The sequence below is a fragment of the Pseudomonas sp. RSB 5.4 genome, from assembly GCF_037126175.1.
In the GTDB taxonomy this organism is placed as follows: domain Bacteria; phylum Pseudomonadota; class Gammaproteobacteria; order Pseudomonadales; family Pseudomonadaceae; genus Aquipseudomonas; species Aquipseudomonas fluorescens_H.
The window spans coordinates 1877724-1935394 of record NZ_CP146986.1 but is presented as its reverse complement, the minus strand read 5'-3'; the positions used below and the strand labels follow the sequence as shown (position 1 = coordinate 1935394).

At 61.8% G+C, this 57671-nt stretch carries 48 protein-coding genes and 1 pseudogene (2 of these 49 cut by a window edge); 33 read left to right on the top strand and 16 right to left on the bottom strand.

What is annotated here, in order from left to right; translation table 11 throughout:
• From V9L13_RS08525 to V9L13_RS08480, 10 genes are all read left to right on the top strand, one after another.
• Nucleotides 1-565, top strand: partial view of a Dyp-type peroxidase gene (locus V9L13_RS08525; RefSeq protein ID WP_338802184.1) — the 3' portion only. The gene continues 323 nt to the left of window position 1, outside the view; the window shows 565 of its 888 coding nt (coding positions 324-888); its start codon lies off the left edge, out of view; it ends in the stop codon at nt 563-565.
• A gap of 25 nt (nt 566-590) precedes the next feature.
• Nucleotides 591-1559 (top strand): Gfo/Idh/MocA family oxidoreductase, encoded by a 969-nt coding sequence (locus tag V9L13_RS08520; protein WP_338802183.1) that lies wholly within the window; start codon nt 591-593, stop codon nt 1557-1559.
• A gap of 223 nt (nt 1560-1782) precedes the next feature.
• Complete coding sequence (locus V9L13_RS08515; RefSeq protein ID WP_047597718.1) at nt 1783-2529, top strand: GntR family transcriptional regulator; 747 nt, start codon at nt 1783-1785, stop codon at nt 2527-2529.
• 1 nt (nt 2530) lies between these two features.
• Complete coding sequence (locus tag V9L13_RS08510) at nt 2531-4261, top strand: fumarate reductase/succinate dehydrogenase flavoprotein subunit (protein ID WP_003225617.1); 1731 nt, start codon at nt 2531-2533, stop codon at nt 4259-4261.
• Nucleotides 4262-4286: 25 nt separating this feature from the next.
• Complete coding sequence (locus V9L13_RS08505; RefSeq protein ID WP_007959413.1) at nt 4287-4532, top strand: ferredoxin family protein; 246 nt, start codon at nt 4287-4289, stop codon at nt 4530-4532.
• Nucleotides 4533-4808: 276 nt separating this feature from the next.
• Complete coding sequence (locus V9L13_RS08500) at nt 4809-6233, top strand: ABC transporter substrate-binding protein (RefSeq protein ID WP_201137429.1); 1425 nt, start codon at nt 4809-4811, stop codon at nt 6231-6233.
• Nucleotides 6234-6501: 268 nt separating this feature from the next.
• A complete protein-coding gene (locus V9L13_RS08495; protein ID WP_338802179.1) occupies nt 6502-7284 on the top strand; it encodes an ABC transporter permease in 783 nt (260 codons plus the stop codon).
• Complete coding sequence (locus V9L13_RS08490; protein WP_338802178.1) at nt 7284-8132, top strand: ABC transporter ATP-binding protein; 849 nt, start codon at nt 7284-7286, stop codon at nt 8130-8132. Before V9L13_RS08495 ends, V9L13_RS08490 begins: the two co-directional genes overlap by 1 nt.
• The gene (locus tag V9L13_RS08485) at nt 8129-9091 is read left to right on the top strand and encodes a HEAT repeat domain-containing protein (protein ID WP_338802177.1); all 963 of its coding nucleotides are present in this window, start codon (nt 8129-8131) and stop codon (nt 9089-9091) included. The genes V9L13_RS08490 and V9L13_RS08485 overlap by 4 nt, the downstream gene beginning before the upstream one ends.
• Complete coding sequence (locus V9L13_RS08480) at nt 9088-9366, top strand: DUF971 domain-containing protein (RefSeq protein ID WP_103521660.1); 279 nt, start codon at nt 9088-9090, stop codon at nt 9364-9366. The genes V9L13_RS08485 and V9L13_RS08480 overlap by 4 nt, the downstream gene beginning before the upstream one ends.
• Before the next feature lie 55 nt (nt 9367-9421).
• Here the strand turns inward: V9L13_RS08480 and V9L13_RS08475 are convergent, their stop codons facing one another.
• The gene (locus V9L13_RS08475) at nt 9422-10159 is read right to left on the bottom strand and encodes a TorF family putative porin (protein WP_338802176.1); all 738 of its coding nucleotides are present in this window, start codon (nt 10157-10159) and stop codon (nt 9422-9424) included.
• A 184-nt stretch (nt 10160-10343) separates the two neighbouring features.
• A complete protein-coding gene (locus V9L13_RS08470; protein WP_338802175.1) occupies nt 10344-12086 on the bottom strand; it encodes an amidohydrolase in 1743 nt (580 codons plus the stop codon).
• 103 nt (nt 12087-12189) lie between these two features.
• Between V9L13_RS08470 and V9L13_RS08465 the strand changes: the two genes are divergently transcribed.
• From V9L13_RS08465 to V9L13_RS08445, 5 genes are all read left to right on the top strand, one after another.
• On the top strand, nt 12190-13107 hold the full coding sequence (locus V9L13_RS08465) for a LysR family transcriptional regulator (RefSeq protein WP_338802174.1): 918 nt from the start codon (nt 12190-12192) through the stop codon (nt 13105-13107).
• A 206-nt stretch (nt 13108-13313) separates the two neighbouring features.
• On the top strand, nt 13314-13931 hold the full coding sequence (gene lexA, locus V9L13_RS08460; RefSeq protein ID WP_003225601.1) for a transcriptional repressor LexA: 618 nt from the start codon (nt 13314-13316) through the stop codon (nt 13929-13931).
• Nucleotides 13931-14548: a translesion DNA synthesis-associated protein ImuA gene (gene imuA / locus V9L13_RS08455; protein ID WP_139053725.1), complete on the top strand. Its 618-nt coding sequence runs from the start codon at nt 13931-13933 to the stop codon at nt 14546-14548. Before lexA ends, imuA begins: the two co-directional genes overlap by 1 nt.
• Before the next feature lie 7 nt (nt 14549-14555).
• Complete coding sequence (locus tag V9L13_RS08450; protein ID WP_338802173.1) at nt 14556-15971, top strand: DNA polymerase Y family protein; 1416 nt, start codon at nt 14556-14558, stop codon at nt 15969-15971.
• Nucleotides 15947-19045 (top strand): error-prone DNA polymerase, encoded by a 3099-nt coding sequence (locus tag V9L13_RS08445; protein ID WP_338802172.1) that lies wholly within the window; start codon nt 15947-15949, stop codon nt 19043-19045. The genes V9L13_RS08450 and V9L13_RS08445 overlap by 25 nt, the downstream gene beginning before the upstream one ends.
• Nucleotides 19046-19114: 69 nt before the next feature.
• Here V9L13_RS08445 and V9L13_RS08440 read toward each other — a convergent pair.
• A pseudogene (locus V9L13_RS08440) lies at nt 19115-19195 on the bottom strand (flavin reductase family protein); the annotation flags it as partial.
• A 126-nt stretch (nt 19196-19321) separates the two neighbouring features.
• Between V9L13_RS08440 and V9L13_RS08435 the strand changes: the two are divergent.
• The 3 genes from V9L13_RS08435 (at nt 19322) to V9L13_RS08425 (ending at nt 25084) form a co-directional block, all read left to right on the top strand.
• Nucleotides 19322-20011: a GntR family transcriptional regulator gene (locus V9L13_RS08435; protein WP_045122485.1), complete on the top strand. Its 690-nt coding sequence runs from the start codon at nt 19322-19324 to the stop codon at nt 20009-20011.
• Nucleotides 20012-20144: 133 nt separating this feature from the next.
• Complete coding sequence (locus V9L13_RS08430) at nt 20145-22256, top strand: ATP-binding protein (RefSeq protein WP_338802171.1); 2112 nt, start codon at nt 20145-20147, stop codon at nt 22254-22256.
• 194 nt (nt 22257-22450) lie between these two features.
• Complete coding sequence (locus tag V9L13_RS08425) at nt 22451-25084, top strand: excinuclease ABC subunit UvrA (RefSeq protein ID WP_338802170.1); 2634 nt, start codon at nt 22451-22453, stop codon at nt 25082-25084.
• A gap of 243 nt (nt 25085-25327) precedes the next feature.
• Here V9L13_RS08425 and V9L13_RS08420 read toward each other — a convergent pair whose 3' ends face one another.
• The 6 genes from V9L13_RS08420 to V9L13_RS08395 are packed head-to-tail and all read right to left on the bottom strand — an operon-like array spanning nt 25328 to nt 30755.
• On the bottom strand, nt 25328-27271 hold the full coding sequence (locus V9L13_RS08420; protein ID WP_338802169.1) for a response regulator: 1944 nt from the start codon (nt 27269-27271) through the stop codon (nt 25328-25330).
• Nucleotides 27261-28136 carry an ATP-binding protein gene (locus tag V9L13_RS08415; RefSeq protein ID WP_003225574.1) on the bottom strand — a complete coding sequence of 292 codons (876 nt, stop codon included), beginning with the start codon at nt 28134-28136 and terminating at the stop codon, nt 27261-27263. Before V9L13_RS08415 ends, V9L13_RS08420 begins: the two co-directional genes overlap by 11 nt.
• Entirely contained in the window at nt 28129-29139 is a 1011-nt protein-coding gene (locus tag V9L13_RS08410) for an ATP-binding protein (RefSeq protein WP_338802847.1), read from the bottom strand. The genes V9L13_RS08415 and V9L13_RS08410 overlap by 8 nt, the downstream gene beginning before the upstream one ends.
• The gene (locus V9L13_RS08405; protein ID WP_027613681.1) at nt 29136-29540 is read right to left on the bottom strand and encodes an anti-sigma regulatory factor; all 405 of its coding nucleotides are present in this window, start codon (nt 29538-29540) and stop codon (nt 29136-29138) included. The genes V9L13_RS08410 and V9L13_RS08405 overlap by 4 nt, the downstream gene beginning before the upstream one ends.
• Nucleotides 29537-29899, bottom strand: a complete 363-nt coding sequence (locus tag V9L13_RS08400) for an STAS domain-containing protein (protein ID WP_003225568.1) — start codon at nt 29897-29899, stop codon at nt 29537-29539. Before V9L13_RS08400 ends, V9L13_RS08405 begins: the two co-directional genes overlap by 4 nt.
• 4 nt (nt 29900-29903) lie before the next feature.
• Nucleotides 29904-30755 (bottom strand): STAS domain-containing protein, encoded by an 852-nt coding sequence (locus tag V9L13_RS08395; protein WP_338802168.1) that lies wholly within the window; start codon nt 30753-30755, stop codon nt 29904-29906.
• A 249-nt stretch (nt 30756-31004) separates the two neighbouring features.
• Here V9L13_RS08395 and V9L13_RS08390 point away from each other — a divergent pair, with 249 nt between their 5' ends.
• On the top strand, nt 31005-31274 hold the full coding sequence (locus V9L13_RS08390; protein ID WP_338802167.1) for a hypothetical protein: 270 nt from the start codon (nt 31005-31007) through the stop codon (nt 31272-31274).
• A gap of 65 nt (nt 31275-31339) precedes the next feature.
• On the opposite strand, the gene V9L13_RS08385 is transcribed toward V9L13_RS08390, so the two are convergent.
• Nucleotides 31340-31861, bottom strand: coding sequence for a DUF4142 domain-containing protein (locus tag V9L13_RS08385; RefSeq protein WP_338802166.1), 522 nt, complete (start codon nt 31859-31861; stop codon nt 31340-31342).
• A 204-nt stretch (nt 31862-32065) separates the two neighbouring features.
• Between V9L13_RS08385 and V9L13_RS08380 the strand changes: the two genes are divergently transcribed.
• A complete protein-coding gene (locus tag V9L13_RS08380; protein WP_027613686.1) occupies nt 32066-32308 on the top strand; it encodes a DUF465 domain-containing protein in 243 nt (80 codons plus the stop codon).
• A 108-nt stretch (nt 32309-32416) separates the two neighbouring features.
• Complete coding sequence (locus V9L13_RS08375; RefSeq protein ID WP_338802165.1) at nt 32417-32581, top strand: hypothetical protein; 165 nt, start codon at nt 32417-32419, stop codon at nt 32579-32581.
• A gap of 152 nt (nt 32582-32733) precedes the next feature.
• Here the strand turns inward: V9L13_RS08375 and V9L13_RS08370 are convergent, their stop codons facing one another.
• The 4 genes from V9L13_RS08370 to V9L13_RS08355 all read right to left on the bottom strand — a co-directional run bounded on the left by V9L13_RS08370 (nt 32734) and on the right by V9L13_RS08355 (nt 37880).
• On the bottom strand, nt 32734-33804 hold the full coding sequence (locus tag V9L13_RS08370) for an SMP-30/gluconolactonase/LRE family protein (protein WP_338802164.1): 1071 nt from the start codon (nt 33802-33804) through the stop codon (nt 32734-32736).
• On the bottom strand, nt 33801-34946 hold the full coding sequence (locus V9L13_RS08365; protein ID WP_226499178.1) for an SRPBCC family protein: 1146 nt from the start codon (nt 34944-34946) through the stop codon (nt 33801-33803). The genes V9L13_RS08370 and V9L13_RS08365 overlap by 4 nt, the downstream gene beginning before the upstream one ends.
• Before the next feature lie 112 nt (nt 34947-35058).
• Nucleotides 35059-35922: a LysR family transcriptional regulator gene (locus tag V9L13_RS08360; RefSeq protein ID WP_045122483.1), complete on the bottom strand. Its 864-nt coding sequence runs from the start codon at nt 35920-35922 to the stop codon at nt 35059-35061.
• 239 nt (nt 35923-36161) lie between these two features.
• Nucleotides 36162-37880 carry a hydrogenase maturation protein gene (locus V9L13_RS08355; protein WP_338802163.1) on the bottom strand — a complete coding sequence of 573 codons (1719 nt, stop codon included), beginning with the start codon at nt 37878-37880 and terminating at the stop codon, nt 36162-36164.
• Nucleotides 37881-38176: 296 nt separating this feature from the next.
• Between V9L13_RS08355 and V9L13_RS08350 the strand changes: the two genes are divergently transcribed.
• The 10 genes from V9L13_RS08350 to V9L13_RS08305 all read left to right on the top strand — a co-directional run bounded on the left by V9L13_RS08350 (nt 38177) and on the right by V9L13_RS08305 (nt 52375).
• Nucleotides 38177-38686 (top strand): sigma-70 family RNA polymerase sigma factor, encoded by a 510-nt coding sequence (locus V9L13_RS08350; RefSeq protein WP_003225554.1) that lies wholly within the window; start codon nt 38177-38179, stop codon nt 38684-38686.
• Nucleotides 38683-39630 (top strand): FecR family protein, encoded by a 948-nt coding sequence (locus V9L13_RS08345; protein WP_338802162.1) that lies wholly within the window; start codon nt 38683-38685, stop codon nt 39628-39630. The genes V9L13_RS08350 and V9L13_RS08345 overlap by 4 nt, the downstream gene beginning before the upstream one ends.
• 90 nt (nt 39631-39720) lie before the next feature.
• Nucleotides 39721-42642, top strand: a complete 2922-nt coding sequence (locus V9L13_RS08340; RefSeq protein ID WP_338802161.1) for a TonB-dependent receptor — start codon at nt 39721-39723, stop codon at nt 42640-42642.
• A 269-nt stretch (nt 42643-42911) separates the two neighbouring features.
• On the top strand, nt 42912-43388 hold the full coding sequence (locus V9L13_RS08335; protein ID WP_338802160.1) for an MbcA/ParS/Xre antitoxin family protein: 477 nt from the start codon (nt 42912-42914) through the stop codon (nt 43386-43388).
• Nucleotides 43385-43888 (top strand): RES domain-containing protein, encoded by a 504-nt coding sequence (locus V9L13_RS08330; protein WP_226499183.1) that lies wholly within the window; start codon nt 43385-43387, stop codon nt 43886-43888. The genes V9L13_RS08335 and V9L13_RS08330 overlap by 4 nt, the downstream gene beginning before the upstream one ends.
• Before the next feature lie 116 nt (nt 43889-44004).
• Nucleotides 44005-46647 (top strand): TonB-dependent receptor, encoded by a 2643-nt coding sequence (locus tag V9L13_RS08325; protein WP_338802159.1) that lies wholly within the window; start codon nt 44005-44007, stop codon nt 46645-46647.
• Between the two features lie 228 nt (nt 46648-46875).
• Entirely contained in the window at nt 46876-48726 is a 1851-nt protein-coding gene (locus V9L13_RS08320; RefSeq protein WP_338802158.1) for an extracellular solute-binding protein, read from the top strand.
• Nucleotides 48713-49777, top strand: coding sequence for a microcin C ABC transporter permease YejB (yejB, locus tag V9L13_RS08315; RefSeq protein ID WP_338802157.1), 1065 nt, complete (start codon nt 48713-48715; stop codon nt 49775-49777). Before V9L13_RS08320 ends, yejB begins: the two co-directional genes overlap by 14 nt.
• Entirely contained in the window at nt 49777-50799 is a 1023-nt protein-coding gene (locus V9L13_RS08310; protein ID WP_338802156.1) for an ABC transporter permease, read from the top strand. Before yejB ends, V9L13_RS08310 begins: the two co-directional genes overlap by 1 nt.
• Before the next feature lies 1 nt (nt 50800).
• Entirely contained in the window at nt 50801-52375 is a 1575-nt protein-coding gene (locus tag V9L13_RS08305; RefSeq protein WP_338802155.1) for an ABC transporter ATP-binding protein, read from the top strand.
• A gap of 233 nt (nt 52376-52608) precedes the next feature.
• Here the strand turns inward: V9L13_RS08305 and V9L13_RS08300 are convergent, their stop codons facing one another.
• Nucleotides 52609-52926, bottom strand: coding sequence for an SCP2 sterol-binding domain-containing protein (locus tag V9L13_RS08300; RefSeq protein ID WP_027613701.1), 318 nt, complete (start codon nt 52924-52926; stop codon nt 52609-52611).
• Nucleotides 52927-52990: 64 nt separating this feature from the next.
• A complete protein-coding gene (locus tag V9L13_RS08295; protein ID WP_338802154.1) occupies nt 52991-53701 on the bottom strand; it encodes a histidine phosphatase family protein in 711 nt (236 codons plus the stop codon).
• Between the two features lie 205 nt (nt 53702-53906).
• On the opposite strand from V9L13_RS08295, the gene sohB reads away from it, so the two are divergent.
• Complete coding sequence (gene sohB / locus V9L13_RS08290; RefSeq protein WP_338802153.1) at nt 53907-54938, top strand: protease SohB; 1032 nt, start codon at nt 53907-53909, stop codon at nt 54936-54938.
• Between the two features lie 185 nt (nt 54939-55123).
• Nucleotides 55124-57671 carry the 5' portion of a DUF6543 domain-containing protein gene (locus V9L13_RS08285; protein WP_338802152.1) on the top strand. 2186 nt of this gene lie beyond the right edge of the window, so only the first 2548 of its 4734 coding nucleotides appear in the window; it begins with the start codon at nt 55124-55126; the stop codon falls past the right edge of the window.

The window sequence follows — 57671 nt, the reverse complement described above, 5'->3', positions numbered from 1 at the left end:
GGCCCCAGCGCTGCGCCTGGTACAAGCGCAGGAAACTTTCCGCCACAAGGACGGCCACGACCTGACCGGCTACGAAGACGGCACCGAAAACCCGCACGATGACGCCGCGATTGCCGCCGCGTTGCTGGGCGAAGGTGCTGACGGGCTGGTCGGTGGCAGTTTCGCCGCGATCCAGCAGTGGCAGCACGACCTCAAGGGTTTCCACAAGCTGTCCGCCGAAGACAAGGACAACATCATGGGCCGTCGCTTGAGCGACAACGAAGAGATCGACGACGCGCCGGTCTCCGCCCACGTCAAACGCACCGCCCAGGAAAGCTTCGCCCCGGAAGCCTTCGTCGTGCGTCGTTCGATGCCGTGGATCGAAGGCGAACGTGCTGGCCTGATGTTCCTCGCGTTCGGTGTTTCGCTGGACGCCTTCGAAGCCCAACTGCGGCGTATGAGCGGTCTGGAAGACGGCATCCCTGACGGTCTGTATCGCATCAGCCGGCCGATCACCGGCGGCTATTACTGGTGCCCGCCGCTGAAGGACGGCCACCTCGATCTGCGCGCGTTGCGCATCGGCTGAGTGTTTCAAACAAAGGGAGTTGAGCATGGACGTGGTGCGTTGGGGCATGATCGGTTGCGGCAGTGTGACCGAACGCAAGAGCGGGCCGGCCTTTTACAAGGCGCCCGGCTCGGCTCTGGTGGCGGTGATGGGCCGCCGCCTTGAAGCGGTGACCGATTACGCCGCGCGCCATGGCATCGCTCGGGTTTATACCGATGTCGATGCGCTGATCAACGACCCCGAGGTGGACGCGGTGTACATCGCCACGCCACCCGACAGCCACCACGCCTACAGCCTGAAAGTCGCCGCCGCCGGCAAGCATTGCTGCGTCGAGAAACCGATGGCGCTCAACGCCAGGCAGAGTCGTGAGATGCAGCAGGCGTTTGCCGCCGCCGGTTTGCACCTGTTCGTTTCCTACTACCGCCGTTCGTTGCCGCGTTTTGCCCAAGTGCGCCAATGGCTGGCGCAGGGCCGCATCGGCGAGGTGCGGCACCTGAGCTGGACGCTGACCAAGGCCCCCTCGGCGGCGGATCTGGACGGCAGCGCCAACTGGCGAACCGACCCGAACGTGGCCGGTGGCGGTTACTTTGCCGACCTGGCCAGCCATGGTTTTGACCTGTTTCAGTACCTGCTCGGCGATATCGTCGAAGTCGCCGGTTTCACCGCGCGCCAGGCTGGTTTGTATGCGGCGGAAGACGCGGTCAGCGCCAGTTGGCGCTTCGCCTGCGGAGCACTGGGCATGGGCTGCTGGAGCTTTGCTGCGGATCGGCGCGAGGACCGGGTCGAGATTATCGGCAGTGGAGGGCGCATCAGTTTTTCCGTATTCGATGAGCATCCGGTTCAGCTATTTGCCGACGAACAGATCAGTCTGGAAATCCCCCATCACGAGCACATTCAGTGGCATCACGTGCTCGGCATGAATGCGCATATTCGTGGTGATTCGCAACATCCGGCGGTGGCCGAACAAGCCCTCAAAACCGATTGGGTCATGGACCAGATCCTCAAACGCCACTGATCCTCCAGACCACAACATCATTTCCTTGTGGGAGGGGGCTTGCTCCCGAAGAGGCCGGCATTGCTGGTATTTCCATCGCCTGACACACCGCCTTCGGGAGCAAGCCCCCTCCCACAAAGGTCTGTGTGTCGTCGTGTCTAAGGTTATGCCCATTCGGTATTTCTCAAGCTTGTCATAATGTCTCTAAGATCACGTCATAACTCGTTATAACAAGTGATCCCTGATGACCGATAACGTCCTGTCCCTCAGTAGCGTCCCGCTGCACACCCAACTGCGCGACGTCCTGCGCGCACGCATTCTCGATGGCGAATATCCGCAAGACAGCCAGATGCCGTCCGAAAGCGAACTCGGCACGCTGTTCAAAGTCAGCCGCATCACCGTGCGCCAGGCGCTGGGTGATCTGCAGAAAGAAGGGCTGATCTTCAAGATCCATGGCAAAGGCACCTTCGTCGCCAAGCCGAAAACCTTTCAAAACGTCAGCAGCCTGCAAGGCCTCGCCGAGTCCATGACCGGGCGCGGTTACGAGGTGATCAACCGTCTGCGCAGTTTCAAATTCATCCCCGCCGACAAACGTGTCGCCGAGCGCCTGCAAGTCGCCGAAGGCGAGACCGTGGCGCAGATCAAACGAGTACGCCTGATCAACCGCGAGCCGATTTCGCTGGAAATCACCTACCTGCCCAAAGCCATCGGCGAACGGCTGGAGAAGGCCGATCTAGTGACTCGCGACATCTTCCTGATTCTGGAAAACGACTGCGGCATCGCCCTCGGTCACGCCGATCTGGCGATCGACGCGGTGCTGGCTGACAGCGACCTGACCCAGGCGCTGAACGTCGAGGCTGGCTCGCCGATCATGCGCATCGAGCGTCTGACCCACGACGCCAACGGCCAGCCGCTGGACTTCGAACACCTTTACTACCGTGGCGATGCGTTCCAGTACCGCCTGCGGATCGACCGGCAAAAAGGGGCGTGACATGACCCGCAAGACCTTAGAGCAGGAATACGACATCGTCGTGATTGGCGGTGGCACCGCCGGCCCGATGGCGGCGATCAAGGCCAAAGAGAAGAACCGTGATTTGCGCGTGCTGCTGGTCGACAAGGCCAACGTCAAACGCAGCGGCGCGATCAGCATGGGCATGGACGGCCTGAACAACGCGATCATCCCCGGCCACTCGACGCCGGAGCAGTACACCAAGGAAATCACCATTGCCAACGACGGCATCGTTAATCAGGCGGCGGTGTACGCCTACGCCACTCACAGTTTCGAAACCATCGAGCAACTCGACCGCTGGGGCGTGAAGTTCGAGAAGGACGAAACCGGCGATTACGCCGTGAAAAAAGTCCACCACATGGGTGCCTACGTGCTGCCGATGCCGGAAGGGCACGACATCAAAAAGGTGCTTTATCGCCAGTTGAAACGTGCGCGGGTGAGCATCACCAATCGCCTGGTCTGCACCCGTTTGCTCACCGACGAGGAGGGCGCGGTCAACGGCGTGATGGGCTTCGATTGCCGCAGCGCTGACTTCCATGTGATCAAGGCCAAAGCGGTGATCCTCGCCTGCGGCGCGGCCGGTCGCCTCGGCCTGCCGTCCTCGGGCTATCTGATGGGCACCTACGAGAACCCGACCAATGCCGGCGACGGCTACGCGATGGCGTATCACGCCGGGGCCGAGCTGGCGAACCTCGAATGCTTCCAGATCAACCCGTTGATCAAGGACTACAACGGCCCGGCTTGCGCCTATGTCACCGGCCCGCTCGGCGGCTACACCGCCAACAACAAGGGCGAACGCTTCATCGAGTGCGACTACTGGAGCGGACAGATGATGTGGGAGTTCCACCAGGAACTGGAAAGCGGCAACGGCCCGGTGTTCCTCAAACTCGATCACCTGGCCGAGGAAACCATCCAGAACATCGAGGAAATCCTGCACAGCAACGAACGCCCGAGTCGCGGCCAGTTCCACGCCAATCGCGGCACCGATTACCGCACGCAGATGGTCGAGATGCACATCTCGGAGATCGGTTTTTGCAGCGGCCATTCGGCGTCCGGGGTGTGGGTCAACGAGCGTGCCGAGACCTCGGTGAAAGGTTTGTACTCGGCGGGTGACATGGCCGCTGTGCCGCACAACTACATGCTCGGCGCGTTCACCTACGGCTGGTTCGCCGGGCACAACGCGGCGGATTTTGTCGCCGGGCGCGAGTTTTCCGCGCTGGATGCCGCACAGATCGAAAAGGAGCAAGCGCGGGTCTACGCACCGCTCGATCGAGAGCACGGTCTGCCGCCGGCGCAGGTCGAGTACAAGCTGCGGCGCTTCGTCAACGACTACCTGCAACCGCCGAAAGTGACCAAGAAAATGCAGATCGGTCTGCAGCGCTTCAGCGACATCGAACGTGATCTTGAGCAGATGAAAGCCAACAACGCTCACGAGCTGATGCGCGCGATGGAAACCAGCGTGATCCGCGACTGCGCGGAAATGGCCGCACGCGCTTCGCTGTTCCGCGCCGAGAGCCGCTGGGGCCTGTACCACTACCGCGTCGATCACCCGCAGCGCAACGACAGCGAGTGGTTCTGCCATTGCCATCTGAAGAAGGGCGAAGACGGCCGCATGACCAGTTTCAAGAAACCCGTCGAGCCGTACATCATCCCGCTCGATGCCGAAGAAATGCAGGCTTACGACCGCTTGCGCGTGGGCGCGTTCGCCGCTTGATGCATCACCAGAGAGAGTTCGAACCATGGCCTATCAAGCCCAGGAAATCTTCTTCCGCTCCAACGCCCCGGTCACCGTGGACGAGGACAAATGCATCGCCGAAAAAGGCTGCACCGTGTGCGTCGACGTCTGCCCGATGGACCTGCTGGCGATCAACCCGGCCACACAAAAGGCCTACATGGCATTTGATGAATGTTGGTACTGCATGCCGTGTGAGAAGGATTGTCCGACCGGTGCCGTCAAAGTCGAAATCCCTTATCTCCTGCGCTGATCCTGCTCGAAATGTGGGAGCGAGCCTGCTCGTGAAAGCGGTGGGTCATTTAGCAATGATGTCGACAGATACGCCGCTTTCGCGAGCAAGCTCGCTCCCACAATGGATCGAGTTACTGCACAAATTGAGTACGCCAAAACCCTGTGGGAGCGAGCTTGCTCGCGAAGAGGCCCGCCCAGACAACCCAAAGCCATCCGGAAACCCCGGACGCTGGATTCACCGAAACCCCTCGTTTCCCACCGCGCCCTGATCGCGGCGGAGACGAACATCCTATAAATGATTCGAGGGGAAACACTCATGTTGCGTGCAGCAATCGCCGGTCTGGTACTGGCTTCATTCACCCTGTCGGCCTCGGCCGAAACCATCCGCATCGCCATCGGCACCCAGGACACCACCATCAACTGCGCCGCCGGCGGACTGTTGATTCGTGAGCTCGGTCTGCTCGACAAATACCTGCCGCACGACGGCGCCTATAAAGACGCGAAATACGACGTGCAGTGGAAGAACTTCACCAGCGGCGCGCCGCTGACCAACGAGATGGTCGCCGGCAAACTCGACTTCGGCGCCATGGCCGATTTCCCTGGCGCGTTCAACGGTGTGGCGTTCGAGACCGCCGGCAAGCACAGCCTGTTCATCAGCGTGTTGTCGGGCAGCATCAAGGGCAGCGGCAACGGCATCGTGGTGCCGAGTGCGTCCGGGGTGCAGGCGCTGAGCGAACTCAAGGGCAAGACCATCTCGGTGCCGTTCGCCTCGACCGCCCACGGCATGCTGCTGCGCGCGGTGGCGGAGCAGGGCTGGGATCCACTGAAAGACGTGAACATCATCGCTCAGCCACCGGAAGTCGCCGGCTCCGCGCTGCAGGCCGGCAAGATCGACGCCCACGCCGATTTCGTGCCGTTCGCCGAACTGTTCCCGAGCCGTGGTTTCGCCCGCAAGATCTACGACGGCGCCCAGGCCAATGCGCCGACTTTCCACGGCGCGCTGGTCGATCAGGCCTACGCGAAACAGTACCCGGAAATCGTCGTCGCCTACCTGCGCGCGAGCATCGAGGCCAACCAGTTGCTGGCCGCTGAACCTGAGAAGTACAGCGAGCTGATCGCCAAAGTCACCGGCGTCGATGCCGAGGTCAACTACCTGTTCCACGGCCCGCTCGGCGTACAGACCCGCGACCTGAGCTGGAAGCCGGAATACCGTCAGGCCGTTGGCACCGCGATCGATACCCTGAAGCTGTTGAAAAAGGCTGATCGCGGCCTCGACCTCAACACCTTCATCGACGATCAGTACATCCGCGCCGCCTTCAAGGCCTCGAATCTGGACTACACCGCGCAACTCGCCAATTACGCGCAAACACCGTTGAAAGCGCTGGATGCGGCCAGCGGCAAAGCGATCACTGACTTCAGTCACGTCGCCGAAATCTGGGTGCGCGGTGAAGACAAAGTACGCCAGTACGCCTCCGCCGAATCGGCCTTCACCGCGTTGGCCGCGTTGAAGCAGGAAGGCAAAAACATCCGCGCGGTGTATGCGCAGGCCAGTGACAGCGGGATCAAGTTGCTTGCCGATCAGGCGTGGTTTGCCAGCGATGCCAAGGGCCGCTTGAGCGCGTTTCTGCTCAAGGGCCAGGCCCAGCAATATGCGGCGGCGCAGGGCGGCAAGGTCTTCGACTTTACCGATGCCACGACCCAGGCCGTGGCTGCCCGCTAATTGAAGATCAAAAACTCACCCTCACCCTAGCCCTCTCCCGGAGGGAGAGGGGACTGAACGAGGTGTTTGCGGGAGCTAAGCCGACCTGAAATATCGAGCCGAACTCAGTTTTTGAAAATCATGAATATCTGCTCGCTATCGAGCCGAACCGAGATTTTGAAAGGCTTGAAGATCTGCTCCCTTTCCCCCTCGCCCCCCTGGGGGAGAGGGCTGGGGTGAGGGGGGCGATCTCAGCCATCACACCGCTCCAAACATGGAAACCCGATTCATGAAAATCCCAAAACCCCGCTGGATCACCAGAGCAACCTCCATAGCGCTCTGCCTGCTGTTCTGGCAACTCGCCGCCAGTCACCACTGGAACCTCGGCCTGGTCACCTTCGCCAACGTGCCAACCCCACTGGCCGTGATCGAAGCGGCGCTGGGTCTGGGCGATTCCGGCAAGTTGCTGCAACACTTGACTGCCAGCCTCAGCCGCGTGTTCGCCGGCTATCTCGCGGCATTGATCATCGGCATCGCCCTGGGTCTCGCCATCGGCCGCTCGAAATGGGCCGAAGACCTGCTGTTGCCACCACTCGAAGTGCTGCGTCCGATTCCGGCGGTGGCATGGATTCCGCTGGCGATCCTGATGTTCCCGTCGTCGGAGCTGTCGATGGTATTCATCACCTTCACCGGTGCGTTGTTCCCGATTTTGCTCAACACCGTGCACGGGGTGGAAGGGGTCGACCCACGGCTGATCGCCTCGGCAAAAAGCCTTGGGGCAGGGCGTCGGGCGATTCTGCTGGAAGTGATTTTGCCCGGCGCCGCACCGAGCATCATTACTGGCCTCGCCATCGGCATGGGCACCTCGTGGTTCTGTCTGGTCACGGCGGAAATGATCTCCGGCCAGTTCGGCATCGGTTACTACACCTGGGAGTCCTACACCATTCAGAACTACGCCGACATCGTCGTCGGCATGCTGCTGATCGGTGTGCTGGGCATGGGCAGCAGTCTGCTGATCAAGCGTCTGGGCGGGCTGTTCACGCCCTGGCACCGACCACGAGGAAAAGCCTGATGAGCGCAATGCAAACCCCCGAAGGGCGGATCGATATTCGCCAGTTGTCGATCGTTCTCGGCGAAGGCCAACACGCTTTCGAAGCCGTGCAGGGGCTGGATTGTCAGATCGAGCCGGGCCAGTTCGTGTGCATTCTCGGCCCGTCCGGTTGCGGCAAATCGACCTTGCTCGGTGCACTGGCCGGGCACCTGCAAGCCCATGCCGGCAGCCTCAAAGTCGATGGCGGCGAGGTCTGCGGGCCGTCGCCGCAACGTGGCATGGTGTTCCAGCATCACACGCTGTTTCCGTGGCGCACGGTGCGCGACAACGTCGCTTTCGGCCTGAAGATGCGCGGCATCGGCAAGGCTGAACGGCATCGCGCGGCGGACGAAATGCTCAAACTGGTCGGCCTCGACGGCTTCGCCGAACGCTGGCCCGATCAGCTTTCCGGCGGCATGCAACAACGGGTCGAGATCGCTCGGGTGCTGGTCAACCGTCCACGGCTGTTGTTGATGGACGAACCGTTTGGTGCGCTGGATGCCTTGACCCGCTTGAACATGCAGGAATTGCTGCTGGACATCTGGACGCGCATCCGCACCACCGTGGTGTTCGTTACTCACGATATCGACGAGGCGCTGTTTCTCGCCGATCGCTTGCTGGTGATGAGCGCGCGACCGGGGCGAATCATCGAGGACCTGCGCCTGGACTTCCCGCGTCCGCGTACCAGCGAACTGGTGACCAGCCCCGAATTCTCCCGCCTCAAACGCCATTGCCTCGACCTGCTGCGCCACGACAACCCCCGACCGCTGCCGCGCCTCAACCCGCTCGGCCTGCCTCCCGAAATCCCTTTGCCGCGATTTGCCCTATGACCTCATTTTTTGCTGTGACCGATAACGACGACATCCTTGCCCTGCAACCGCGTCTGACCGCTGATGATGCCGGTGTGCGGCGCATTGCCCTGATTGAACTGGCTGACCTGGAAGAGCCGGACGGCCTGCTGTGGCTGGTTGAAAAACTGAGCGAAGATCCCGCCGAAGAAGTCCGCGCCGAAGCCGCGCGGCTGCTGGAAGCCTGGGAGGACGAACCGGTGGTGACTGCGCTGTGTCAGGCGCTGACCGATCCGTCTCCGGCCGTGCAGGCAGCCGCCGCGCAAAGCCTGAGTCTGCTCAAAACCGAAGCGGCAGGCCGGGTAATTCTGCCGTGGACCGATCACGCCGAAGTCAGTGTGCGAATCGCCGCGTTCCGTGCCTTGCGCGAACTGCGTTTCGCCGAGGCCGCACCGGCTGCAATTGCGGCACTCAACGACAGCGACGCCAACGTACGCCGCGAAGCCGTGGGCGTTCTGGGCTGGCTCAAACAGCTCGAAGCACTGCCAGCCTTGGCGCGACTCGCCAGCGCCGACCCGGACACCGAAGTGCGCCGCGCCGCCACCGGTGCCCTCGGTCTGGCGTCCGGTGGCGAAGTGCTGCCGGCCCTGCGTCAGGCGCTGCAGGACGCTGCCTGGCAAGTGCGCGAAGAAGCGGCCACGACGCTGGGCAAAGTCGGCCACAGCGACGCCGGTCCGGCGTTGATCGCCGCCCTCGGCGATGACTATTGGCAAGTGCGCTTGCGCGCCACTCGCAGCCTCGGTCGTTTGCGTTTTGCACCGGCGCTGGACGCTCTGATCGAGACCCTCGGCCATCGCATCAGCAACCTGCGCAAGGAAGCCGCGCTGGCCCTCGGTGAGTTGAATGATCGCGGCGCGGTGGCGGCGTTGCAGGCGGCGCAGGATGACGGTGATCCGGAAGTGCGCAAAGCGGTGCGGATTGCCTTGAGTCAGCTGCAATGAACCCGCTGTCGCTGGGCAATTCGCAGAGCGAGCAGACCCTGCGCCTGAGCTGGCCGGACGGCCGCGAGTCGCTGTTCAATCACGCCGAACTGCGCCGCCAGTGCCCGTGCTCGCAGTGCCGTGCGTTTCGCCTGAAAGGCGTTACTCCGCTGGTGGATGACCGTGTTCGTCTGATCGAGATCAACCCGCAGGGGTATGGCGTGCAACTGGTGTTCAGCGACGGCCATCAACGCGGGATCTACCCGTGGGACTACCTGGCACAACTTGGTTCTTAGCTTCACCACAATCAACTGTGGGAGCAAGTCTGCTCCCACAGGGGAATCGTGATTTTCAGAAGGATTTACTCAGGCTGGCGACGACAGTGGCGGTGCACACATCCTTGAATCCCCAGTTGCTCAAGCACTGGCTCTGCGACAGATCGGTGTCGATGTAGCTCAGGCCCAACACCACCCCGGCCAGATTGTGGGTCAGTTTGACCTCCCATTCGCGATAGCTGTTCTCGCCATGCCCGGACGCCGAGTACAGGTGCGGGTCCTTGAAGTCCATGTTGCCGTAACGCAGTTTCAGCCCGGAATCGAACGGCAGCTCGGTTTCATAACCGACATAGGTGTAGAGCGAGCTCTGCTTGCTGTCGACCCCCGGCGCATCGCTGGAGTAATACGCCGCCAGCTTCACCCCGTAGACGCCGAGAATCCCGTAGACCTCGCTCTGGTTGAACTGGCTTTCCTTGGGGTAGGCGTACTTGAGGTAACCCAGATCGAGGCTGACGTCCTCGGTGGCCTGCCACAGCAAGCCAGCGTAGTAATCGACTTCCTGACGGGTTTTCAGACCATCGCCGAAATCGACGTTGGAACTCCAGGCCCCCACGTACAAACCGCTGCTGTGCGTCAGGGTCAGGCCGGCTTGCAGGGCCGGGTCGTTTTGCGTTTGCGAGATGCCGCGGGTCCGGTAGTCGCTGGCCAGGGTCAGGTCGACCAGCACGGCGAAGTCGTCGTTCAAGGGGATCGCCTGGCTGCTCAAGGGCAACAGACTCAAGGAACTCAGGGCGAGCAAGGGCAAGGCTTTCATGTGAAGTCCCGATGTTGTGATTGTTATGGGGGCTGGAAAATGCAGTGGAAATGCTTGGGTAGGGTGAAAGTCCCTGTGGGAGCGGGCTTGCTCGCGAAAACGGTGGGTCAGGTATCGAAATGTTTGCTGACCGGACGCCTTCGGGAGCAAGCCCCCTCCCACAAAAGAGGGAGGGATCCTGTTGTTATTGGGCGGCGGTGTAGACCTGACGCCCACCAAACCAGGTTTGCAGAACCTGGGTGGCATGCAGGGCTTTTTCGTCGACGCTGAACACGTCGCGGTCGACCACGATGAAATCGGCCTGTTTGCCCGGCGTCAGCGAGCCGATCTGCTGGTCGAGGCCGATGGTCCGCGCCGCGTTGGCGGTGTAGGCGTAGAACATGGTTTCGCGGTCCAGACGCTCATCGGCATTCAGCACCCCCAACGGGCCGACGCGGGTGATGGCCTGGGCCATGGCGTTGAACGGATTGGGCGACGACACCGGCCAGTCGCTGGCACCGGCAATCGTCGCACCCTGTTTCAGCAGCGAGTGCGCCGGGTATTGATAGCGGAAGGCGAGGGCGCTGACGTAGGGCTTGATCATGTCGGTGGTGTAGTCGTCGGCGCTGGCCCAAAGCAGTTGCATCGAGGCGATCACGTTCAGCGGTTTGAAGCGGGCGAACTCTTTTGGATTGACCATTTGCAGGTGGGTGATCGAGTGAGTAATGCCGCTCTGCCGATCCTTGCGCGCGCGTTCGATGCCATTGAGTGATTCCCGCACCGCACGGTCGCCGATGGCGTGGATGTGCACCAGCCAGCCGCGCTGGTCGATGGCGCTGACCAGTTCGCCGAAATGCTGCGGGTCGATCAGCAGCTCGCCCTGTTTGTGCGAGTTGCGGTACGGATCGATCATCGCCGCGCTCTGCGCCGGGTACTCGATCACGCCATCGGCGAAGATCTTGACTCCGGGCAGGGTCAGGTTGGGGATGCCCTGAAATTGCTGGCGCACCTTATCCAGCGTATCGAGATCGGCCGGCAGGCTTTTCGGGTTGGCGACCAGCAACGCGGCGACGTGCACGCTCATGTCGCCGCTTTCCGACAGCGCTTTGTAGGCCGGCAGGACGCCGACGGTTTTCTCGGTGGGTTTGAGCGCGAACACGGCCTCGCCCGGTGCGGCGTTGGCGGCGGGGTCCATCCACGCGGTGATGCCGAGGCTGTTGTTGAAACGCACAGCGGATTTGGCCGCGGTGAGCATATCGGCCGGGCTCGGCACCGGCATTTTCGCGGCGACCCGATCCCAACCGGCGTCGACCAGAAAACCGTTGGGCTCGCCGCTGGCCAGTTTGCCGATCGTGTCTTGTTCCGCAGCGGGCAGGGTCTTGAGCAACGCCGCGTCGATGCCGGCGCGCTTGAGCATCACGTTGTTGGCCCACGCGGTGTGGTGATCGCTGCCGGTGAACACCACCGGCACGTCGGCCCATTCGCCCTGGTTGAAGGTCTTGCCCAGCGCCTCGGCCTGCGCCCAGTACGCCGAACTCATGCCGGCGATGCTCAGCACATCGCCGTGCTTCGCTTTACCGTCATCACGCCAGGCGCGCAGGCGCTTTTGCAATTCATCGAGGGCGACGACTTCGTCTTCCATGTTGGCCGAGACCATTTCCAGGCCACCGAAAATCGCGTGGGAATGACTGTCGATCAAGCCAGGCATCAGCGTCTTGCCGCTGAGGTCGATCACCTGCGTGCCGGGTTCGATCAGCGCCTTGATCTGCGCATCGCTGCCGACTTTCAGCACCTTGCCGTTTTCCACGGCCAGCGCCTGCACCTTTGGTTGCGAACGGTCGGCGGTGAAAATCTTGCCGTTGACCAGCACCAGATCGGTGGCGGCCATGGCTTCCATCGAGGCAAAACTTATCGCGCTCACCAGCAGACTCGGGATGAATCTTTTCATTGAAGATTTCCTTGTTATTGCGTCTGATGGCCAGATTAGTGGCTGACACTGGCCGACAGAACGCCTCCCTCACGAAAAACGTTTTTGCCTGAATGGAAAAAGCATGGACAAGCTGGGTGCACTGAAAATGTTCGTGGTCACCGCGCAACTCGGTAGTTTCAGCCGCGCGGCCGAGCAATTGGGCAAGACCCCGTCGGCCCTGACCAAAGCGGTCAATCACCTGGAAACGGAACTCGGCGCGCGACTGTTCGAGCGCAGCACACGGCGGATTCTGCTCACCGAAATCGGCCGGGTGTACCTGGAAACCGCGCGGCTGGTGTTGCAGCGGCTGGAGGAGGCCGGAGAAGAGATCGAGCAGTTGCAGCACGGTCTGCGCGGCAGCCTGAAAATCACTGCACCGTTGGCGTACGGGCGGGCGTTTCTCGATCAGGTGTGTGACGGCTTTTTGCAGCAATACCCGCAGATCAGCCTGCAAGTGGATCTGTGCGACGCGTTCGTCAATCTGCTGGAAAGCGGCTATGACCTGGCCTTGCGCGAAGGCCATGACGACCTGCCGGGGCTGATTGCCCGGGTGGTCGGCAGCAATCGCCTGGCGTTGTGCGGCAGCCCGGACTATCTGGCGCGCAAGGGTTGGCCGGTCACCCCGCAAACCCTCGAGCAGCATGAATGGCTGCTGTATCAGCACCCGTTGCTCAGCCGCGAGTTCTGGTGGGCCGAACGCGACGGCCAGCGCCTGAGCCTGGCGCAACCGACGGCGCCGCGCTTGCGCAGCGACAATTACGACCTGTTGCTGGCCAGCGCGCTGGCCGGACGCGGCTTGCTGCACACGCCGCTGTGGAGCGCCGCGCCGTACATTGCCGATGGGCGTCTGGTGCGGGTCATGGCTGACTATGAAATCGACCCCGACACCTTCGGCCCGCACATTCTCGCGGTGTACCCGAGCCATCGACGGGCCACGGCCAAGGTCGTGGCGTTCATCGATTACATCGCCTCCTTCCTCGCCGAACGTGGCCTCAACTGACACCCCGTTCCCCTGTAGGAGCTGCCGCAGGCTGCGATCTTTAAAAAGATCAAAAGATCGCAGCCTTCGGCAGCTCCTACACAGTCCCGAGTCGCCTCCTTTGTAGGAGCTGCCGAGTGAAACGAGGCTGCGATCTTTTGATCTTTGTGGAAGGTCGGCTTGGGCCGACTGGCGGTGCTTGTCAGTAAAATCCCACAGGAGTACAAATGTACTCCATGACAAATCTGACTCCCCGCCGTACCGCCATCCTGACCTTTATCCGCGAACGCATCGCCGAACACGGTCAGCCCCCAAGCCTCGCTGAAATCAGCGAGGCTTTTGGTTTTGCCTCGCGCAGCGTGGCGCGCAAGCATGTGCTGGCGCTTACCGAAGCCGGGTTTATCGAGGTCAATCCGCATCAGGCCCGGGGCATTCGCCTGCTCGGGCAGCCGGCGCGACCGGAGCTCCTGGATATTCCGGTGCTCGGCCGGGTGGCCGCCGGTGCGCCGATCGGTGCCGATGCCGATATCCATAGCCGCTTGATGCTCGACCCGGCGCTGTTCTCCCGTACCCCCGACTACATGCTGCGGGTGCAGGGCGACTCGATGATCGAGGACGGCATTCTCGACGGCGATCTGGTCGGCGTGCGGCGCAATCCCGAAGCACTCAACGGCCAGATCGTCGTGGCGCGGCTCGATGGCGAAGTGACGATCAAACGCTTCGAGCGCGTCGGCGATGAGGTCCGGCTGCTGCCGCGCAACCCGGCGTACCAGCCGATTGTCGTGCGCGATGATCAGGACCTGGCCATCGAAGGCGTGTTCTGCGGTCTGGTGAGGCAAGGCTGATGGGCGCCGTCGTTGCACTCGATACGCTGTTCAATGGCGGCCAGGTCTGGAAGGGCCGGCCTGCGCCGCCGACGGCCAGCCCGCAACCCACCGGCCATGCCGCGCTGGATGCGGCACTGCCCAGCGGTGGCTGGCCGGAAGCGGCACTGAGCGAAATCCTGCTGGCCGGCCCCGGGGTTGGCGAGCTGCAACTGGTGTGGCCGACGCTGGCGCGGCTGTCGGCGGCGGGCGAGCGCATCGTGCTAGTGGCACCACCGTTCGTGCCGTACCCGCAGGCGTGGGCGAACGCCGGGGTCGATCTGCGGCAGTTGTCGGTGATTCAGGCCAGCGAGCGCGATGCCTTGTGGGCGGCGGAACAATGCCTGCGCTCGGGCAGTTGCGGCGCGGTGCTGTGCTGGCCGCACAAGGCCGATGACCGCGCGTTGCGGCGCTTGCAGGTGGCAGCGGAAACCGGCCAGACCCTGGCGTTTGCCTGGCGCCCGTTGAGCGAGGCGATCAATCCGTCGCCGGCCGCGTTGCGCATCGCCATCGACGCCAGACCGGCCCAGTTGCGCGTGCTCAAGTGCCGTGGCGGACTGGCGCGCACGGCGCCGATTGCGTTTGCCGTGGGGCACTGAGGTCGTCATGCGCTGGGTGTGTATCCTGTTCCCGCAATTGGCCCTCGACGCCGTGCTGCGTCAGCGTGCCGATCCCGCTGAGCCGTTGGTGCTGCTCAGCGGCCCGGCCCAGCGCCGCGTGCTGCAAGCGGTCAATCCGGCGGCGCGTCAACTCGGCCTGCGCGCCGGTCAGTCGATGACCGCCGCGCAAGCTTTGGCCAAAGGCTTTGCCACCGCCGATTACGACCTGGCCGAGGTCGAGCGCTGGCAGCAGTTTCTCGCCGCGTGGGCTTACCGGTTCAGTGCGCAGGTCAGCGTGCATTACCCGCGCACCGTGGTGTTCGAGATCGAGTCGAGCCTGGGTCTGTTCGGCTCCTGGACGCAGTTCGAAGCGCGGCTGCGCAAGGAACTGACTGAGCTGGGTTTCCGCCATCGCATCGTTGCCGCGCCCAATCCGGTGGCGGCGCGGGTGCTGGCCAACGCCTACGACGGCCTCGTAGTACCGGACGGCGAAGCCCTGCAGCATCACCTTGGGCAGTTGCCCGTCGACCGTGTCGGGCTGGAGCCGCAGGTCGCCACGGCGCTGACGCGCATGGGCCTGCGCAATCTGAACCAGCTGCAGAGCCTGCCGCGTCAGGCCCTGGCCCGGCGCTTCGAAGCGTCGATGCTCAAACATCTCGACACGTTGTTCGGGGCACGGCCGCTGGCCTTGGCGTTCTATCTGCCGCCGGATCGTTTCGATGTGCGCATCGAACTCAATTTCGACGTGCAATCCCATCAGGCGCTGCTGTTCCCGTTACGGCGTCTGACCGCGGACCTGTCGGCGTTCCTCTGCGGGCGTGACAGCGGCGTGCAGCGTTTCGACCTGCATCTGGAACACGCCGGGCTGCCGGACACGCTGATCAAGGTCGGCCTGCTCAGCGCCGAGCGCGATCCGGCGATGCTTTTCGAACTGGCCCGTGGACGACTGGAGCAAGTGCAGGTCGAGGCCCCGGTGCGTGGCTTCCGCCTGCGCGCCGAAGATCTGCCGAGTTTTGTGCCGCAGTGTCAGGAACTGTTCGATGACCGTCCGCAACAGACCTTGCCCTGGGAGCAATTGCGCGAACGCCTGCGCGCGCGGCTCGGCGATGAGGCGGTGCAGGGCCTGCGCTTTCAGGCCGACCACCGACCGGAATGCGCCTGGCAGAACGCTGTCGACAAGCAACGTTGCACAGGTTTACCGAGCGTGCAGCGCCCGGGCTGGCTGCTCGGCGAGCCGCAAAGCGTGCCGGAAGGTTCGGCGCGGATCCTCATGGGCCCGGAGCGCATCGAGTCCGGCTGGTGGGACGGTGACGATGTGCGTCGCGATTACTACCTGATCCAGAACCGTGCCGGTCAGCAGGGCTGGGCCTATCGGGCCGTGGGCGAGGGCGGTCCGTTGTGGCTGCAGGGCTGGTTTGCATGAGCCACGACTATGCCGAGCTGCACTGCCTGTCGAACTTCAGTTTCCAGCGCGGTGCCTCCAGTGCCCTTGAGCTGTTCCAGCGGGCGAAAAAGCACGGCTATCAGGCGCTGGCGATCACCGATGAGTGCACGCTGGCCGGGATCGTCCGCGCTTGGCAAGCGGCGAAATCGGTTGAACTGCCGCTGATCATCGGCAGCGAAATCCGCATCGACAACGGCCCGAAACTGGTACTGCTGGTGGAGAACCTTGCGGGCTATCAGGCCTTGTGCGGCTTGATCACTCAGGCCCGACGGCGTACGCAGAAGGGCCAGTACCAAGTGCTGCGCGAGGACTTCAGCGAGCCGTTGCCGGGTTTGCTCACGCTGTGGGTGCCGGACAGCGTCGATGACGTGGAGGAGGGGCGCTGGCTGAAGCAGACCTTCGGCCAGCGCCTGTATCTGGCGGTGCAGCTGCATCGCGGGCAGGACGACCAGCGTCGGTTGGCGGCACTGCTTAACCTGGCGGATCAGCTGCAGATTCTCGCCGTGGCCAGCGGCGATGTGCACATGCACGCCCGTGGCCGGCGCGCCCTGCAGGACACCATGACCGCGATCCGCCATCACGTCCCGGTGGCCGAGGCCGGATTGCGCCTGCACCCCAATGGCGAGCGGCATCTGCGCAGCCTCGAAGTGTTGCGCGAGCTGTATCTGCCGGCGCTGCTCGACGCCTCGGTGCAACTGGCCCGGCGCTGTACTTTCGAGCTGAGCGAGTTGCGCTATCAATATCCGAAAGAGCTGGTGCCGGAGGGGCACACCGGCAGTTCCTGGCTGCGCCAGTTGACTAAAGAGGGCATCGCCTGGCGCTGGAAAAAAGGCGCGCCCTTCAAGGTGCTGAGGCAGATCAACAAGGAACTGAAGCTGATCGCCGAACTCGGCTACGAAAGCTACTTCCTCACCGTCCATGACGTGGTGCGCTTTGCCCGCGATCAGCAGATTCTCTGTCAGGGCCGCGGTTCGGCGGCCAACTCGGCGGTGTGTTTTGCCCTGGGTATCACCGAGATCGACCCGGATCGCACCACGCTGCTGTTCGAGCGTTTCATGTCGAAAGAGCGCAACGAGCCGCCGGACATCGACGTCGACTTCGAGCACGAACGCCGTGAAGAAGTCCTGCAATACGTGTTCCGCCGTTATGGCCGGCGGCGTGCGGCGCTGACGGCGGTGGTCAGCACCTATCACGCCGCCGGTGCCGTGCGTGACGTGGCCAAGGCCCTCGGTCTGCCGCCGGATCAGATCAATGCGCTAGCCGATTGTTGTGGTCACTGGAGCGATGAAACACCGCCGCTGGCGCGTTTGCTGGAAGGCGGTTTCGACCCCGACAGCCCGGTGCTGCGCCGCGTGCTGAGTCTGACTGGGCAACTGATCGGTTTTCCCCGGCACCTGTCGCAGCACCCCGGCGGTTTTGTGATTTCCGAGCAGCCGTTGGATACGCTGGTGCCGGTGGAAAACGCCGCCATGGCCGAGCGCACGATCATTCAGTGGGACAAGGACGACCTCGATGCGGTCGGGCTGCTCAAGGTCGACATCCTCGCCCTCGGCATGCTCAGTGCCATCCGCCGTTGCTTCGATCTGCTGCGTCGTCACCGGCATCTGGATCTGAGCCTGGCGACGATTCCAGACAAAGACAAACCGACCTACGAGATGATCAGCCGCGCCGACACCATCGGCGTATTCCAGATCGAGTCCCGGGCGCAGATGTCGATGCTGCCTCGCCTGAAACCGGCGAAGTTCTACGACCTGGTGATCGAGGTTGCCATCGTCCGTCCCGGGCCGATTCAGGGCGGGATGGTCCATCCGTACCTGCGCCGGCGTAACAAGGAAGAACCGGAAACCTATCCCTCGCCGGAACTTGAAGTGGTGCTCAAACGCACCCTCGGCGTGCCGCTGTTTCAGGAACAGGTGATGCAGATCGCTATCGTTGCGGCCGACTACAGCCCCGGCGAGGCCGATCAGTTGCGCCGCTCCATGGCCGCGTGGAAACGCCACGGCGGCCTGGAGCCGCACAAGGAACGCCTCGCCGCCGGCATGAAGAAAAACGGCTACACCGAGGAATTCGCCGCGCAGATCTTCGAGCAGATCAAGGGGTTCGGCAGTTACGGCTTTCCCGAATCCCATGCCGCCAGTTTCGCCTTGCTGACCTACGCCAGTTGCTGGCTCAAGTGCCACGAACCGGCGGCGTTTGCCTGCGCGTTGATCAACAGTTGGCCGATGGGTTTTTACAGCCCGGATCAGATCCTTCAGGACGCCCGTCGGCATCAGTTGCAGATCCGTCCGGTGGACGTGCGCGCCAGCGACTGGGATTGCAGCCTGGAGCCGATCAGCGGCGCGCAACCGGCGATTCGCATGGGCCTGCGGATGATCAAGGGTTTTCGCGAGGATGACGCCCGGCGCATCGAAGCGGCGCGGGCACGCGGGGCGTTTGCCTATGTCGCCGATCTGGGCGAGCGGGCCGCGCTCGACAGTCGCGCCCAGGCGCTGTTGGCCGACTCCGGCGCGTTGCGCGGGATGGCCGGGCATCGGCATCGCGCGCGCTGGGAAGTGGCCGGGGTGCAGAAACAACTGGGCCTGTTTGCCGGGTTGCCGAGTCAGGAAGAAGCCGATGTGCTGCTGCCCAAACCGAGTGTCGGCGAGGATCTGCAGGCCGATTACGCGACCATCGGCACCACGCTGGGACCACATCCGTTGGCGCTGTTGCGCGGGGAACTGAGGGCGCGGCGTTGCCGCAGTTCGCAGGAGTTGCTGGACGTCGAACACGGGCGGCCGGTGAGCATCGCCGGGCTGGTCACCGGGCGTCAGCGACCGGGCACTGCCAGCGGCGTGACCTTCGTCACCCTTGAAGACGAGTTCGGCAACGTCAACGTGGTGGTCTGGCGCGATCTGGCCGAGCGTCAGCGTCAGGTGCTGGTTGGCTCGCAACTGCTCAGGGTCGATGGCCGCTGGGAGCGCGAGGGCGAAGTGCGGCATTTGATCGCCGGACGGCTGAGCGACCTGAGTCCGCTGCTGGATGGCATTCGCGTACAAAGCCGCGATTTTCACTAAATCCAGAACACCACAAATCCCCCCTGTGGGAGCTCCCACAAGGGGAAGGCGTTTCGCAGCCGATTTATTTGACGTCGGCCAAAACCGCTCGCCAACGCCCGGTGCTTCCGTCCACGCTTGCAATGAGCGGGTCGGCAAATCGAAATCATCCCACCGACCAATCGTATCCAGACCCTGCATCTCGACCCCGAAGGCGATATCCTGCGCCACACTTATCTGTGCAACGGCGCATAACGCTGGAACACCGTGTTCGCCCGAGGCTAAAGGAGTGTTCGAATGACCGAGAAGAAACTGGAAACCACGGTCGACCGCGTCTACCAAGGGATTTACCAGGCGATCAGCAAGCGTTCGCTGCGTCCGGGGATGAAGCTGGGCGAAGCGTCGCTGGCCGAGCTGTTCAATGTCAGCCGCACGTCGGTACGCGCCGCGCTCAAGCAACTGGAAGCCGAGGGGCTGGTCACCACCGAGCCCAATAAAGGTGCATCGGTGTCGCTGCCGAGCAACGAAGAGATCCGCTCGCTGTTCGAAACCCGTCGGCTGATCGAGATCGGTATGGTCACCGAACTCTGTCGGCGCAAGGACACCGCCGCCATGCAGGTCTTGCGCGAGCACCTGCTACTGGAAGACGCAGCCCACGCGGCGGGCGATCACGAGCAACTGATTTACCTGCTCGGCGAGTTCCACCTCAAACTGGCGCGCAGCCTCAATAACCCGGTGCTGCTCGACTGGTTCCAGAAGCTGATTTCCCGCGCCTCGCTGTACGTCGCGGCGCTGGATGACGACAGCCATGAAGCTTGCCGCGACAACGAACATTTGCGCCTGATCGAATACATTGAAGCGGGTGACCAGAGCGCCGCCATCGAACTGACCTGCACGCATTTGAACGGCATCGAGAAGGCGATTCTCGACGTCGCGGCGAAGATGAAAACTGGCTACCATCCGCTCAAGCACCTGATCGGGGTTTAAAGCCGAACCGGGTGTGAAATCGGCTATAACCTAATGAAACCATTACGGCCGGTGACGCTCGAAACAGACGGGCGTCACGGCGTTCTGCCGTCGCGATGTATCGGGCAAACACCACAGGACACCGAGTCAATCGATGCAGTTTTTATCCGATAGCCACGGTTGTGAGGGCTGGAAAGGCGAGATGGCCGGGCGCATTTGTGCGTTCGACTGGAGTCAGACCGAACTCGGCCCGCTGGACGCCTGGCCCGCCAGTCTGTGCAGCGCCGTGCAGTTGATGCTGGCGTCCCCCTTGCCGATGGTGATGCTCTGGGGCCGCGCCGGCTACATGATCTACAACGACGCCTACTCGCAGTTTGCCGGTGGCCGCCACCCGTATCTGCTGGGGGTGCCGGTGGAACTGGGCTGGCCGGAAGTCGCCGAATTCAATCGGCATGTGGTCGATACCTGTCTGGCGGGTGGCACCTTGTCGTTTCGCAACAAGGAACTGGTGCTGTTGCGTGATGGCGTGCCCGAAGACGTCTGGATGGACCTGTATTACAGCCCGGTGGCCAACGATGACGGTGTGCCGGCCGGGGTAATGGCGATGGTGGTCGAGACCACCGACTTAGTGCGCTCCGAGCGCCTGCGTCAGGCGGCTGAAGATGCCTATCGCGCCGACAACGAGCGGGTGCGTCTGGCACTCAATGCCGGGGCCTTGCTTGGCTCGTTTGTCTGGGACGTGAAGAACAATGTGTTGTCGGCGGACGAGCGTTTCGCCCGCACGTTTTCGTATCCACCGGGTCAGGACCTGAGCAATCTGCCGCAGTCCTACTGCGAAGCGCGGATCCACGCGGATGATCTGGCGTGGGTGAACGATCGGGTCAGCCATTCGCTGCAGACCGGTGAGCCCTACAACGCCGAGTACCGGGTACAGCGCCCGGACGGCAGTTATCTGTGGGTGCTGGCCAGCGGCGCCTGCGAGTTCGACGAACACGGTTCGCCGTTTCGATTCCCCGGGGTGTTGATCGACATTCACGAGCGCAAGAACGCCGAAGAGTCCCTGCTCAAATTCACCCGCAATCTGGAACAGCGTGTGGCCGATGAAGTCGGGGCGCGGCTGGCGGCCGAGGAGCAATTGCGTCAGTCGCAGAAGCTCGAAGCCATCGGCGGACTGACCGGCGGCGTGGCCCACGACTTCAACAACCTGCTGCAGGTGATCGCCGGCAATCTGCACCTGCTGGCGCGGCATGAGCCGGACAATGCCAACGTGCAACGGCGGGTCAGCGCGTCGCTGGCGGCGGTCGAGCGTGGGGCCAAGCTGTCGTCGCAATTGCTCGCCTTCGCCCGGCGTCAGCCGTTGTCACCGGCGGTCTGCGATCCACGGCAGATCTTCGATGGTGTCGGCGAACTGCTGCAACGCGCCCTCGGTGAGACCATTCAAATCGACGTGCAATTGCCGCATGAGCCGTGGCACATCAACGTCGATCGCAATCAACTGGAAAACGCCATTCTCAACCTGGCAATCAACGCCCGGGACGCGATGAAGGGCGAGGGCACCATTGTCCTCAGCGCCGTCAATACTCGGCTGGACAGCAGCTTTTGCACCGGCAAAGGCATCGTTGCCGGCGATTTCGTGCGGGTGATGGTCAGCGATACCGGCGTCGGCATTGCACCGAAAATGCTCGAGCAAGTGTTCGAGCCGTTCTTCACCACCAAGGCCGATGGTCAGGGCACCGGGCTCGGTTTGAGCATGGTGTTCGGCTTCGTCAAACAGAGTGGCGGCCACGTCGAGATCGAAAGCACCGTGGGCGAAGGCACTCGAGTGCAATTGTACTTTCCGCGCAGCCTGCGCCCGATCCTCGAAGAGTCACCGAGCCTCGGCAAGCAGCAGGGCGGTGGCCATGAAACCATTCTGGTGGTCGAGGACAACGACGCGGTGCGCGCCTCGGCCGTGGAGTTGCTGCGCGAAGAGGGTTACCGCGTGCTGACCGCCGGCAATGGCGACGTGGCGATGCAGATGCTGCTGGACGGCGCGAAGGTGGATCTGATTTTCACCGACGTGGTGATGCCGGGGCTGATCAAAAGTTCTGATCTGGCCGCGTGGGCCAAGGTGCAGAGGCCAGCAGTGGCGGTGCTGTTCACCTCCGGCCACACCCGCGACATCATCTCGCGCAACCACCAGTTGAGCCCGGACACGCACTTGCTGGGCAAACCGTATGGCCCGCAGGCGTTGTTGCAGATGATTCGCTCGGTGCTCAGTGCCTGACTGGCTAATTCCCAATTCCCTGTGGAAAGGGAGCTTGCTCCCGCTCGGCTGCGCAGCAGTCGTAAACCCAGGAACCGCGGTTTACCTGCCGGGTTGATTCGTCTGGATTTGGGGCCGCTTCGCAACCCAGCGGGAGCAAGCTCCCTCGCCACAGGTTTTGGGTTCGACTTACATTTTCCGATCAAGGCCCGCCAATGACTTCCAAGCGTAATTCCAAGGCACCCACCGGCATGGTTCGGGTGCGTGGCGCCCGGGAACACAATCTGAAAAACGTCGACGTCGATGTCCCCCGCGATGCGCTGGTGGTGTTCACCGGTGTATCCGGTTCGGGCAAGTCGTCATTGGCCTTTTCGACGTTGTACGCTGAAGCGCAGCGGCGCTATTTCGAGTCGGTGGCGCCGTATGCGCGGCGGCTGATCGACCAGGTTGGCGTGCCGGATGTCGATTCCATCGAAGGCCTGCCGCCGGCCGTGGCCCTGCAACAGCAGCGTGGCACGCCGAGCACGCGTTCGTCGGTAGGCAGCGTGACCACGCTGTCGAGCCTGATCCGCATGCTCTATTCCCGCGCCGGCAGTTACCTGCCGGGTCAGCCGATGCTCTACGCCGAGGATTTTTCGCCGAACACGCCACAGGGTGCGTGCCCCGAGTGCCATGGCCTTGGTCGAGTCTATGAGGTGACCGAGGCGCTGATGGTGCCCGATCCGAACCTGACCATCCGCCAACGCGCCGTGGCCTCCTGGCCGCTGGCCTGGCAAGGGCAGAACCTGCGCGACATCCTCGTGACCATGGGCATCGACGTCGACATCCCCTGGAAGAAACTGCCGAAAAAGCAGCGTGACTGGATTCTGTTTACCGAAGAAACCCCGACCGTGCCGGTGTACGCCGGGCTGACCCCGGAAGAAACCCGAGTTGCCCTCAAGCGCAAGATGGAGCCGAGTTATCAGGGCACCTTCACCGGCGCCCGCCGCTACATCCTGCACACCTTTACCCACTCGCAAAGTGCGCTGATGAAGAAGCGTGTTTCGCAGTTCATGCTCGGCAGCCCGTGCCCGTTGTGCGACGGCAAGCGCCTCAAGCGTGAAGCGTTGTCGGTGACCTTTGCCGGTTACGACATCGGTGAACTGTCGCAAATGCCGTTGCTGCAAGTGGCCGAAGTATTGAAACCCGTGGCTGCGGCGACGTATCTGCAGCAGTCCGAGGAAAGCGGCGAAACCCTCAGTCATGCGCAAACCCGCGAGGCCCGCCAGCAGCGTGTGGCCCATGGCGCCAGCGGCCACACCAGTGCGCCGGACGTGCGCCACACACCGAACCTGTCGCTGGAAAAACGTCTGGCGGCGCAACGGATTGCCGAGGACTTGCTGGAACGGGTCAGCACCCTGACCGATCTGGGCCTCGGTTATCTGGCACTGGAGCGCAGCACGCCGACGCTGTCGTCCGGCGAGCTGCAGCGTCTGCGTCTGGCGACGCAATTGGGTTCGCAATTGTTCGGCGTGATCTACGTGCTCGACGAGCCGTCCGCCGGTCTGCATCCGGCCGATGGCGAGGCGCTGTTCGAAGCCTTGCAGCGCTTGAAGGCCGACGGCAATACGCTGTTTGTGGTCGAGCATGACCTGGAAACCATGCGCCGCGCCGACTGGCTGATCGACGTCGGCCCGGCAGCGGGCGAGAAGGGTGGGCAGGTGTTGTACAGCGGCCCGCCGGCCGGGCTGGCCGAGGTTGCAGCGTCGCAGACCCGCGCCTATCTGTTCGCGGAAAGCCAGCGGCAGACCCGCACCGCGCGCAAGCCGACAGGGTGGCTGAAACTTGACGGGATCAGCCGCAATAACCTGCACAACCTCAGCGCTGAATTTCCGCTGGGCTGTTTCACCTCGGTGACCGGTGTTTCCGGTTCGGGCAAGTCGAGTCTGGTCAGTCAGGCGTTGCTGGAACTGGTCGGCGCGCAGTTGGGGCGGCCGGTGGTTGAGGAGGCGCCGGAAGAACTCAGTCTTGAAGATGATGCGCCGCAGGCCAGCAGTGGTCAGGTGACGGCGGGGCTGGAGTCGATCAAACGCCTGGTGCAGGTTGATCAGAAACCCATTGGCCGCACGCCGCGTTCGAACCTGGCGACCTACACCGGGCTGTTCGACAACGTGCGCAAACTGTTCGCCGCCACACCCGAGGCGCGTGCGGCGGGGTATGACGCCGGGCAGTTCTCCTTCAACGTCGCCAAGGGCCGCTGCCCGACTTGCGAGGGGGAGGGTTTTGTCAGTGTCGAGTTGCTGTTCATGCCGAGCGTGTATGCGCCGTGCCCGACCTGTCATGGCGCGCGTTACAACCCGCAGACCTTGGCGATTGAGTGGCAAGGCTTGAGCATCGCGCAGGTGCTGCAACTGACCGTGGAGGAGGCGGTTGAAGTGTTCGGCGAGCAACCGGGTATTCGCCGTTCACTGGAGGTGCTGCGTGATATCGGCCTCGGATATCTGCGTCTGGGCCAACCGGCCACCGAGTTGTCGGGGGGTGAAGCGCAGCGGATCAAACTGGCCACCGAGTTGCAGCGCAATCAGCGTGGCGCGACCTTGTATGTGCTGGATGAACCGACCACCGGGCTGCATCCGCGGGACGTCGATCGATTGTTGGAGCAACTGGATACGCTGGTCACGGCAGGACACACGGTGATCGTGGTCGAGCATGAAATGCGCGTGGTGGCGCAGAGTGACTGGGTGATCGACATCGGCCCGGGGGCCGGGGATCAGGGCGGCAGGATTGTTGTGGCGGGCACGCCGCAGAAAGTCGCAGCGAGCAAGAAGAGCCGCACGGCGCCGTTTCTGGCGCGGGCCTTGAGCCGATAGCACCCGCCCCATCGCCAGCAGGCTGGCTCCCACAGGTTTTGAGTGTGCACACGGTTGGTGATCAACACAGATCCAGTGTGGGAGCTGGCTTGCCAGCGAAAGCGGTGTGTCAGGCAATGATGATGCTGGATGTACCGACGCCTTCGCGAGCAAGCTCGCTCCCACAGGATTTTGTGGTGTGCTCACGGTAGTTGATCACCACAGATCCAATGTGGGAGCGAGCTTGCTCGCGAAGGCGGTGTGTCAGGCACCGTCAAGCGTGCGGCGGACCTTGTCCAGCAGTTCGCTGATCTGGAACGGCTTGACCAGCATTTCCATGCCACTGCCCAGAAACACCTGACGATTGATCGCGGTCTCGGCATAACCGGTCATGAACAGGATCGGCAAAGCGGCACGCCAGCCCCGCGCCACGTCCGCCAGTTCCCGGCCGCTCATGCGTGGCAGGCCGACGTCGCTCAGCAGCAGGTCGATCGTCGGATCATTCTGCAAACGCTCCAGCGCGGTTTCGATATCCGCCGCCTGGGTGCAGCGATAACCGGCATCCTCCAGCACTTCGGTGACGAACATGCGCACTGCTGGCATGTCCTCGACAATCAGCACATGCTCGCCCGAGCCCTGCGGATCGACAACCACTGGCGCGATATCAGCTCCGGTCGGGTCACTGGTGGCCGGCAGCATGATCGTCACTTCCGTACCACGCCTTGCCACGCTGCGGATATGTGCATCGCCACCGGACTGGCGAGCGAAACCGTAGATGGTCGACAGCCCCAACCCGGTGCCCTGACCCAGCGGCTTGGTGGTGAAGAACGGGTCGAACACCTTGTCGATCACACTGTGCTCGATGCCGGTGCCGTCGTCGCGTACCGACAACGCAACATACGCGCCATCGGCCATGTTCGGATCGCCATGGGAGTACGCGGCATAGGTGTTGACCCAGATATTGCCGCCCTTGGGCAGCGCATCGCGGGCGTTGATTACCAGGTTCAGCACCGCGCTTTCCAGCTGCACCGGATCGACCAGGGCAATCGCCGGTTTGCTGGTCAGTTCAAGCTTGAGGGTGATGCGTTCGCCAATGGTGCGCACCAGCAATTCTTCCAGTGAGCGCACCTGCTCGTTGATGTCTACCGGTCGCGTGTCCAGCGGCTGTTGGCGGGCGAAAGCCAGCAGGCGATGGGTCAGGGAGGCCGCGCTCATCGCCGAATTGAGTGCCGCTTCGGCGTAGAACTGCACCTTGTCCGGACGCGCATCGGCCATGCGTTTCTGGATCAGTTCGAGGCTGGTGATGATCCCGGTGAGCAGGTTGTTGAAGTCGTGGGCGATGCCGCCGGTGAGTTTACCCAGTGCGTCCATCTTCTGCACTTGCAGCAGTTGCGATTCGGCACGCACCCGCTCGGCAACTTCCTTGGCCAGTTGTGTGGTGGTGTCGTCCAGCCGCGCCAGGTGCGAGCGCTCGCGATGGCGGTGTTCAGTGATGTCCTCGACAAACACCAGGCTCAGCTGCGGCGTGCGGTACGGCGAAATCTGCCACTCGGTTTCGCGGACCTCGCCGCGCACGCGCATGCTCAGCGTGCCTTTCCAGCGCTCGCCATCGACCAGCCGCAGGCGCAACTCGTTGAGGATCGCGCCCTGGTCTTCATCAAAGCACTCGCTGAGCGTTTCCGGGTTGCGGTTGTCCTGAATCATCTGCGCGAAGGCGTGGTTGCACTCATGCACTTTCAGGTTGGCATCGAGCACGGCAATCGGCGCTGAAACATTGACGAAAATCTCGCGAAAGCGTGCCTCGCTTTCACGCAGCGCGTTTTCCGTGTCGCGTACCCGCAGCAGGGTGCGCAGGGTCGCCAGCAGCACGTCCGGGTCCACCGGGTGAATCAGGTAGGCATCGGCGCCGGCGTCGAGGCCGGTGATGATGTCGCCCGTCTGAATCGAGGCGGCGGACACGTGGATCACCGGCAGCAACGCGGTGCGTGCATCAGCACGCAAGATGCGTACGATGTCGAAGCCGCTCATGTCCGGCAGGTTGACGTCGAGGATCAGCGCATCGAGCGGCTCGCTCGCGATCAGCGCCAGGCCCTCGCTGCCGGTGCCGGCCTCCAGCACTTCGTAGCCATGGCGCTCCAGGCGCCGGCGCAAGGCGTAGCGGGTGGCGACGTTGTCGTCGACGATCAACAGACGGATGTCACGTTTCATCGACGTTCTCCAAGGCGAGCGCCAGTGGAATGATCACGAAAAAGGTCGAGCCGACCCCCGGTGTACTGTCCATCCCGACCTCGCCGCCGAGCAGCGCCGCGAAGCGCTTGCACAGCGACAAGCCGAGGCCGGTGCCGCGCAGGCGTTTCTGCAGTGGCGAGTCGACCTGCGAGAAGTCCTCGAACAATGCACCATGCAGCTCCGGCGCGATACCGATACCGGTGTCGCTGACGGCAAAACGTACTTTGTCCGAGCCTTCAAGTCGCGCCGAAACCCGCACTTCGCCACGGGTGGTGAACTTCAGCGAGTTGGAAATGAAATTGCGCAGGATCTGCGCGAGTTTCTTGTCGTCGGTGTACAGGCGCGGCAGGCCGACCGGTTCTTCGAAGATCAGATCCACCGCCGAGGCATCGACGATCGGCCGGAACATCCCGCGCAGGGCGGAGAACAGGTCGAACATGTCGAACCACGCCGGGGAAATGGTGATTCGCCCGGCTTCGATCTTCGCCAGATCGAGCAAGTCATCGACCATGTCGCTGAGTTCACGGGCGGCGCTGCTGACGAACGCCACCTGCTTGTGCTGCTCGGGGCTGAGCGGGCCGTCGAGCTCGTCGGCCAGCAAACTGTTGATGCTCAGGATCGAGCCCAGCGGGGTGCGGAACTCATGGCTCATGTACGACAGGAAACGGCTTTTCAGGTCCGAGGCCTGCTTCAGCTCTTCCGCCTGGGTATCGAGTTCGGCGTAGAGCGCCAGCACGCCCTGATTGGTTTCGTCGAGTTCTTCGCGCAGGGCGGCGGTCTCGCTCTGCAACTGGGCGATCAGCGCAGCCTGCTCGGCGGGGTTCAGGGTTGGCGACTCAGCCATGGGCGGCCTCCAGGGCAACGACCAGCACCGTTACATCGTCGCGCCCGCGACAGAAGTCGCGGTGCAGGACGCTGGCTATCACGGCGGGATGGCGGTGCACCAGGCCGGGGTAGTCTTGAAGATTCCAACGGGACTGCAAGCCGTCGCTGTACATGATCAATAGATGTCCGTTCACGTGAGCATAGTCAAAAGGCTGGGCTTTCCGGTATTGGCCGCCGACGATGCCCGGATGCGAGGCCAGGCCCCGCGACTTGTCGGCGGTGATCAGGCTGGCGCCGATGTTGCCCACGCCAGTAAAGGTCAGGCCGTCGCGGGCGGCATTGAACTGGGCGAACGCTGCGGCGCCGCCACGGCTGCCGATCATGTCGCGGTGCATGTCCTCCATCAGCAGCACCGGGCTGGCGAACGGCGTCTGGGCGAACACCCGCTCGCCGGCCTTGGCCGCGCGCTCGGCATCCTCACCGTGACCGAGGCCGTCGATGATCAGCGCACTGACGTTGGCGCCGTTGTACGCCAGGTGCCAGGTGTCGCCGCACGCCGGATCGTTGTGCAACGAGTGCTGGCTGACGCCGTAGCGCAAGTCCGGTTGACGGTCGCCGCGCGGGTATAAACGCGCCAGCAGCACCGCGCCACGGGCGTCGGCGTGGACGTCGAAGACTTCGGTCTGCCGCGCCACGGCACCCAGTCCAATGCCCTGAGTGCCGCCGGTGGAAAAACCGTCGGTCAGGCAGGCGTCGAGGTCAAAGCCCTGAGCACGATCGACCGCGAGCATCTCGATACCGTACCCGTTGGGGCGCGGCAGCAGGCGCAGGTGAACTTCGCCACGGCTGGCGTGCTTGAGCACGTTGCTCGCCAGTTCGGTGGCAACCAGCGCCACGCGCCCGGCATCGGTCGCATCGAAGCCGTGTTGCTCGGCCAGCCGTTGCGCGGTGCGCCGGGCATGGCCGATCTGGCTGCTGTCTTCGATCAGCAGCACCTGGGTCAGCGACCCTGCGATATTCATGTCCATCGGGTGATCGTTATTCGCGTGCCCTTGCCGGGCGCAGTGTCCAGTTCGAACTCCTCGACCAGGCGTTTTGCCCCGGTCAGGCCCAGGCCCATGCCGCTGCCGGAGGTCCAGCCGTCGGTCATCGCCAGTTTGATATCGGCAATACCGGGGCCTTCGTCACGGAACGTCAAGCGCAGACCGACCTTGTGATCTTCATCGAGAATCTGCCAGTCCATGTCGCCGCCGCCACCGTAAACCATGGTGTTGCGGGCCAGTTCGCTGACCGCCGTGACCATTTTGGTCAGGTCGATCAGGCGCATCCCGCATTCGGTGGCCAGTTTGCGGGCGGTCTGGCGTGCGAGCACGACATCCTGCTCGATATGGATGGGTTGAGTACCGCTGCTGCGTACGGTCATTGCCGGTTTACTCGTTCCTGCAGCAGTTTCATCCCGCGCTCGACGTTCAGTGCGGTGCTGACACCCGGCAGGGTCAGGCCGAGTTCGACCAGGGTGATCGCCACCGCCGGCTGCATGCCGACCAGCATGGTTTCGGCGTCCATGATTTTCGACAGGGCGGAAATCGTGCTGATCATCCGGCCAATGAACGAGTCGACCATGTCCAGCGCCGAGATGTCGATCAGCACACCACGCGCCGAGGTGTTGCTGATGCGCTCGGACAAGTCGTCCTGCAACGTGAGGGCGAGCTGGTCATGCATGTCGACCTGAATGGTGACCAGCAGGAACTTGCCCATTTGGAGAATCGGGATACGTTCCATCGGCTCAGACCGCTTGGCCGAGGCTGATGCCCAGGCGGGTGAGGGCGAGTTTCAGTGCGTCGGCCAGGTTCGCCTTGGTCACCACGCCTTGCAGGTCGAGGCCGAGGTGGACGATGGTCTGGGCGATTTGCGGACGTACGCCGCTGATGATGCAGTCGGCACCCATCAGACGAATCGCGGTCACGGTTTTCAGCAGGTGCTGGGCGACCAGCGTGTCGACGGTCGGCACGCCGGTGATGTCGATGATGGCGATTTCCGAACCGGTGTCGACAATGCGTTGCAGGAGCGATTCCATCACCACCTGGGTACGTTGCGAATCGAGGGTGCCGATCATTGGCAGCGCCAGCACGCCGTCCCACAGCTTGACCACCGGAGTGGACAGCTCCAGCAGTTCTTCCTGCTGACGCTTGATCACCGCCTCGCGGGATTTCTGGAAGGTGCGGATGGTGTGCAAGCCGAAGGCGTCGAACAACTCGGAAATTTCCCAGAGTTGTTCGGCCAGCAGCGCGGGTTGTTCGCGGTAGTGACTTTGCAGCAGGGAGAACAGCGGGCCTTTGAGGGCGAAGATGAAACTGGCGGTCTGTTGCGAATCCTGACCGAGCAGGGCACGGCTATGGGAGAGCTTTTCGAGGAACTGGCGGGTGGACTCCCAGCCCGGCGCATTGATGTTGGTGCCGTTGTCGTCCTGCAGGCCGTTGATCACCAGTTGCAGGAATTCGCTGGTCTGCTGTTGCAGATCGTGGTCCTTGAGGTTGCGGTTGGCGCCGCTGGCTTCCAGTCCGTTGATCCATTCGCCCAGCAGTTGTGGTTGTTTGTTCTTCATCGCATCGAGTGTGCTGTTCTGCAGTGCTGCCATGTGCCTGTTGCTCCGTAGCGTATTGGGGCCGGTTCTGTAAAAAATGACCGGTGCGAAGTCAGTGACCTTTGCCGTTCGAAATAGTTGTTCGAGCCCGAAAGGATATTTTTGATCTGAGGCATGGAACGCAACGATATTCTAGTTGGCGAGTTGGCAACCAGCGATGTTTTGAACGTTGGCGCTACCCAGGCTTCGAATCTTCAAGGCCGGCCGGTTTCAGTCGCGCCGGTAGTGAAAAACGAGGTAGCCATGAACGAGCAAACCAAGCAACAACAGAACCAGGGTTCAGAACCGATCAATCGCAACGACCCGGCCATCGACCCGCAAGTGCCGGGACAGAGCCCGCCAACGCAACCCACGGGTGGTACCGAGCAGGCGCAGAGTGCCGATCCGGCGGTGGATCAGAAGAACAGACACACCGATAACGATAACGAGTTCAGCCCGGGGTTTGAACCTGAGCCTGATCGTCCGAAGCCCGGTGAAGAAACCGATGCCGACATCGACACCGACGGCGGTTAAATCGCTCTGAAACGACAAAAGGCCGCATTCAATGAATGCGGCCTTTTTAGTGTGCAGCGCCCGGTCTATTTGCTCGGGTGTTTGGCCTGCAACTCTTTGGCGGCGGTCAGGTGTTTTTCCAATGCCGGGAGCATTTTCTGCGCAAAGGCCTTCAGCTCGGGGGCGCCTTTGACTTTGTCGTCGGTCACGGTGTTGGCCTCTTTCTTGAACAGCTCGATGGTTTCTTCGTGGGCCTTGACCTGATTGTTGGCGTAGGCCGCATCGAACGATTCATCGCGCATGTCGAGGATCTTTTCCTTGGCCTGCTTGACCAGGGTGGTGGTGTCCGGAACCTTGATGTCATGGGCCTGGGCAATGCTGGCCAGCTCATCGTTGGCCTTGCTGTGGTCAGTGATCATCATGTTGGCGAAGGCCTTGATGTCGGCCGACTGGCTTTTTTCCAGGGCGAGACGGCTAGTTTCGATCTCGGAAATGCCGCCGGCTGCGGCGTTGTCGACAAAGCTGTTCGAGGTAGCGGCGAAGGCACTGCCCATGCCGGCGCTCAGGGCGACAGCCAAAACGAGATGACGCAGGTTGAATCCGTCCATTGATGTTTCTCCACACAGGTTTTTGTTGACGTTATGCAATGGAGGGAGTGGAGCGGGAAAAGGTTTGATCGCGTTTCCGACAGGGCGACGAACGGCCACCGCTGGTCTGACAGGAGGTCGACAGAACGGCCCGACCAAGGCCATTCTGATAACTGCCAGCGCAATCGGTCGCGTTGGCTGCCGATCAACTGACGGAGGTGTTCCATGCCGGTGACTCATGACCTGTATCAGGATTTGAAGCTAACGAAGGAAGAGGTCCAGCAAAAACGCACTGAGGATCCGTTTCTGGATGCGCTGATCAACAAGTACTCCCAGGCGGACGCCGAAGTAGTCAAGGCCGAGACGGCGACCTCGGATGCACCCAGCGATGACACACTGAAAAAGCTCAAAGAGAAACGCTTGCAGGTCAAAGACAAGATCGTCGCGCAGTTACAGGCTCGATCCTGACCGTCAGTCGCTTTACCGATCCGCGATGGTGAAATGACTGAACGCAGCCCCCGACAGGCACCTCGAATGTACAGAGTCTTCACTTACCGACTCATTGCGAGGTGCCTCATGAACACACCCAGATTCCCCAGTGAAGAGCAGGGCGGTTTCGACCCGGTTCCCACGCATCCCGAACCCAACAGCCCGGCGCACTCCACGACCCACCCCGAAGAGCCGGATGAGGATCTGCCTGAAGACGAAGATCCGGACAAATTCGACAGGTCCGGTAACTGATAGACCGCTATCGCGAGCAGGCTCACTCCTACAACTGGAATGCAATCCCTCTGTGGGAGCGGGCTTGCTCGCGAAGAGGCCTGCACAGGCGAAATCATTGTTGCCTGACACACCGCTTTCGCGAGCAAGCCCGCTCCCACATTGGCCCGGACTCACTTCAATGCATCCGCCAGTGGCAATCGCGCCATGTGCGTAGCCTTCAGCGACCCCAGATACAGCCAGTCCCCATACTCGCGTGCCGTGGTGATCGGCGAGTAATTACCGCTGCTGGCGTCCTGCAGATTGGCGATCACCTTGCCCTCAAGATCCAGCCCCAGGACAAACCCGCGTTTCTCCACCGGTTTGGGCAACACCGTCAGCGCGCGCACGATCATCTTGCGTACGAACGGGTGCCCGGCGGTGCCATCGAGCAAGGCACTGCGCGGCGCGTAGAGCGCGACCCAGAAGCGGTTGCTACCGTTGAAGGCGAGGTTGTCCGGCAGGCCGGGCAGGTTGTCGATGAACAGGTCGTGGGTCCCGGTTTTGGGCCCCGTCAGCCAGTAGCGGCTGATGCGGTAGGCGCCGGTTTCGTTGACCAGCACATAGGCGTCATCCGGGCCGAGGGTCACGCCGTTGGCAAACTCCAGTTTGTCGAGGAGTACGCTGGTCTTGCCGGTCTGAAAGTCATAACGCAGCAAACGGCCGTCGCCAGCGTGTTCGATGATCGCTTCGCTGTCATGGCCATAGCCCCATCGGCTGCTGGCGTCGCTGAAATAGGCGTAGTGCCCGGACTTGTCGATCGCCACATCGTCGGTAAAACCGAAGGGCAAGCCATTGGCCTCGGTAGTCAGAGGAATCAATCGACCCTGGGCGTCGAGCGACAGCAGACCTTTGACCGCATCGGCGATCACCAGCAAACCATTGGGATGTCGCGCCAGACCCAGCGGCCGGCCGCCGGTGTCGGTCAGCACCTTGCGCTCCTTGCCATCGAGGCTGGTGCGGATCAGTCGCCCGTCATGCAGACCGGTGATCAGGAAGTCGCCTTCCAGCAGCAGTGCTTCGGGGCCGTCGATATCACTCGGACCAACCTGTTCAGCGGCCTTGAGCCGCTGGTTCTCCGCGTACGGTCCTTCGCTCAGAGACGGCGCCGCTGGCGGCTTCCACGCCACCGGTTGCACCTTGGTCGGCATCAACAGCAGAAACGCGATGACGAGGATCACCAGCACCGACAGCAGGCGCTTCATGAACGGTGCCCCGTCAGCGCCAAGTGTCTGAGCGCCATACCGCGCAGGGCCTGCATCGAGGTCGCCGATTCACGTTCGATGCGGCGCTTGAGCAACAAGCGATTGGCAAGGCGCATGCCCAGGCCATCGAATTGGTAATCCAGGGTGCGCACGAACCGCGTGCCATCGGCTTCTGCCGCGCATTCGTAGGTCAGCAGCAGCGATAAACCGTGATCGCCGCGCGCTTTTGCGCACCAGCGTCGACCGGGCAGGTACTCGGTGACCTCCCAGCGCAAATGGCCGGCGCGCCCACCGGCATGAATGTCTTCCTCGAAACGCGCACCGGCATGCAACGGGCCTTGCGGGCCGTCGATTTTCAGCGACGACGGGTGCCATTCGGGCCAGTGGCTGACGCTGGCGGCGTAGCGGAGCACGGCAATCGGCTCGCCGGCGATGTCGATCTGGTGCTGCATGCGGGTCATGGGCGATCTCGAATAGCGCAACGGGGCGGGGTGCGGCTCCCAGTACAGGGTGCCGAACAGGTAATCCATCAGCGGGAAAACGATATTGAAATTGCGTTCCTGCATGCGCTCGCGACGGTGATGCAACTCATGCAGATGACGCATCTGACGGATCCACGGCAGGCGGGTCAGCAGGTTGTGCGCTGGCAAATGCTCGCAGGCGTGAAACACCTCGTAGGCCAGATAGCCCAGCACCATGCAGCCGCCGAACAGCCCGGCGACATTGGTATTGAGCTGCGCAAGCAGCCACCACAACGGCAGGGTAATGACTAGCGTATGCACCACGATCAGCCAGGCCGGAAACAGAATCACCCGCCAGTCGCGAGCGCCGTCATAGGTCATGTGGCCGGGGGTGAAAAAGCTGTGATGATCGCCGGCGTGCCGGGCGTAGAACAGCTTGGCGAAAGTCTTTTTGTGATGGCCGAGATGGCGATGAACCATGTACACGCCGAAGTTGAAGAACAGCAGGGTCAGCGGCACGCTCAGCCATTCCAGCGGCTGTACCTGATGCGCGCTGCTCCAGAATGCGCCGATCGCCAGCACGCCGAACAGCAGCACGAAGGCGCCATGCAGCCACGGGTTGTACAACGGATGAATGGCCGCGCGGTAGCGGCTGCGGAATGCCTCGGTGGTCTGCCTCAATGCGTTCACCTGTGGGTATTGTTGTTATACCCGGCAGATTAGCCGATCCGGCCGTTTGTGCAGGCCGCACCTTGAGGTCACTTGCGCCATGCTCCGGTGTAAAGCGGCCGACTCAGCTCAACGGGTTCCAGCGTTGCGACCAGTCGTCATCGGTGGCGATCACCTGGCGCAGCAGATCGAAGGCCTGCTGCAGCGTCGCCGAGTCACGTTCGCGGGCGTACACCAGATAGGTCGGGTAACCGAATTCCGGGGCCTTGGTCACCGCTTCCAGCGCCCCGGTTTCCAGATAGCTGCGCACCACGCGCGTGCGGAAATAGCCGCTGCCGCCGTGTTCGAGGATGTATTGCAGGGCCAGCGGGCCGAGGTTGAAACTCAGCGCGGCTTTGGCCTTGTCCGGCAGGGCGGCGTCGTGTTGCCGACGGAAATCCGGCCCCCAGTCGATGTAGACGTAGGGATCCGGGCGGTTCGGCGCACGCACCAGAATCAGCTTCTCTTCCAACACCTGCTCGACCTGCAGGCCCGGCCAGTATTCGGGCTGATAGACCAGTGCGGCATCGAGCACGCCAAGTTCGAGTTGACGCAGGAGGTTTTCGCCGTCGCGAATTTCCATGCGCAGGGCATGCCCGGGGATCTTCTCGCGCAGTTCGGCGGCCCAACTGAGCATCAACGGATTGCACAGGCTGACTTCGCCGCCGATGTGCAGCACGTTGTGATAACCGTCCAGCAGCGGCAGGTCGCGCCGCGCGGCTTCCCAGGTCTGCACCAGTTGATTGGCGTAGACCACGAAGGCTTCGCCATTGGCGGTGAGTTTCGCCCCGGCACGGTTGCGCACGAACAGCGTGCTGCCCAACTGACTTTCAAGTTTCTGCACCCGGGCGGTGATCGCCGTCTGCGTGACGAACAGCTTCTGCGCCGCCGCAGCGAGACTGCCGTGGCGAACGATTTCCAGAAAGGTGCGGGCGAGATCGATGTCCATGGGCGGGCCGGTGTCTGAGGTGCGCGCATTGTAAAGGCAAAAGCCCCTCACCCTAACCCTCTCCCGGAGGGAGAGGGGACTGATTGGGGAATATTGAAGAAATACACCGACTTGAACGATCAGCGTTGAATCCATAATCGACCGAGATATTTCAGGTCGATGCGGGGCGCCAGACACTTTGGTCAGTTCCCTCTCCCTTGGGAGAGGGCCAGGGTGAGGGGAAGGCAGTCACCGCAAAATCAACTGGCCAACTCGGTCGAACGCACCCGCGCCCAGTCTTCCACCAACCGCGCCGGTGTGCCGCAGGCCTTGCGCTTGTAGACGAAGTGGCGGCACTTCTCGGCAAACTGGTTGCGGTTGTAGAGCATGTCTTCCTGCATTTCCTGCAGTTCGTTTTCCCGGCACTGCTGGATCAGCACCTGATCGACGCGCAACTTGCGCTCGCGCACGGCGGCGTAGGTCGGATCGCTCAGCGTTGCGTTGGCCCTCTGCAGCAGCCACAGTGAAAACTCATCCGGGCAGCGCGGGCCGATTTCCTGGACCATGCCCAGTTGCAGCGCCTGAGTGGCACTGACCGGCAGACAAGCCTGGGTCAGTTGCTCGGCCATCGCCGGGCCGACGGCGCGGGGCAGGCTGTAGGTCCAGTATTCCGAGCCGTACAGGCCCATGCTCTTGTAATGCGGATTGAGCACGATGTCGGCGCGGGCAAACACGATGTCGGCGGCCAGCGCCAGCATCACGCCGCCGGCCCCGGCATTGCCGGTTACGCCGCTGACCACCAGTTGCCGCGCGCTGAGCAGCTCAGCGCAGACATCGTCGATTGCCTGAATATTCGCCCAGGCTTCGGCGCCCGGGTCCTGCGCGGCCTGGATCACGTTCAGGTGCACACCGTTGGAGAAGCTGCCGCGCCCGCCCTTGATCAACAGCACGCGAGTGTCCCGAGACTTGGCCCAGCGCAGCGCCTCGACCATGCGCTGGCACTGTTCGGTGCTCATCGCGCCATTGTAGAACTCGAACGTCAGCTCACCGACATGCCCGGATTCGCGATAGCGGATCGGCTGATAGGCCTCGTCGCTGAACGGCTGGCTGGCAATCGACCAGTCGAGGGTCGGTACGTCGGCCAATTGCCCGGCCAGCACATGCCGCGCCGGTTGCTTGAAGGTTTCTTCGCCGGGTAGCGGTTTGCGCCGCAGCGAGCCGATCCACAAGCTGTGATCGCCGGTCGCGACCAGCACCGCGTCGTCATGCACCGCGAGAATCTTGCCGGGAATGCCGGTGCGCTGATCGAGGTGCGCGTCGTACACGTAATACTGCCCGCCGGCCAGACTCGCCAAAACTCCGGGCTGGCCATCGGCGGCGTCGATGCAGCGTTTGATGAAGCGCGAACAGTCGTGCCAGCTGAAGGTGCGGTCGTCCTGCTTCATGTTCGGCTGCAAGCGGCCGCGGACTTTGGGGTCGGTGTAATCCTGTGCGACCGGTTGCACGCCGTCGATGAATTTCTCGACCACTTCGCGAATACAGCGAATCGCCGCATCGCTGCCCCGACCGTTGTACAGCTCGGACTTGCGCAGGCCCGACGGCAGATTGAATTCGCAGGTGGACCAGACCGGGCCGGCGTCCATTTCTTCCACCGCTTGCAGGGCGGTCACGCCCCAGCGCGTCAGTTCATTGCTGATCGCCCAATCCAGCGCGCTGGCGCCACGATCGCCGACGATTCCCGGGTGGATGATCACCACCGGACGCCGGGCATTGCTCCACAGCGCATGCGGCACGCGATCTTTGAGGAACGGGCAGATCACCAGATCGGCGCCGCTGTGTTCGATCTGTTCGCACACCGAGGCTTCATCGGTGAACACCACAACGCTGGGCGAGTGCCCGGCCTGGCGCAGCTCCAGCCAGGCGCGTTGGGTCAGGCCGTTGAATGCCGAGGACAGCAGAATAATCTTCAGTGATCGCATGGTTTTCTTCCTTGAAGGGATAGCCGCGGGCTCCCGGTGAGCCGTCCTTGGCGTTCGATGGAGCGCGCAGATTAGAGAGTGCTTCAGGGCGGGCAACTGACCGGGATCAACGTTGTGTCAGTCAATATTTCTGCGGCGACGGCGCGTCTTATTCTCAATAGTTTGCTTATCCTGATTTTTAATTACTTCAAATGTAAGCAGCGCTATTGCACAGTCGCCCCCTGATCTGGAGCCGGACGATCCCGGCAGAACGATGGTTTTTCGCAGCGGGTGGGACCCGTTTCAGGGAGCAAGACATGGGTGATGTTCAAAACCCGCATTACCGGATGATTGGGCAAATGTTCCAAAAGGACTATCGCTGGCTGTGCGCTGCCGTTGGCCGCACGCTGGGTTGCCCGCACAGTGCACAAGACATCGCATCGGAAACCTTTCTACGGGTGTTGGCCCTGCCGGACCCGACCGCCATTCGCGAGCCGCGGGCGCTGCTGACCACCATCGCCCGGCGGCTGGTCTATGAAGGCTGGCGCCGCCAGGACCTGGAACGCGCCTATCTGGAAAGCCTGGCGCTGGCGCCGGAACCGGTGCATCCATCGCCGGAGGAGCGGGCGCTGGTGATCGAGGCGCTGCTGGCGGTCGATCGCCTGCTCAACGGTTTGTCAGCCAAGGCCAAAGCCGCGTTTCTCTACCATCAGCTCGACGGTTTGACCTACAGCGAAATCGGCGAACGGCTGGGGGTTTCCACCAGCCGGGTGCAGCAGTACATGGTCGAGGCCTTCAAGCGTTGCTATCAGGCGATGCAGGCATGAGGCCGGACGAAGCGGTGATCGATGAGGCGGCGCAGTGGATGGCACTGTTGCAGTCCGGCGAGGCCAGCGCAGGCGAGCGTGCCGCGTTCGAAGCGTGGCGCGCGGCCGACCCAAGGCACCAGCGGATCATCGAGCAAATGGGCGGCGGCCTGAACCTGCTGCGTAATCCGACCTTGCGCGGGCTGCCGCGTAACAGCCTGCTGCACAGCCTGAACGCGCCGTCGAGTCGACGGCGCTTTCTCAGCGGCAGCTTGAGTGTGCTCGGCATCGCGGTGCTGGCCGGGTTGCTCGGGCGTCGCTATGGCTGGCTGCCGGAAGCCGGTGAACTGGCGACCGGCACCGGCGAACGACGCGATTTCACCCTGGAGGATGGCAGTGCGCTGAGCCTGAATGCGCGGACGCGCGTAGTGACGCAATTCGATGCGGTTCAGCGCTTGTTGGCATTGCGTACGGGCGAGTTGTTGGTGGATGTCGCCAGGGATCCTGCGCGGCCATTCGTGGTCGAGACTGAGCACGGTCGGATGCGTGCGCTGGGGACGAAATTCCTCGTGCAACAAAACGATGATTTCACCCGCCTGGTGATGCTGCACTCGCAGGTCGAAGTGGTTACCGCCGGCGGTGCGCGGCAAGTGGTGGAGGCGGGGGAGAGTCTGCGGTTCAACGCACAGGACATTCTGGCTCTGGAGCGCAGTACAGGGCAGGAAAGCGCCTGGGTACAAGGTCGCCTGGAAGTGCGCGACCGACCGTTGAGCGAAGTGATCGACGGCCTGCGCCCGTACCGACGCGGCATCCTGCACCTGAGCCCCGAAGTGGCCGGTCTGCGTCTGAGCGGCCTCTATCCGCTGGACGATAGCGACCGCACCCTGCAACTGCTGGAGCGCTCGCTGCCGATCCACGTCACCTGGCACAACCCGTACTGGGTCAGCATCGGCGCACGGTTATAGCGTCATAACTTCTTGGCCTAATGGCCGCCCTATAAAAAGCGCCGGCCCGCTGCTCATTCCCTGCAGACGCCTTCAACAGGGAAGCCCTTGATGATTTCATTCAAACAACAATTACCGCGCCTGACCCTCGCCGCCGCACTGGCGATGGGGCTCGGACCGACAGTGGTTCATGCGCAGGATTCTGCCGCCCAGGTGTACACCTTCGACATCGCCAGCGGCCCGCTCGATGAGGTCCTGCTGGACATCTCGCGTCAGACCGGCGTCCCGATCTCGTTCAGCCAGAATCTGGTGCAAGGCAAGCGCAGCAGTGCGGTGCGCGGTGCGTTGGGTGGACGTCAGGCAGTCGAGAAGGCGTTGCTTGGCAGCGGCCTGCAAGTCGAGCAGAGCGCCCAGGGCCTGAGTGTGCGCGAAGGCGAGGCGAACACGCCGGTGGCGGCCAAAGTCAGCGCCGTGGCCCCAGCGACCAGCGCCGATTACCGCATGGAAAAAGTCACCGTCACCGGCTCGCGGATCGCTCGCGCGCAAAGCGATGGCGCGACCCCGGTCAACGTCATCACTCACGAAGAGATGGAAGCGCGCGGCTACAAGAACGTCTACGACGCCCTGGCGACCCAGACGCAAAACACCGGCATGACCCAGGGCGAAGACTATGGCAACACCTGGCAGCCGGCGGCCAGTGCGATCAACCTGCGCGGACTCGGCCCCAATCACACACTGGTGCTGATCAACGGCCGACGCGTCGCCGATTACCCGACGCCGTACGACGGCAAGGTCAACTTCACCAACCTGGCGAACATTCCCTCGGCGGTCATCGAACGCATCGAAATTCTCAGCAGCGGCGCCTCGGCGATCTACGGTTCGGACGCGATTGCCGGGGTGGTCAACATCATCCTCAAGAAGCAGATCAATGGCATCGACGTCAACCTCAAGGGCGGCACCAGCGAGCGTGGCGGTGGCGACAATCAGCGCCTGCAAATCAGCGGCGGCGGCAGTTGGGGCGACTTCGACGGCTTGTTCGGCCTGGAACTGACCAACCGCGATCCGATCTGGGCCGACGACCGAGGCTTCATGCAGAGTGGCCCGCTGGCGGACGTCGGTTACCGTCGCGACCTGAGCAACAACCGCTACCTCGGCCCCGGCTGCGGCGCCTATCAAGGCACTTTCGATAACAAGCTGTTGAACAACGGTGGGCGCTGCCGCACCGATCAGATGTACAACGATTACTGGACCATTCAGACGCAAAAGGAAAACTACGACGGCTACACCCGCGGCACCTGGCACTTCAGCGATAGCGGCCAGGTGTTTGCCGACCTGATGTATGGCCTCGATCACATCCAGAACAACACCCGTGGCCCGACTTTTACTTCGCCGGACTTCATCAACCGGAACAGCGGCAATCTTGAGCGCTGGTATCGCCGTTACGGTGAAGAGGAAATCGGTGGCCGTACCAGCAACAACAGCAAGTGGACCGACACGTCGTGGACCGGCACCCTCGGCCTCTCGGACAAGATCGCCGACACTGGCTGGAACTACGATCTGGCCGCCAACCGCTCGGAATACCGCAGCGTCAGAACCACGCGCTACACACCGCTGTCATCGATTCAGGATTTCTACCTCGGCCCGCAATTGGGCACACGTAACGGTTACCCGGTGTTCTCTCCCGATGCCTCGCGTCTCGATCGCCCACTGACGCCACAGGAATGGGATCAGTTTCGCAGCAACCTGACCCAGAACAGCAAGTCGGTTTCCACCAGCTACAACGCCTCGGTCAATGGCGATCTGTTTGACTTGCCGGCCGGCCCGGTCGGATTTGCCGGTGTGCTGGAGGCGGGCAAGCAGGAATATCGCGTCGACCCGGACGACGGTCTGAATGACGGCACTTTCTATGGCGTGAGCCCGGCACAAAGCTCCGGCGGTTCGCGCAAGCGCTATGCGGCCGGTGGCGAGTTCAGCATTCCGCTGACTGACACCGTGCTGGCCACCGCCGCCGGGCGTTGGGACCAATACAAATTCAGTGGCCGCAGCGAGCAGCAGAAGACCTATAACCTTGGGCTTGAATGGCGTCCGGTCACCAGCCTGTTGCTGCGCGGCAGCTATGGCACCAGTTTCCGCGCACCGGATCTGAACTACATCTATCAGTCCGACAGCAACGGTTACTACCCGGCGCAGATCGACTACTACGGTTGCAGCCAGGGTGTGCAGGGTGCGTGTGATCGCGGGCGGGTCGACTACACCCAGAGCGGTACCCCGGACCTTGAGTCCGAACGCGGTAAATCCTGGACCTATGGTTTTGTCTGGTCACCGTCGCGCAATTTCGATTTCTCCACCGATTTCTGGCGTGTAGAGATCGACGACCTGCTGACCACCGTCGACGAAAACCGCCTGCTGCAACAAGAGAACGAATGCCGCAACGGCACCCAGGACATCAACTCGGCCAACTGCCAGTCGACCCTGGCGCGCATCGACCGCAACCCGGGCAATGCCGCTATCGATCCCAACCAGTTGCAACGGGTGCGAGTCAATGCGATCAATGCCGCCAGCGAGCGGGTCAGCGGTCTGGACTTCAAGAGCAACATTCGTTGGGGGGCCGGCCAGTACGGCGCATTCAGCTCGGCGCTGGGCTACACCCTGGTGCTGTCGCATTTCTACAAGGAGTCCGACGAGGCGCCGACTCAGGACTGGCGCACTTCGCGAACCAACTACGACTGGCGCAGCAAGGTCAACGCCAGTCTGACCTGGGATTACCAGAAAGCCACGGCGACGCTGATGGGCATTCGCTATGGCTCGGTGACCAACGGCGCGGGCGACGGGCGTCTGTCGCCATGGACGGTGTTCAATGCCAGTGCGCGCTACAAGCTCAATGACCGCGCCAGTGTCGGCCTGACCGTGAACAACGTGCTCAACCAGATCAAGCACGATGACTCGGCCGGCTGGCCGTATTACCCGACCGGTAACTATGACCCGTACGGGCGGCAGTGGTGGCTGGATGTGAGTTATCACTTCGGCAGTTGAGTGCGCGGTATTCGTGAGTAACGTCCTACGGAAACAGGAAGATTTTTCGCATAAGTGGGGATATTTCCGACGACATTCTCAGGTTGGTCGTCGGAAGCGAGATCTATAGCATCGGAGCTGACATTGAAGTCGTACACGGCCTGGACGCTTAGGCCTCTGATAACGGATGGATCATGCGAACTCACCACCTCGAATACGAAACGCCTGCTTATTCCCATCGCCTTCACTGGCGTGATAACCGTGCCAGATGCCCAGTGGAGGATGTCGCGATGCCCAGCGCAAAGGTACCCCGGCTTACCGGAGTGAAGAGGGCCGAGGGCAAACCGGTCGACTTGCTCGTACGTGGTCAGAACATAGGTGACGATGCCTTTCTGATCGTTCAACTTACCGACGAAGGTTTTGAGCTGAACGATGTCGTCAACATGCTTTCAACCTCTGAACTGTATCTGCAAGGCGATATGGTCAAACGTATCACCGGCAAGTCGGTCAGAACCGTACGGCGATTACTGAAGGAAGGTAAAACGGTGCGGCTTGATCCCCAGCAGAGCGTCGTCGCCTACCAATATGCTCTGGTCCTGGAAAAGGCCATTCACGCCTTTGGGAGGCAGTCACGGGCCGAAGAGTGGCTGCGCAAACCCAGCACCTACCTGAGCGGTCGCGTGCCAATGGAGTTTATCCGGCACTCACTGGGGTTTCAGATGGTGGAACAATATCTGGGGCAGCTGATATACGGGGTTTACCCATGAATCCCTTGCCCTGGGACGAGCATTGGTATGCCTGGCGGCTGGACCCCGAGATTTACGGAGGGACGTGGGACAGCGGGATGGGTTCGAATCTCAATGGTGGCCGATGGAACATACCCGGGCGGCGAGTCGTTTATGCATCAGTCGATCCGTCCTCGGCGATTCTGGAGGTGGCAGCCAATCGCAGTTTTGATGCGCTCGACAGCGAACGTTATGTACTCACGTGCTTTGAGGTCATCAGCGAAGCAAAGGTGAAAATCGTCCAGCCGGAGGAGGTGCCGAATCCTTACTGGTTGAGCCCGGCAAAGCCTTCACCCAATCAACAACTGTTTGCCGATGCGTTACTCGCTGAGCATCCGTTTGTACTGATCCCCTCGGCGGCGACCCGGCACTCTTGGAATTTGCTGGTGAGCTGCGAATTGGCAGAGGGGCAGTTCAGGATGGTTTCCCAAGAGCGGTTTGGGCTGGATACCCGGTTGCTGAAGGAGCGGGAACTGGCTTGATCCACGCCTGTCATTTTTTGCATAACCTCATCACCCAACGGTCTAAATCGGGCTCTATAAAACACCGCTGTCCATTGCACATCCCTGCATAAACCAAAACGCAGGGATGGCTGTTCATGATCCATTTTTTACCCGTTCGATCTCGTTTGAGCCTGGCCTTGCTGCTGGCAATCAACACCTTGCCGGCGGTCGCCGCTGACGAGCCGACAACTCAGCTGCAACGAGTCGAGGTCACCGGCACGGCGATTCGCCGGGTCGATGCTGAAACGGCGGTGCCGGTCACCATTCTGCGAGTTGAAGAACTGCGCGAGCAGGGCGTGACCACCACCGAAGAACTGGTGAGCCGGATTTCCGCAAACCAGTCATCTGTCGGCTCGGGGCGTTCGGTGGGTTCGAGCAGCGGCGGTGCGTCGTATGCGGATTTACGTGGCATCGGCCCGAACAAGACGCTGGTGCTGCTCAATGGTCGGCGGCTGAGCAACAACGCGACCAATGCGATCAATGGTTCCGGGGTTGACCTGAATACCATCCCTTTCGCCGCCATCGATCGTGTCGAGGTACTGCGTGACGGCGCCTCGGCGCTTTACGGCACCGATGCGATCGGCGGGGTGATCAACTTCATCACCAAGACCAGCCTCACCGAAGGGCAGCTCAGCACCAACTACGACACGCCGACCCATGCCGGCGGTGGTGAAAGTCGTAATTTCAGCGGCAGTTGGGGCTTTGGCGATTTGCAGAATGACCGTTTCAACGTGTTCGGCGTGGTCAGTTATGACAAGCAGCAACGCCTGGCTGCCGAGGATCGTGGCTACACCTACAACTATCAGCCTGTACGCGGCCTCGACTACACCTCCGGCACTGCATCACCGGCGAACTGGAGCCAAGGCAGCAACGCCACCAACCCGCTGGCCAGTTCCGGCTGCAACGCCCCGGGCCTGTTGGCGCGTAATGGTATCTGCCGCCAGAGTCTGTGGAACTACCTCGATCTGGTGCCGGAAACCGAGAAGACCTCGGCCTTCGCCAAAGCCACCGGCAAGCTTTCGGACGACCACAACGTCAGCCTCGAATACTTCTGGGCGCGCAACGAAAACCGCACGCAGATCGGTCCCGGCACGTTGATGGGTAACCAGGTCAATCCCGGCACGGCGTTTTATCCCGGCAACGGCATTACCCCAGGCCCGAACAGCTTCGCTCTCGACCCGACGCAACCGGTCGATGTGAACTGGCGCGAAAGCGCTGTCGGCGCCCGTCAGCATGAAGACGACAACACCGGGCAGCGTTTGCTGCTGAGCTTTGACGGCAGCGTGGTCGGTTGGGACTACAACGTCGGTGCGTCGTACAACCAGAACAAAGTGGTCAATAGCATCGAGGCCGGCTATGTCAACGACCGCGCCGTCAGCGCCGGCATTGCCAATGGCATCATCAACCCGTTCGGTGCGCAGACGGCTGCCGGGCAGGCGCTGCTGGCAGCCAACTCCGTAGATGGCGATTACGGCACGGCGGTCGGCCGCGTGAAGGCGATTGACGGGCGTGTCAGCCGCGAGATCGGTGACTGGTTCGGTGCCGGCCCTTCGGCGCTGGCGCTGGGTGGCGAATACCGCAAGGAAGATTTCCATCAGGACTTCGCCCAGTTCGCCGCCGACGTGCAGAGCCTGGGTGTCGACCCCAATGCCAGTGTCGCCGGGGATCGCAGCGTCTCGGCGCAGTACGCCGAGGTCAGCGTGCCGGTGCTCGACAGCCTCGAATTGTCCGCCGCCGTGCGCCACGACAAGTACAGCGATTTTGGCAGCACCACCAACCCGAAATACTCGTTCCGCTTCCAGCCGTTCAAGGAACTGGTGGTGCGTGGCGCCTACAGTGAAGGTTTCCGCGCGCCGTCACTGTACGAGTTGTACAACCCCAACTTCACCACATTCACGGTCGCCAACTACAACGACCCTCGGCTGTGCGCAGGCGGCAACCCGAGCAACGGCGGGATCGCCAACCGTGACTGCGCCCAGCAGTTCTACAGCCGAACCGGTGGCAACACTGACCTGAGCCCGGAAACCGCACGCAACGTTACCCTCGGCTTCGTCTATCAGCCGTTCGAACGCCTGACCACCGGGCTGGATTTCTGGTGGATCAACATCGCCAACCAGATCGCGGAGTTCCCGGAATCGGCGGTGTTCGAGAACCCGGAGCTGTACCCGGACCGCCTGATTCGCAAGCCTGACGGTTCCATCGATCACATCGTCACGGGCCTGGCCAACCTCGGCAAGATCAAGACCAATGGTGTCGATGTCAGCTTCGACTATCGTTTGCCGAGCACTCCGTACGGCAACTTCGGGATCGGCCTGCAGGGCACTTATGTCAGTCGGTACGAGTACCAGCAGCAGCTCAAGGGCGACTACATCGACAAGCTCGGCGATTTCCGCGGCGGCGACTTTTCCTCGGCCGGTGCCGTGGCTCGTTGGCGCCACAGCCTGACCGGCAGCTGGAACTACGGCCCCTACGGCGTGGCGCTGACCAACCGCTACACCAGCGGCTACCACGACTCCGATCGCGAAACCCACGATTACGTTGGCTCGTACAACGTCTGGGATCTGGCTGGCACCTACACCTGGCGCAAAACCCTGAGCGTGACCCTCGGCGCGAAGAACCTGTTCGATCGTGAGCCACCGTTCAGCAACCAGACCTACACCTTCCAGAGCGGCTACGACCCGAAATACAGCGACCCGTTCGGCCGGACGCTGTACACGCGGGTCAATTACAAGTTCTGAAAATGCCCAGAGGCGGCGGGTTTTAGTCACTTATTGATCTAAAGCCTGCCCTATAAAAATCGCCGGCCTGTTGCACAACACAGGTAGGCAGGATGTTTGGTGACTGTACTGGCGCCTTCGCGAGCACGCCCGCTCCCACAGGGGAACAGCGGCGAGCACAACTTCCTTGTGGGAGCGGGCGTGCTCGCGAAGAGGCCAGTAGCAACACCGTGCAAAAAGGATCTGCCAATGCTATCCAGGCTCATTCTGTTCAGCGCTTTTGCGCTGCTAAGCCCATTCAGTTCGGCCGCCCCGCAACCCGCCCTCACGGTCTACGGCGAAGCCCCCAAATACGCCGCGGACTTTCAACACCTGGCCTACGCCAACCCCAACGCTCCCAAGGGCGGAACGTTGCGCCGCTCTTCACTGGAAAGCGGCCCGTTCGATCACCTGATTCCGTACATCGACAAAGGCACCGGCGTCGCCGACATCGACGGCTGGCTCTACGCGCCGCTGGCCTATCGCAGCAAGGATGAACCCTATAGCGTCTACGGCCTGGTGGCGCAGCAGATGGAACTGGATGCGGATCGCCGCTGGCTGCGTTTCTACCTCAATCCTAAGGCGCGCTTCGACGACGGTACGCCGATCACCGCCGAGGACGTGCGCTACACCTTCGAACTGTTCACCACCCAGGGCAGCCTCAAATATCGCCAGCAGTTTCGTGACGTCGCCGACGTGGTGGTGGAGTCGCCGACGCAAGTGCGCTTCAACTTCAAGAACAACGACAGCCGCACCTTGCCGCTGGATCTGGCGACACTGCCGGTGTTGCCCGAGCACTGGTGGCGTACGCGCAATTTCGCCGAGGGCGCCGGTTTCGAGATCCCTCCGGGCAGTGGCCCGTACCGGATCAGCGCGGTGGATGCCGGGCGCAGCGTGAAATTTCAGCGCGTTGCCGACTGGTGGGCCAAGGACCTGCCGATCACTCGCGGCCTGTATAACTTCGATCACTTGAGCGTCGAGTTCTTCGCCGACACCGATGTTTCCCGGCAAGTGCTCAAGGCTGGCGGCTTCGACTACAACCGCGAGTTTTCCGCGACCAGTTACACCATCGGCTATGCCGGCGCGGCGCTGGAACAGGGCAAATTGCTCCGCGAACATCTGGCGCCGGGTGCCGCGCAGGGCTCGCAGGGCTTTGTGTTCAACCTGCAGAAACCCATGTTTCAGGATCGCCGGGTACGGCAGGCGATCGCCATGCTCTGGGATTTCGAATGGAGCAACCGGCAAATGATGCGCAGCATGTACCTGCGCCAGCGCAGTTACTTCTCGCACAGTGCGTTGTCGGCCACCGAGTTACCGGATGCCGAGGAGCTGAAAATTCTCGAGCCGTGGCGCGGCAAGATCCCCGACGAGGTGTTTACCCAAGTCTTCGAAGCGCCGAAAACCGACGGCAGCGGCAACATCCGCGCCGAGCAGTTGCAGGCCTTGAAGCTGCTGGAAGCCGCCGGCTGGAAACCCCGTGGTGATCAGTTGGTGAATGCCAATGGCGAGCCGCTGCAGTTCACTTTTCTCAACGGTCAGAAGGGTTTTGAACGGCTGCTGCTGCCGTTCAAGCGCAACCTGGCGCAGATCGGCATCGGCTTCGATATCCGCCAGGTCGACACCGCGCAGTACACCAACCGCGTGCGCAATCGCGACTACGACATGATCGTCGTCGGCTACCCGGTGAGTCAGGCGCCGGGGCGCGAGATGTTCAATTACTTCGGCTCCGACGGCGCCGACGATCCCGGCTCGAACAACTACATGGTGCTGCGCGATCCGGCCGTCGATGCCCTGCTCGAGGGTCTGGTGCAGGCCGACAATCGTGAAAGCCTGCTGCGTCATGCTCATGCTTTGGACCGGGTGTTGCAGTGGGGTTATTACTGGATCCCCAATTACTACCCACCGGGGATTTCCACGGTGTGGTGGAACCGTTTCGGCCGCCCGGCGACGGCGCCGTTGTACGACGCCGGACTCGACACCTGGTGGGAAATCAGCCCGACCGCGCTGACGGCCGCGCAGATGCAGCAACAGCAAAAGGAGTACGCCCATGTGGGGTTATAGCTTGCGGCGTCTGCTGCTGATCGTGCCGACTTTGCTCGCCATTCTGCTGGTCAATTTTGTCATCGTGCAGGCCGCGCCGGGTGGCCCGGTGGAACAGGCGATTGCCCGGTTGCAGGGCATTGGTGTCGGTGCGGCGGTGGGCGGTGGTCATGTCGAAACCATCGGTAGCGAATCCCGTGCCACCCGGGGTCTCGACCCGAAACTGGTGGCCGACATCGAGCGTCAGTACGGCTTCGACAAACCTGCTGGTGAGCGCCTGTGGCTGATGCTCAAAAGCTACGCGCAGCTGGATTTCGGTCAGAGCTTTTTCCGTGGTGCCAGCGTCACCGAACTGATCTGGCAGAAGCTGCCGGTGACCTTGTCACTGGGCTTTTGGGCCACGTTGATCACCTATCTGGTGTCGATTCCGCTGGGCATCCGCAAAGCGGTGCACAACGGCTCGGCGTTCGATGTCTGGAGCAGCGTGGCGATCATCATCGGCTACGCGATGCCGGGTTTTCTGTTCGCACTGCTGCTGATCATCGTGTTCGCCGGCGGCACCGCGCTGGACTGGTTTCCGGTGCGTGGGCTGGTCTCGGACAACTTCGCGGAGCTGTCACCGTGGGGCAAAGTGGCCGATTACTTCTGGCATCTGGTGCTGCCGGTCACGGCGCTGGTGATCGGCGGATTCGCCACGCTGACGATCCTCACCAAGAACAGTTTTCTCAACGAGATCTCGCGTCTGTACGTGGTGACGGCGCGGGCCAAGGGCCTCAGCCAGCGTCAGGTTTTATACGGTCACGTGTTTCGCAACGCGATGCTGCTGGTGGTCGCCGGGTTGCCGCAGGCCCTGGTGACGGTGTTCTTCGGCGGTTCGTTGCTGATCGAAGTGATCTTCTCGCTCGATGGCCTCGGTCGCCTGAGTTACGAGGCGGCGGTGTCGCGCGACTATCCGGTGGTATTCGGTTCGCTGTTCATCTTCACCTTGTTCGGCCTGCTGATAAAACTGCTCGGCGACCTGTGCTACACGCTGGTCGACCCGCGCATCGACTTCACCGCGAGGACTGCCTGATGCTGACTCTATCTCCCATCGGACAGCGGCGTTGGGCGCGGTTCAAGGCCCATCGGCGTGGCTGGTGGTCGCTGTGGCTGTTTCTGCTGCTGTTTGGCCTGAGCCTGGGCGGCGAGCTGATCGCCAATGACAAACCGCTAATGGTCGAGTATCAGGGCCAGTGGTACTTCCCGGCGTTCAAGCGCTACACCGAGCAGGATTTCGGCGGCGAACTGCCGTTCCAGCCGGACTATCGCAGCGCGCAGGTGCGGCAACTGATCGAGGGACAGGGCGGGCGGATGTGGTTTGCGCCGATCCCGTTCGGTTTCGATACGGTGAATTACGACCTGACTGAACCGGCACCGAGTCCACCGAGCGGCGAGAACTGGCTCGGCACCGACGATCAGGCGCGGGATGTGCTGGCGCGGGTGATCTTCGGTACGCGGGTGTCGCTGCTGTTTGCCTTGGCGCTGACCGCCGCCAGTGCGCTGATCGGCATTGCTGCCGGGGCCTTGCAAGGCTATTACGGCGGTTGGGTCGATCTGCTCGGGCAGCGATTGCTGGAGGTGTGGTCGGGGCTGCCGGTGTTGTATCTGCTGATCATCCTGTCCGGGTTCGTCGAGCCGAATTTCTGGTGGCTGTTGGGGATCATGGCGCTGTTTTCCTGGTTGAGTCTGGTCGATGTGGTGCGCGCCGAGTTCCTGCGCAGCCGCGGTCTGGAATACGTGAAAGCCGCGCGGGCGCTGGGGGTTGGCGATGCGCAGGTGATCAGCCGTCACATCTTGCCCAACGCCATGAGTGCGACCCTGACCTATCTGCCGTTCATTCTTACCGGAGCGATCGCGACCTTGTCGGCGCTGGATTTTCTCGGTTTCGGCATGCCCGCCGGCAGCGCTTCATTGGGCGAACTGATCGGTCAGGGCAAGAGCAATCTGCAAGCGCCGTGGTTGGGGCTGACGGCTTTTTTTGCGTTGGCGCTGATTCTTTCTCTGTTGGTGTTCATCGGCGAGGCTTGCCGAGATGCGTTTGATCCAAGGACTTGAGATGAACGATAACCTGATTGAAATCCGCGACCTGCGTGTGGCATTCAACGGTCAGCCCGTGGTGCATGGCATCGACCTCGATATTCGTCCCGGCGAATGCCTGGCGCTGGTCGGGGAGTCTGGCTCCGGCAAATCGGTGACCGCCCACAGCATCCTGCAATTGCTTGACCCGAACATCACGCGGATCGATGGCAGCATTCGTTATGCCGGTGAAGAGCTGCTCGGTGTGCATGAGCGCTATCTGCGGCAGTTAAGGGGCAACCGGATCGCGATGATTTTTCAGGAGCCGATGAGCTCGCTGAATCCGCTGCACACGATCGAGCGGCAACTCGGTGAGAGCCTGGCGCTGCACAAAGGGCTGGCGGGCGTGCAAGCCCGTGAGCGCATTCTTGAGCTGCTGGAGCTGGTCGGCATTCAGAAGCCCCGCGAACGGCTCAAGGCCTATCCGCATCAACTCTCCGGAGGTCAACGCCAGCGGGTGATGATCGCCATGGCGCTGGCCTGCGAGCCGCAACTGCTGATCGCCGACGAGCCGACCACGGCGCTGGATGTGACGGTGCAACGCAGAATTCTGTTGCTGCTCAAAGACTTGCAGCAGCGGCTCGGCATGGCGCTGCTGATCATCAGCCATGACCTGAATCTGGTGCGCACCATCGCACAGCGAGTGGCGGTGATGCGCAGTGGGCGGATCGTCGAGCAGGCGCCGTGCGAGCAACTGTTCCGTGCGCCGCAGCATCCCTACAGCATCGAATTGCTTAATGCCGAGCCGGGGGGTGAAGCGCTGTGCCGGGATGTGGCGCAGGATTTGTTGCAGGTGCGCGATCTGCATGTGCGCTTTCGCCTGGATGGTGGCTGGCTGCGGCCGAAGACCTGGCTGCAGGCGGTCAAGGGCATCGATTTGAATCTGCAGCGCGGCAAAACCTTGGGGATTGTTGGTGAGTCGGGGTCGGGCAAGTCGACCTTGGGCCAGGCGATTTTGCGCCTGATCGACGCCGAGGGCGGCATTCGCTTTGCCGGTGAGGCGTTGGAGCAGTTGAATGGCAAGCAACTGCGGCCGCTACGCAAACGCCTGCAAGTGGTGTTTCAGGATCCGTTCGGAAGCCTCAGTCCGCGCCTGTGCGTGGCGCAGATCATTGCCGAAGGCTTGCAGGTGCACAGTGATTTGAATGCTGCCGAGCGTGAGCAGGCGGTGATCAATGTGCTGCGTGAAGTCGGGCTTGATCCGGCAACCCGTCATCGCTATCCCCACGAGTTTTCCGGTGGCCAGCGCCAACGGATTGCCATCGCCCGGGCGCTGGTGCTCAAGCCGGATTTGATCTTGCTCGATGAGCCGACCTCGGCGCTGGATCGCACGGTGCAAAAACAGATCGTTGCTTTATTGCGGCGACTGCAGGAAGAGCATGGGCTGACTTATCTGTTCATCAGCCATGACCTGGCGGTGGTGCGGGCGTTGGCCCATGACTTGATTGTGATGAAGGAGGGTGAGGTGGTGGAGCGTGGCGAGACCAGTGCGCTGTTCAGCGATGCGCAGCATCCCTATACGCAGGAACTGCTGGTGGCATCGTTTGCTGGGTGATGACAGTTCCAACGTAGAAGAAGGTGCATGCTGCAGTTTATGGAGCACCACGTGACCCACGTGGGAGGGGGCTTGCTCCCGAAAGCGGTGTGCCAGGCGGCAAACGTTGTGGCTGATCCGACGCCTTCGGGAGCAAGCCCCCTCCCACCTATGGCCTGTTTATGACGAAACCTGGGAGCCCGACGCAAAAATCCCGCCACAGGGGCGGGATTTTCTTCAAACCGAACCAAGTCTTACGACGGGAACAGCTCGGACAGTTTCATCGACAGCATCATGTCGCCTTCAACGCGCAGCTTGCCGCCCATGAACGCTTGCATGCCGTCGGTTTCACCGCTGACGATGTCTTTCAGAGTCGCGCTGTCCAGGACCAGGGTGCAGTTGGCGTCCGGGTTTTCACCTTCCTGGATGTCGCAAGTACCGTCTTTGACGATCAGCGCGTAGTGCTTGTCTTCGTCGGTGATGTTGAAACCGAAAACCAGATCCAGACCGGCAGCAGCGGCTGGGTTGAACTTGGCTTGCATCGCTTTTACGGCATCAGCTACGGAGGTCATGGTTCGATCCTTTCTTGGGTAATAGGCGCTGGTTGATTACAGCAAGGGTCACAGTTATCCGGACTCAGCGGAAAGTGATGAGTTCCGGAGCCTTCAGCAGTTGCAGGTGTGCGTGACTGTTGAAGGAAGCCAAAGCCACCTCGCGACCGCGGAACTTCAGCTGGTTGAGCGAGGTGTTGACGATTTGCCAATTCAGTTCAAAGGCCTGCCGGGCAGGCATTTGGGTAATCAGGTGGAGCAGGGCGGTGATGGTGCCGCCGGAGGTGAACACGGCGATTTTCTGGTTGCCGTCGGCCTGTTCGAGGATCCGGTGCAGTCCGCCCTGTACTCGCTCGACAAAACCCAGCCAGCTTTCCAGCCCCGGAGTGTCGTAGGTGCCCGCCAGCCAGCGCTCGATGACCAGGGCGAAGATGCGCTGGAATTCGGCGCGGTTTTGCGCCGCGTTGCGCAGGATGTCGATGGCTTCCGGCTCGTCCGCCAGCATGGCGGGGATCAGGGCGCGGATGATCGCGTCGGCATCGAACTCGTTGAACGCGGAGTCGGTCTCCAGCGTCGGTACCGACAGGCCCTTGGCGGTGAACTGCTCCAGCGCGCTGGTGGCCGTATGTTGCTGGCGACGCAGGTCGCCCGCCAGGCAGCGATCCAAACGGATTCCCAGCTCGGCGAGGTGCTGGCCAAGGACTTCTGCCTGGCGCACACCGATCGGCGACAGGACGTCATAGTCGTCTGCACCAAAGGAGGCCTGGCCATGTCGAATCAAATAGATGCTGCCCACGTCCGCGTCATCCCGGTACGTTGAAGGTTGTGGCGAGGTTATGAGGATGACGAAGTGCTGTCAATGAAAAAACATACGCTTGTTTGAAATGCCCGTTACAGGCCTGTTGCCAGAGGTTTCACGGCTGGTCGACGGGCCGGCGCATGGGTATGCTGGAGCCATCCCGCGCGTGTTTCGTGTCCGCGCATTGTTTTAAGGAGTCTCTGTGGAGTTTTTGTCCGAATACGCCAGCTTCCTGGCCAAAACCGTGACCCTGGTCGTTGCCATTCTGGTGGTGCTGGCCAGTTTCGCTGCATTGCGCAGCAAGGGCCGGCGCAAGTCGGCGGGTCAGCTGCAGGTCAGCAAGCTCAACGATTTCTATAAAGGGCTGCGTGAGCGCCTGGAACAGACCCTGCTCGACAAGGATCAGCTCAAGGCCTTGCGCAAGGGCCAGGCCAAGGCTGAGAAAGGCGAGAAGAAGCAGAAGAGCAAAACCGAGAGCAAATCCCGGGTGTTCGTGCTCGATTTCGACGGTGACATCAAGGCGTCGGCCACCGAGAGCCTGCGTCACGAAATCACCGCACTGCTGACTCTCGCCACGCCAAAGGACGAAGTGGTACTGCGTCTGGAAAGCGGCGGCGGCATGGTTCACAGCTACGGCCTGGCGTCGTCGCAACTGGCGCGTATCCGCGAGGCCGGCGTGCCGCTGACCGTGTGCATCGACAAGGTCGCGGCCAGCGGCGGTTACATGATGGCGTGCATTGGCGAGAAGATCATCAGCGCGCCGTTCGCGATTCTCGGCTCGATCGGCGTGGTGGCGCAGTTGCCCAACGTCAACCGTCTGCTGAAAAAGCACGACATCGATTTCGAAGTGCTGACCGCCGGTGAGTACAAACGCACCCTGACCGTGTTCGGCGAAAACACCGAGAAAGGTCGGGAGAAGTTCCAGGAAGACCTGGACATCACCCATCAGCTGTTCAAGAACTTCGTCGCCCGTTATCGTCCGCAACTGGCCATTGATGAAGTGGCCACCGGTGAGGTCTGGCTCGGCGTGGCGGCGCTGGACAAACAACTGGTCGACGAGCTCAAGACCAGCGATGAATACCTGGCAGACCGGGCGAAGAAAGCCGAGGTTTATCACCTGCATTATGCCGAACGCAAAAGCCTGCAGGAGCGCATCGGCATGGCTGCCAGCGGTTCAGTGGATCGCGTGCTGCTGAGCTGGTGGAGCCGCTTGACCCAGCAGCGCTTCTGGTAGGAAAAGCCAAAGAAAACCCCTTTCACTGTAACGGTGAAAGGGGTTTTTTTTGGGTGGTGGTATATATGTATAGTTTGAGTTTGAATAGTCGATTCGAACTTGAAGTATTTCATCGGTAATTCGCGCTTTTATAAAAAAACCTGCTCGATAAGCTGTTGCTACTTTCAGTTTTCGAGATGTTCAGTATGTCTTCTTTACCTGTCCAGGCTGTTGCGCCTGTACTAACACCCGAACAAAAAGGCATGTTCTTTGAGCTGATCAAGAACAATGCTCCCGGATGGCTGCTGTCAGCATCGGATGAACTGCGTCAGAAACTTTATCAAAGCATGATGGCCAGCCACCGCGCCCAGAGTGAAGTGGACCCGTTTCTGAAGACGCTCAAGTCGCCCGAAGCGTTTTGCGCGCCGTTGCTCACCGGTGCCATGTCGCAAAGACTGGGCCAGTCGCTGGTAATAACGGGAGTGATTTTTCAGCACGTGCGCTCCACTTCCAGTCTGCTGGGATTGCGCAGGAAGCTGGTATTGCCAATCGACCGTGACCTGTTGATGGCCGCCTGCGAGAATTTCGAAATCAGCGAGACCCAGGCGACCAATTACAACGACACTTCATTGATCTATATCCCTGAAAAAGTCACTGGTCGGGAAGCTCGTATATTGCCGATACGCCCCCATGAATTTGCGCGATTGTGTCGAACACTGGATTTGGGGAAACAGTATCAGGAGCATCTTCGTGAGGTTTTGAACATCAGCGCTGATGACCATCCATTACGCAGCAAGTTTGTTACGAACTTGCAGTGTCGCTTCGATGTGGATCGGCATATAGCACTGATGAAGAAACATATCAGCGTCGAAGTTCATCGGATGTTACAGGGAGTAAAGGAGCGCTCAGGCTTGATCAGGCTGGGAAATAACACCCTGGGTTATCAGGGCTTGCAGATGCTCGGCGTTACACTCCATGGTGCGCTGTTTATCGGCCCGGTCAGCGAGCACGCCGACAACGACTACCGTTGCGTTGTTTACCTGCCAGGTGATCCGTTGCACCCGCTCAAGGAGTACTCATCGTTCAGCAATTTCGAGAAAGAGCTGAGCGAGCGATTGAAACACAGTGGATTTCGCCAGTTCTTCATGCGCTATATCAAGATCGGCGAACGCGCCGCGTGGGTGACGAACCTCGAGCAGCGCCTGTATCCACGCAGTGACTCGATGCTGCCTCCTACGGTTTTGTATGTGACATTGTCCGGTGTTGATTTCGCGGGTGATCCGTTCAGTCTGATGTATCGCCAACACGCCGAACAAACCATGGCGGACGCGCGGCTCATTGTGGTTCCCACGGACGATGAAGACGAAAAAAGCCGACTTGCCCGACTGGATACCTACAAGGCGATTGGCCTGGATCTATTGCTGGTGGCCGCATCGTTCATCCCCGTTGCCGGTGAGTTATTGCTGGCGGTCGCGGCGGTGCAATTGCTCTCGCAGGTTTACGAAGGGATCGCCAGTTGGTCCAGGGGCGAGCAGGAACAGGCGACGGATTACTTTTTCGATGTCGTCGAAAACCTGATTCTGATGGCGGCTTTCGCCGCAGGCACGCGAGCGGTGAGCAGCGCGTTCAAGGTCGTCCGCTCATCGGCGTTCGTTGAGCGCTTGCGCCTCGTCAACCTGGCTTCAGGGCAACCTCGCCTGTGGAAGCCCGACCTGCGCCCCTATCAGTTACGTCGAGCACCGCCTGCCGGGGTGCGACCCGATGAGCGAGGCTTGCGCTGGGTCGACGGCCAGGCGTTTCTGACGCTCGATACACACCATTATGCGGTGCGGCCCGAACCGCAGACCGGATTGTGGGAGGTGATGGCGCCACCGGCGTCTACGATGCGCTATTCGCCGCTTCTTGAAACCAACGACCGGGGGGGCTGGCGGCATGATTCAGAACGGGTTCAGGACTGGGATCGATTAAGACTGTTTCGCCGCTTCGGGTACGCGCGCGAGGACGTGTCGGATGCCGTCGCGCTGCAGGTCCTGGACGTCAGTGGTATCGAGGACAGCGTGATGCGCCAGGTTCATGTGGATCGTGGTCATCCGCCGGCGGTGTTGGTCGACACGCTCCGACGGTTTCGCGCCGATGCAGCGGTGACGGATTTTATCGATCAACTGCAGATTCCGCTGTCGGCACCCTTGGCAGACCCTGACCTGCAACTGCACTTGTTGACCACATCGACTGCCTGGCCGGCCGACACTGTGGTCAGTGTCCTCGATGCCGCGGGCATGCAACTTAGCCGTTATGGCGCGCCAACCGCGACCACGACCCTGACCATCAGCCAGCAGGACTTGAGCGGAGGGAAACTCTACCGTTCCCTGCTGGCGGCCCTTGGTAACCGGCAGCGCGGAAGCCTGCTCGGGCTGACCTCCCTGGACCCGGCCGTTCAGGCCCGCAGGCTACAGCAAATCGTCGATGCACAGGCGCAAGGTCATCGGGTGCAGCTGTTCCAGCGAATCTACAGGCGCACCGAAGTGGCGGGTAATGGCAGGGCGTCGTTCCTTCTGCACACCTTTGCTGATCTGCCCGCCAGTGTCGCCGAAGAATTGGTGGAGGGTGCGTTGAGTGGCGAGGCGCAAGAACTGGATGCGGGCCGCGTACCGTTGCGGCTTGCGCAAGAAGTCCGTCGATATCAGCAGGCGATCGCTGTCTGTCGGGCCTATGAAGGGCTGCATCTGGATAGCGGCGGTGGTCAAGACACCTACC

Excerpts from the sequence above, each read along its gene's own strand:
- V9L13_RS08520 (WP_338802183.1), top strand. The coding sequence starts at position 591 with ATGGACGTGGTGCGTTGGGGCATGATCGGTTGCGGCAGTGTGACCGAA.
- V9L13_RS08515 (WP_047597718.1), top strand. The coding sequence starts at position 1,783 with ATGACCGATAACGTCCTGTCCCTCAGTAGCGTCCCGCTGCACACCCAA.
- V9L13_RS08510 (WP_003225617.1), top strand. The coding sequence starts at position 2,531 with ATGACCCGCAAGACCTTAGAGCAGGAATACGACATCGTCGTGATTGGC.
- V9L13_RS08505 (WP_007959413.1), top strand. The coding sequence starts at position 4,287 with ATGGCCTATCAAGCCCAGGAAATCTTCTTCCGCTCCAACGCCCCGGTC.
- V9L13_RS08500 (WP_201137429.1), top strand. The coding sequence starts at position 4,809 with ATGATTCGAGGGGAAACACTCATGTTGCGTGCAGCAATCGCCGGTCTG.
- V9L13_RS08495 (WP_338802179.1), top strand. The coding sequence starts at position 6,502 with ATGAAAATCCCAAAACCCCGCTGGATCACCAGAGCAACCTCCATAGCG.
- V9L13_RS08490 (WP_338802178.1), top strand. The coding sequence starts at position 7,284 with ATGAGCGCAATGCAAACCCCCGAAGGGCGGATCGATATTCGCCAGTTG.
- V9L13_RS08485 (WP_338802177.1), top strand. The coding sequence starts at position 8,129 with ATGACCTCATTTTTTGCTGTGACCGATAACGACGACATCCTTGCCCTG.
- V9L13_RS08480 (WP_103521660.1), top strand. The coding sequence starts at position 9,088 with ATGAACCCGCTGTCGCTGGGCAATTCGCAGAGCGAGCAGACCCTGCGC.
- V9L13_RS08475 (WP_338802176.1), bottom strand. The coding sequence starts at position 10,159 with ATGAAAGCCTTGCCCTTGCTCGCCCTGAGTTCCTTGAGTCTGTTGCCC.
- V9L13_RS08470 (WP_338802175.1), bottom strand. The coding sequence starts at position 12,086 with ATGAAAAGATTCATCCCGAGTCTGCTGGTGAGCGCGATAAGTTTTGCC.
- V9L13_RS08465 (WP_338802174.1), top strand. The coding sequence starts at position 12,190 with ATGGACAAGCTGGGTGCACTGAAAATGTTCGTGGTCACCGCGCAACTC.
- lexA (WP_003225601.1), top strand. The coding sequence starts at position 13,314 with ATGTACTCCATGACAAATCTGACTCCCCGCCGTACCGCCATCCTGACC.
- imuA (WP_139053725.1), top strand. The coding sequence starts at position 13,931 with ATGGGCGCCGTCGTTGCACTCGATACGCTGTTCAATGGCGGCCAGGTC.
- V9L13_RS08450 (WP_338802173.1), top strand. The coding sequence starts at position 14,556 with ATGCGCTGGGTGTGTATCCTGTTCCCGCAATTGGCCCTCGACGCCGTG.
- V9L13_RS08435 (WP_045122485.1), top strand. The coding sequence starts at position 19,322 with ATGACCGAGAAGAAACTGGAAACCACGGTCGACCGCGTCTACCAAGGG.
- V9L13_RS08430 (WP_338802171.1), top strand. The coding sequence starts at position 20,145 with ATGCAGTTTTTATCCGATAGCCACGGTTGTGAGGGCTGGAAAGGCGAG.
- V9L13_RS08425 (WP_338802170.1), top strand. The coding sequence starts at position 22,451 with ATGACTTCCAAGCGTAATTCCAAGGCACCCACCGGCATGGTTCGGGTG.
- V9L13_RS08420 (WP_338802169.1), bottom strand. The coding sequence starts at position 27,271 with ATGAAACGTGACATCCGTCTGTTGATCGTCGACGACAACGTCGCCACC.
- V9L13_RS08415 (WP_003225574.1), bottom strand. The coding sequence starts at position 28,136 with ATGGCTGAGTCGCCAACCCTGAACCCCGCCGAGCAGGCTGCGCTGATC.
- V9L13_RS08410 (WP_338802847.1), bottom strand. The coding sequence starts at position 29,139 with ATGAATATCGCAGGGTCGCTGACCCAGGTGCTGCTGATCGAAGACAGC.
- V9L13_RS08405 (WP_027613681.1), bottom strand. The coding sequence starts at position 29,540 with ATGACCGTACGCAGCAGCGGTACTCAACCCATCCATATCGAGCAGGAT.
- V9L13_RS08400 (WP_003225568.1), bottom strand. The coding sequence starts at position 29,899 with ATGGAACGTATCCCGATTCTCCAAATGGGCAAGTTCCTGCTGGTCACC.
- V9L13_RS08395 (WP_338802168.1), bottom strand. The coding sequence starts at position 30,755 with ATGGCAGCACTGCAGAACAGCACACTCGATGCGATGAAGAACAAACAA.
- V9L13_RS08390 (WP_338802167.1), top strand. The coding sequence starts at position 31,005 with ATGAACGAGCAAACCAAGCAACAACAGAACCAGGGTTCAGAACCGATC.
- V9L13_RS08385 (WP_338802166.1), bottom strand. The coding sequence starts at position 31,861 with ATGGACGGATTCAACCTGCGTCATCTCGTTTTGGCTGTCGCCCTGAGC.
- V9L13_RS08380 (WP_027613686.1), top strand. The coding sequence starts at position 32,066 with ATGCCGGTGACTCATGACCTGTATCAGGATTTGAAGCTAACGAAGGAA.
- V9L13_RS08375 (WP_338802165.1), top strand. The coding sequence starts at position 32,417 with ATGAACACACCCAGATTCCCCAGTGAAGAGCAGGGCGGTTTCGACCCG.
- V9L13_RS08370 (WP_338802164.1), bottom strand. The coding sequence starts at position 33,804 with ATGAAGCGCCTGCTGTCGGTGCTGGTGATCCTCGTCATCGCGTTTCTG.
- V9L13_RS08360 (WP_045122483.1), bottom strand. The coding sequence starts at position 35,922 with ATGGACATCGATCTCGCCCGCACCTTTCTGGAAATCGTTCGCCACGGC.
- V9L13_RS08355 (WP_338802163.1), bottom strand. The coding sequence starts at position 37,880 with ATGCGATCACTGAAGATTATTCTGCTGTCCTCGGCATTCAACGGCCTG.
- V9L13_RS08350 (WP_003225554.1), top strand. The coding sequence starts at position 38,177 with ATGGGTGATGTTCAAAACCCGCATTACCGGATGATTGGGCAAATGTTC.
- V9L13_RS08345 (WP_338802162.1), top strand. The coding sequence starts at position 38,683 with ATGAGGCCGGACGAAGCGGTGATCGATGAGGCGGCGCAGTGGATGGCA.
- V9L13_RS08340 (WP_338802161.1), top strand. The coding sequence starts at position 39,721 with ATGATTTCATTCAAACAACAATTACCGCGCCTGACCCTCGCCGCCGCA.
- V9L13_RS08335 (WP_338802160.1), top strand. The coding sequence starts at position 42,912 with ATGCCCAGCGCAAAGGTACCCCGGCTTACCGGAGTGAAGAGGGCCGAG.
- V9L13_RS08330 (WP_226499183.1), top strand. The coding sequence starts at position 43,385 with ATGAATCCCTTGCCCTGGGACGAGCATTGGTATGCCTGGCGGCTGGAC.
- V9L13_RS08325 (WP_338802159.1), top strand. The coding sequence starts at position 44,005 with ATGATCCATTTTTTACCCGTTCGATCTCGTTTGAGCCTGGCCTTGCTG.
- V9L13_RS08320 (WP_338802158.1), top strand. The coding sequence starts at position 46,876 with ATGCTATCCAGGCTCATTCTGTTCAGCGCTTTTGCGCTGCTAAGCCCA.
- yejB (WP_338802157.1), top strand. The coding sequence starts at position 48,713 with ATGTGGGGTTATAGCTTGCGGCGTCTGCTGCTGATCGTGCCGACTTTG.
- V9L13_RS08310 (WP_338802156.1), top strand. The coding sequence starts at position 49,777 with ATGCTGACTCTATCTCCCATCGGACAGCGGCGTTGGGCGCGGTTCAAG.
- V9L13_RS08305 (WP_338802155.1), top strand. The coding sequence starts at position 50,801 with ATGAACGATAACCTGATTGAAATCCGCGACCTGCGTGTGGCATTCAAC.
- V9L13_RS08300 (WP_027613701.1), bottom strand. The coding sequence starts at position 52,926 with ATGACCTCCGTAGCTGATGCCGTAAAAGCGATGCAAGCCAAGTTCAAC.